54 protein-coding genes, 1 tRNA gene and 1 pseudogene (2 of these 56 running past the window's edge) are annotated in these 54,372 nt (G+C 71.3%); 24 read left to right on the top strand and 32 right to left on the bottom strand.

Annotated elements, in window-relative coordinates; translation table 11 throughout:
• The 5 genes in view from DXZ73_RS23745 to ssd are tightly spaced (at most 2 nt apart) and all read right to left on the bottom strand, a layout consistent with a single transcriptional unit that may run on beyond the window.
• On the bottom strand, positions 1-117 hold the beginning of the coding sequence (locus DXZ73_RS23745; RefSeq protein WP_240351464.1) for a DUF4244 domain-containing protein. It extends 144 nt beyond the left edge of the window; only the first 117 of its 261 coding nucleotides appear in the window; the start codon lies at positions 115-117; the stop codon falls past the left edge of the window.
• 2 nt (positions 118-119) lie between these two features.
• The gene (locus DXZ73_RS23740) at positions 120-935 is read right to left on the bottom strand and encodes a type II secretion system F family protein (protein WP_240351463.1); all 816 of its coding nucleotides are present in this window, start codon (positions 933-935) and stop codon (positions 120-122) included.
• Positions 932-1,867 carry a type II secretion system F family protein gene (locus tag DXZ73_RS23735; protein WP_116215799.1) on the bottom strand — a complete coding sequence of 312 codons (936 nt, stop codon included), beginning with the start codon at positions 1,865-1,867 and terminating at the stop codon, positions 932-934. Before DXZ73_RS23735 ends, DXZ73_RS23740 begins: the two co-directional genes overlap by 4 nt.
• On the bottom strand, positions 1,864-3,021 hold the full coding sequence (locus tag DXZ73_RS23730; RefSeq protein ID WP_116213089.1) for a TadA family conjugal transfer-associated ATPase: 1,158 nt from the start codon (positions 3,019-3,021) through the stop codon (positions 1,864-1,866). Before DXZ73_RS23730 ends, DXZ73_RS23735 begins: the two co-directional genes overlap by 4 nt.
• On the bottom strand, positions 3,018-4,133 hold the full coding sequence (ssd, locus tag DXZ73_RS23725) for a septum site-determining protein Ssd (RefSeq protein WP_116213088.1): 1,116 nt from the start codon (positions 4,131-4,133) through the stop codon (positions 3,018-3,020). The genes DXZ73_RS23730 and ssd overlap by 4 nt, the downstream gene beginning before the upstream one ends.
• Before the next feature lie 453 nt (positions 4,134-4,586).
• On the opposite strand from ssd, the gene DXZ73_RS23720 reads away from it, so the two are divergent.
• Entirely contained in the window at positions 4,587-5,432 is an 846-nt protein-coding gene (locus tag DXZ73_RS23720; protein ID WP_116213087.1) for an HAD family hydrolase, read from the top strand.
• A 400-nt stretch (positions 5,433-5,832) separates the two neighbouring features.
• Here the strand turns inward: DXZ73_RS23720 and DXZ73_RS23715 are convergent, their stop codons facing one another.
• The gene (locus DXZ73_RS23715) at positions 5,833-6,654 is read right to left on the bottom strand and encodes an oxidoreductase (protein ID WP_116213086.1); all 822 of its coding nucleotides are present in this window, start codon (positions 6,652-6,654) and stop codon (positions 5,833-5,835) included.
• A gap of 101 nt (positions 6,655-6,755) precedes the next feature.
• Here DXZ73_RS23715 and DXZ73_RS23710 point away from each other — a divergent pair, with 101 nt between their 5' ends.
• The 7 genes from DXZ73_RS23710 (at position 6,756) to DXZ73_RS23680 (ending at position 16,121) form a co-directional block, all read left to right on the top strand.
• Positions 6,756-7,751 (top strand): ATP-binding protein, encoded by a 996-nt coding sequence (locus tag DXZ73_RS23710; RefSeq protein WP_116213085.1) that lies wholly within the window; start codon positions 6,756-6,758, stop codon positions 7,749-7,751.
• 298 nt (positions 7,752-8,049) lie between these two features.
• Positions 8,050-10,377 carry a SulP family inorganic anion transporter gene (locus tag DXZ73_RS23705; protein WP_116213084.1) on the top strand — a complete coding sequence of 776 codons (2,328 nt, stop codon included), beginning with the start codon at positions 8,050-8,052 and terminating at the stop codon, positions 10,375-10,377.
• Between the two features lie 228 nt (positions 10,378-10,605).
• A complete protein-coding gene (acs, locus tag DXZ73_RS23700; RefSeq protein ID WP_116215798.1) occupies positions 10,606-12,573 on the top strand; it encodes an acetate--CoA ligase in 1,968 nt (655 codons plus the stop codon).
• A 202-nt stretch (positions 12,574-12,775) separates the two neighbouring features.
• Positions 12,776-14,173: a Na+/H+ antiporter NhaA gene (gene nhaA / locus DXZ73_RS23695; RefSeq protein WP_116213083.1), complete on the top strand. Its 1,398-nt coding sequence runs from the start codon at positions 12,776-12,778 to the stop codon at positions 14,171-14,173.
• Positions 14,174-14,239: 66 nt separating this feature from the next.
• Positions 14,240-14,728, top strand: a complete 489-nt coding sequence (locus tag DXZ73_RS23690; RefSeq protein WP_205519211.1) for a phage holin family protein — start codon at positions 14,240-14,242, stop codon at positions 14,726-14,728.
• Complete coding sequence (locus tag DXZ73_RS23685; protein ID WP_240351461.1) at positions 14,725-15,738, top strand: alpha/beta fold hydrolase; 1,014 nt, start codon at positions 14,725-14,727, stop codon at positions 15,736-15,738. Before DXZ73_RS23690 ends, DXZ73_RS23685 begins: the two co-directional genes overlap by 4 nt.
• A 170-nt stretch (positions 15,739-15,908) precedes the next feature.
• Positions 15,909-16,121 carry a hypothetical protein gene (locus DXZ73_RS23680; protein WP_116213082.1) on the top strand — a complete coding sequence of 71 codons (213 nt, stop codon included), beginning with the start codon at positions 15,909-15,911 and terminating at the stop codon, positions 16,119-16,121.
• Positions 16,122-16,208: 87 nt separating this feature from the next.
• Here DXZ73_RS23680 and DXZ73_RS23675 read toward each other — a convergent pair whose 3' ends face one another.
• The 3 genes from DXZ73_RS23675 to nth form a co-directional block, all read right to left on the bottom strand.
• Positions 16,209-17,408, bottom strand: coding sequence for a MarP family serine protease (locus DXZ73_RS23675; protein ID WP_116213081.1), 1,200 nt, complete (start codon positions 17,406-17,408; stop codon positions 16,209-16,211).
• Positions 17,409-17,492: 84 nt separating this feature from the next.
• Positions 17,493-18,176: an NUDIX hydrolase gene (locus DXZ73_RS23670; protein ID WP_116213080.1), complete on the bottom strand. Its 684-nt coding sequence runs from the start codon at positions 18,174-18,176 to the stop codon at positions 17,493-17,495.
• 56 nt (positions 18,177-18,232) lie between these two features.
• Positions 18,233-19,225 carry an endonuclease III gene (gene nth, locus DXZ73_RS23665; protein ID WP_116213079.1) on the bottom strand — a complete coding sequence of 331 codons (993 nt, stop codon included), beginning with the start codon at positions 19,223-19,225 and terminating at the stop codon, positions 18,233-18,235.
• A 250-nt stretch (positions 19,226-19,475) separates the two neighbouring features.
• Here nth and DXZ73_RS23660 point away from each other — a divergent pair, with 250 nt between their 5' ends.
• Positions 19,476-20,150: a Crp/Fnr family transcriptional regulator gene (locus DXZ73_RS23660; RefSeq protein ID WP_030367278.1), complete on the top strand. Its 675-nt coding sequence runs from the start codon at positions 19,476-19,478 to the stop codon at positions 20,148-20,150.
• A gap of 185 nt (positions 20,151-20,335) precedes the next feature.
• On the opposite strand, the gene DXZ73_RS23655 is transcribed toward DXZ73_RS23660, so the two are convergent.
• The 4 genes from DXZ73_RS23655 to DXZ73_RS23640 form a co-directional block, all read right to left on the bottom strand.
• Complete coding sequence (locus DXZ73_RS23655) at positions 20,336-21,166, bottom strand: MBL fold metallo-hydrolase (protein ID WP_116213078.1); 831 nt, start codon at positions 21,164-21,166, stop codon at positions 20,336-20,338.
• A complete protein-coding gene (locus tag DXZ73_RS23650; protein ID WP_116213077.1) occupies positions 21,163-22,077 on the bottom strand; it encodes an NUDIX hydrolase in 915 nt (304 codons plus the stop codon). Before DXZ73_RS23650 ends, DXZ73_RS23655 begins: the two co-directional genes overlap by 4 nt.
• Positions 22,078-22,183: 106 nt before the next feature.
• Positions 22,184-22,648 (bottom strand): RidA family protein, encoded by a 465-nt coding sequence (locus tag DXZ73_RS23645; RefSeq protein WP_116213076.1) that lies wholly within the window; start codon positions 22,646-22,648, stop codon positions 22,184-22,186.
• Entirely contained in the window at positions 22,645-22,803 is a 159-nt protein-coding gene (locus DXZ73_RS23640) for a DUF4177 domain-containing protein (protein WP_003967454.1), read from the bottom strand. The genes DXZ73_RS23645 and DXZ73_RS23640 overlap by 4 nt, the downstream gene beginning before the upstream one ends.
• A 240-nt stretch (positions 22,804-23,043) precedes the next feature.
• Between DXZ73_RS23640 and DXZ73_RS23635 the strand changes: the two genes are divergently transcribed.
• Both DXZ73_RS23635 and DXZ73_RS23630 read left to right on the top strand, forming a co-directional pair.
• Complete coding sequence (locus DXZ73_RS23635) at positions 23,044-24,039, top strand: ArsA family ATPase (RefSeq protein ID WP_116213075.1); 996 nt, start codon at positions 23,044-23,046, stop codon at positions 24,037-24,039.
• The gene (locus DXZ73_RS23630) at positions 24,036-25,469 is read left to right on the top strand and encodes an ArsA family ATPase (RefSeq protein ID WP_116213074.1); all 1,434 of its coding nucleotides are present in this window, start codon (positions 24,036-24,038) and stop codon (positions 25,467-25,469) included. The genes DXZ73_RS23635 and DXZ73_RS23630 overlap by 4 nt, the downstream gene beginning before the upstream one ends.
• A gap of 184 nt (positions 25,470-25,653) precedes the next feature.
• On the opposite strand, the gene DXZ73_RS23625 is transcribed toward DXZ73_RS23630, so the two are convergent.
• Positions 25,654-25,989, bottom strand: a complete 336-nt coding sequence (locus tag DXZ73_RS23625; RefSeq protein ID WP_205519362.1) for a WhiB family transcriptional regulator — start codon at positions 25,987-25,989, stop codon at positions 25,654-25,656.
• A gap of 385 nt (positions 25,990-26,374) precedes the next feature.
• Here DXZ73_RS23625 and DXZ73_RS23615 point away from each other — a divergent pair, with 385 nt between their 5' ends.
• Positions 26,375-28,621 (top strand): transglycosylase domain-containing protein, encoded by a 2,247-nt coding sequence (locus tag DXZ73_RS23615; RefSeq protein ID WP_116213071.1) that lies wholly within the window; start codon positions 26,375-26,377, stop codon positions 28,619-28,621.
• 87 nt (positions 28,622-28,708) lie between these two features.
• Here the strand turns inward: DXZ73_RS23615 and DXZ73_RS23610 are convergent, their stop codons facing one another.
• Complete coding sequence (locus DXZ73_RS23610) at positions 28,709-29,173, bottom strand: GatB/YqeY domain-containing protein (RefSeq protein ID WP_116213070.1); 465 nt, start codon at positions 29,171-29,173, stop codon at positions 28,709-28,711.
• A 188-nt stretch (positions 29,174-29,361) separates the two neighbouring features.
• On the opposite strand from DXZ73_RS23610, the gene DXZ73_RS23605 reads away from it, so the two are divergent.
• The 4 genes from DXZ73_RS23605 (at position 29,362) to DXZ73_RS38305 (ending at position 31,791) form a co-directional block, all read left to right on the top strand.
• Entirely contained in the window at positions 29,362-30,294 is a 933-nt protein-coding gene (locus tag DXZ73_RS23605) for a metallophosphoesterase (RefSeq protein ID WP_116215795.1), read from the top strand.
• Positions 30,295-30,333: 39 nt separating this feature from the next.
• Positions 30,334-31,092 (top strand): Pr6Pr family membrane protein, encoded by a 759-nt coding sequence (locus DXZ73_RS23600; protein ID WP_116213069.1) that lies wholly within the window; start codon positions 30,334-30,336, stop codon positions 31,090-31,092.
• Positions 31,093-31,139: 47 nt separating this feature from the next.
• Positions 31,140-31,213 (top strand) — tRNA-Pro (locus tag DXZ73_RS23595).
• A 407-nt stretch (positions 31,214-31,620) separates the two neighbouring features.
• Entirely contained in the window at positions 31,621-31,791 is a 171-nt protein-coding gene (locus tag DXZ73_RS38305) for a hypothetical protein (protein ID WP_162890307.1), read from the top strand.
• A 123-nt stretch (positions 31,792-31,914) separates the two neighbouring features.
• Here the strand turns inward: DXZ73_RS38305 and DXZ73_RS23590 are convergent, their stop codons facing one another.
• The 8 genes from DXZ73_RS23590 to DXZ73_RS23555 all read right to left on the bottom strand — a co-directional run bounded on the left by DXZ73_RS23590 (position 31,915) and on the right by DXZ73_RS23555 (position 39,401).
• Positions 31,915-32,214 (bottom strand): hypothetical protein, encoded by a 300-nt coding sequence (locus tag DXZ73_RS23590; protein ID WP_116213068.1) that lies wholly within the window; start codon positions 32,212-32,214, stop codon positions 31,915-31,917.
• Positions 32,215-32,754: 540 nt separating this feature from the next.
• The gene (locus DXZ73_RS23585) at positions 32,755-33,174 is read right to left on the bottom strand and encodes an STAS domain-containing protein (RefSeq protein WP_116213067.1); all 420 of its coding nucleotides are present in this window, start codon (positions 33,172-33,174) and stop codon (positions 32,755-32,757) included.
• 279 nt (positions 33,175-33,453) lie between these two features.
• Entirely contained in the window at positions 33,454-34,188 is a 735-nt protein-coding gene (locus tag DXZ73_RS23580; RefSeq protein WP_116213066.1) for a GAF and ANTAR domain-containing protein, read from the bottom strand.
• Between the two features lie 11 nt (positions 34,189-34,199).
• The gene (locus tag DXZ73_RS23575; RefSeq protein ID WP_116215794.1) at positions 34,200-35,060 is read right to left on the bottom strand and encodes an ANTAR domain-containing protein; all 861 of its coding nucleotides are present in this window, start codon (positions 35,058-35,060) and stop codon (positions 34,200-34,202) included.
• 31 nt (positions 35,061-35,091) lie between these two features.
• The gene (locus DXZ73_RS23570) at positions 35,092-36,954 is read right to left on the bottom strand and encodes a CheR family methyltransferase (RefSeq protein ID WP_116213065.1); all 1,863 of its coding nucleotides are present in this window, start codon (positions 36,952-36,954) and stop codon (positions 35,092-35,094) included.
• Positions 36,954-37,553 (bottom strand): chemotaxis protein CheB, encoded by a 600-nt coding sequence (locus DXZ73_RS23565; RefSeq protein ID WP_116213064.1) that lies wholly within the window; start codon positions 37,551-37,553, stop codon positions 36,954-36,956. Before DXZ73_RS23565 ends, DXZ73_RS23570 begins: the two co-directional genes overlap by 1 nt.
• A 313-nt stretch (positions 37,554-37,866) precedes the next feature.
• The gene (locus tag DXZ73_RS23560; protein WP_116213063.1) at positions 37,867-38,190 is read right to left on the bottom strand and encodes a hypothetical protein; all 324 of its coding nucleotides are present in this window, start codon (positions 38,188-38,190) and stop codon (positions 37,867-37,869) included.
• Positions 38,187-39,401, bottom strand: coding sequence for a Shedu anti-phage system protein SduA domain-containing protein (locus DXZ73_RS23555; RefSeq protein ID WP_116213062.1), 1,215 nt, complete (start codon positions 39,399-39,401; stop codon positions 38,187-38,189). The genes DXZ73_RS23560 and DXZ73_RS23555 overlap by 4 nt, the downstream gene beginning before the upstream one ends.
• A 47-nt stretch (positions 39,402-39,448) precedes the next feature.
• Here DXZ73_RS23555 and DXZ73_RS39565 point away from each other — a divergent pair.
• The 3 genes and pseudogenes from DXZ73_RS39565 to DXZ73_RS23545 form a co-directional block, all read left to right on the top strand.
• Positions 39,449-39,627 (top strand): annotated as a pseudogene (locus DXZ73_RS39565) (transcriptional regulator); the annotation flags it as partial.
• A gap of 134 nt (positions 39,628-39,761) precedes the next feature.
• Positions 39,762-40,199 carry a hypothetical protein gene (locus DXZ73_RS23550; RefSeq protein WP_116213061.1) on the top strand — a complete coding sequence of 146 codons (438 nt, stop codon included), beginning with the start codon at positions 39,762-39,764 and terminating at the stop codon, positions 40,197-40,199.
• A gap of 279 nt (positions 40,200-40,478) precedes the next feature.
• On the top strand, positions 40,479-41,477 hold the full coding sequence (locus tag DXZ73_RS23545; protein ID WP_116215793.1) for a PP2C family protein-serine/threonine phosphatase: 999 nt from the start codon (positions 40,479-40,481) through the stop codon (positions 41,475-41,477).
• Here DXZ73_RS23545 and DXZ73_RS23540 read toward each other — a convergent pair.
• Together DXZ73_RS23540 and DXZ73_RS23535 are read right to left on the bottom strand one after the other, a co-directional pair.
• Positions 41,470-41,892, bottom strand: coding sequence for a YjbQ family protein (locus DXZ73_RS23540; RefSeq protein WP_116213060.1), 423 nt, complete (start codon positions 41,890-41,892; stop codon positions 41,470-41,472). The genes DXZ73_RS23545 and DXZ73_RS23540 overlap by 8 nt on opposite strands.
• Positions 41,893-41,947: 55 nt before the next feature.
• A complete protein-coding gene (locus DXZ73_RS23535; RefSeq protein ID WP_116213059.1) occupies positions 41,948-42,415 on the bottom strand; it encodes a DUF5994 family protein in 468 nt (155 codons plus the stop codon).
• A 237-nt stretch (positions 42,416-42,652) separates the two neighbouring features.
• On the opposite strand from DXZ73_RS23535, the gene DXZ73_RS23530 reads away from it, so the two are divergent.
• Genes DXZ73_RS23530 through DXZ73_RS23520 form a run of 3 tightly spaced genes read left to right on the top strand, consistent with a single transcriptional unit; the run spans position 42,653 to position 43,554 of the window.
• A complete protein-coding gene (locus DXZ73_RS23530) occupies positions 42,653-42,919 on the top strand; it encodes a hypothetical protein (RefSeq protein WP_116213058.1) in 267 nt (88 codons plus the stop codon).
• A gap of 59 nt (positions 42,920-42,978) precedes the next feature.
• On the top strand, positions 42,979-43,233 hold the full coding sequence (locus tag DXZ73_RS23525; RefSeq protein WP_116213057.1) for a hypothetical protein: 255 nt from the start codon (positions 42,979-42,981) through the stop codon (positions 43,231-43,233).
• A 48-nt stretch (positions 43,234-43,281) separates the two neighbouring features.
• Positions 43,282-43,554 (top strand): hypothetical protein, encoded by a 273-nt coding sequence (locus DXZ73_RS23520; RefSeq protein ID WP_116213056.1) that lies wholly within the window; start codon positions 43,282-43,284, stop codon positions 43,552-43,554.
• A gap of 13 nt (positions 43,555-43,567) precedes the next feature.
• On the opposite strand, the gene DXZ73_RS23515 is transcribed toward DXZ73_RS23520, so the two are convergent.
• From DXZ73_RS23515 to DXZ73_RS39560, 3 genes are all read right to left on the bottom strand, one after another.
• A complete protein-coding gene (locus tag DXZ73_RS23515; RefSeq protein ID WP_116213055.1) occupies positions 43,568-44,551 on the bottom strand; it encodes an aldo/keto reductase in 984 nt (327 codons plus the stop codon).
• Positions 44,548-45,912: a sugar porter family MFS transporter gene (locus tag DXZ73_RS23510; RefSeq protein ID WP_205519210.1), complete on the bottom strand. Its 1,365-nt coding sequence runs from the start codon at positions 45,910-45,912 to the stop codon at positions 44,548-44,550. The genes DXZ73_RS23515 and DXZ73_RS23510 overlap by 4 nt, the downstream gene beginning before the upstream one ends.
• 186 nt (positions 45,913-46,098) lie before the next feature.
• Positions 46,099-46,950, bottom strand: coding sequence for a DUF4190 domain-containing protein (locus DXZ73_RS39560; protein WP_275898586.1), 852 nt, complete (start codon positions 46,948-46,950; stop codon positions 46,099-46,101).
• Positions 46,951-47,424: 474 nt separating this feature from the next.
• On the opposite strand from DXZ73_RS39560, the gene DXZ73_RS23500 reads away from it, so the two are divergent.
• Positions 47,425-48,312 carry a phenylalanine 4-monooxygenase gene (locus DXZ73_RS23500; RefSeq protein ID WP_116215791.1) on the top strand — a complete coding sequence of 296 codons (888 nt, stop codon included), beginning with the start codon at positions 47,425-47,427 and terminating at the stop codon, positions 48,310-48,312.
• Between the two features lie 214 nt (positions 48,313-48,526).
• Positions 48,527-50,329, top strand: a complete 1,803-nt coding sequence (locus DXZ73_RS23495; protein ID WP_205519361.1) for a S9 family peptidase — start codon at positions 48,527-48,529, stop codon at positions 50,327-50,329.
• Here DXZ73_RS23495 and DXZ73_RS23490 read toward each other — a convergent pair.
• The 4 genes from DXZ73_RS23490 to DXZ73_RS23475 all read right to left on the bottom strand — a co-directional run.
• Positions 50,256-51,161, bottom strand: coding sequence for an SURF1 family protein (locus DXZ73_RS23490; protein ID WP_116213053.1), 906 nt, complete (start codon positions 51,159-51,161; stop codon positions 50,256-50,258). The two genes, DXZ73_RS23495 and DXZ73_RS23490, sit on opposite strands and share 74 nt — an antisense overlap.
• Positions 51,162-51,290: 129 nt before the next feature.
• Positions 51,291-52,412: a hypothetical protein gene (locus DXZ73_RS23485; RefSeq protein ID WP_116213052.1), complete on the bottom strand. Its 1,122-nt coding sequence runs from the start codon at positions 52,410-52,412 to the stop codon at positions 51,291-51,293.
• On the bottom strand, positions 52,409-52,987 hold the full coding sequence (locus tag DXZ73_RS23480; protein ID WP_240351460.1) for a SigE family RNA polymerase sigma factor: 579 nt from the start codon (positions 52,985-52,987) through the stop codon (positions 52,409-52,411). The genes DXZ73_RS23485 and DXZ73_RS23480 overlap by 4 nt, the downstream gene beginning before the upstream one ends.
• Positions 52,988-53,361: 374 nt before the next feature.
• Positions 53,362-54,372, bottom strand: the 3' portion of a protein-coding gene (locus DXZ73_RS23475) for an aspartate-semialdehyde dehydrogenase (protein ID WP_116213050.1). It continues 90 nt past the right edge of the window; the window shows 1,011 of its 1,101 coding nt (coding positions 91-1,101); its start codon lies off the right edge, out of view — the gene reads right to left on this strand; the stop codon is at positions 53,362-53,364.

Genomic DNA, 54,372 nt, shown 5'->3' with positions numbered 1-54,372 from the left:
CTCCGCACCGGCCCCGGACCGCGCCCCCACCCGCATTTCCTGCCATGAACGGAAATTCGACCACCACGACATCACCGACATCGCCATCACCACTTCCCCCGCTTTCGTCTCACGCATCGTCAATTGCCTTTCAGGAGTCCGCCCGCGAGCCCGATCACCACGGGCACCACGCCGACCGTCAGGAACGCGGGCAGGAAGCACAGCCCCAGCGGGGCCGTCACCAGGACGCCCGCGCGCCGGGCCCGTATGCCCGCCGCCCGGCTCCGCTCGGCGCGCAAGCGGGCCGCGAGCCGGGACATGGGCTCCACCGCGGGCACCCCGGTCGCCTGCGCGCGCTCCAGACAGTGCGCCAGGGCCTGGGCACGGGGGAGGGACCCGACCCGGCTCCAGGCCGTGGCGGGCTCGCCCCCGAGCCGGACCTCCGCGGCCGCCTGGGCCAGCCGCTCCCCCACCGGCCCGCCGAGGGAAGCGCCCACCGCCTCCGCCGCCTCCCTCGGCCCCGCCCCGGCGGCGAGACAGGCGGCCATGAGATCGGCGGCGAGCGGCAGTTGCCTCTCCACCTCTTCGGCCGGCACTGCCGGAGACGTGGCGCCCGGACCGTCGTCCGCTCTCCCCCTCCGCCGTCGCACCCGCCACATGCCGTACACGGCGGCGAGTCCCAGCCCCCACCCGGCGATTCCTCCGACGAGGATGGGACCAGCGGCAACCCCGGCCACCGGCCACCACCGACGGATCCCGGGGAGCCGCTCCGCCCACGACCGCAGCGACCCCACCGCCCGTCCAGCAGCCTCCGCCTCGCGTCGGCCGAGCAGGGACGCGGCTCTCCTGCGCGCGCCCCGCTTCCGGCGGACCGCCTTGAGAGCCGCTGCCGCCCCCGCGAGCCCGGCGCAGAGCGACATCACCATCCACAGGCTGTGGATAACATTTCCGCTCACCGGATCCCCCTCCGCTCCGAATCCGGCACGGCATCGGGCCCCGCACCCGGAACTCCGGCCGCGCCACGCACGATCCGGCCCGTCCAGGCGAGCCCCGCGCCCTCAAGCGCCCCGCCGAGGCACAGACAGCCCAGGCCCACCGGCGTGTGCAGCAACACCCTCAGCGGATCGGCCCCGAGCGCGCTGCCCATCAGCAGGGCCAGAACGGGAAGCACCGCGAGCATCACAGCGGTGGATCGGGTACCGGCCAACTGGGCGTGCAACTCCTCCCGTTGATCACGCTCCGCGCTCAGGGCCGCCGCCACCCGCTCCAGCCCGGAGGCCAGTCCCGCACCACCGTCGACCGCGACCTTCCAGCACGCGGCCACGCCCTGCAGCCCCTCGGCCCCCGGCAGTCGGCCCACCGAACGCAGCGCCTCCGGAACGTCCCCACCGAATCGCGCGGCCGCCGGAACCACCGCCCAGTCCCGCCCCAACTCCCTCGCCACAGCCCCCGAGAGGGCCTCGGCAGGCTGCCGACCCGCCCTCAGCTCACCCGCGACGACGCCGCACAGCTCGATCACCGCCGCTTCCCGTCGCTCGCGCTCATCCCTCGCCCGCCGGGCACGGAGCCACCTCCGCACGAGCGGCACCGCCGCCACCGCGGCCAACAGCGGCAGCACGGACTCCCCCAGCAGGGCCAAGGCACCGCCGACCGGGAGGCAGGCCAGCTCGCGCCGCTCCCGAGCCAGCCGCCGCAACCGGCCGACCCACACAACGGCCCATTCGGGCAGCCCGAATCCGACGGGCCCGATCTCGCCCCCGCCGGCGAACAGCAGCCTGGCCCGCCGGACTTCCTGGTCCGGCCTCGTCATCGACCAGGCCATGACCAGCGCTCCCAGCGCCGCCGCCGACCCGAGCCCGGCGTGGGGCACCGCCGCGTAGGCCGTCATGGCGCACACCCCCCGCGCTCGCACAGCTCCGCCAGCCGATCCCAGCCGCGCGCCCGCTCGAACCCCTCCGGACCGCGGACGGCCGCGGGCACGGTCGTGACGAACCCCGCCCGGTCGCGGTCCAGTACATGCACCTCGGCGACGCGCCGCAGCCCTCCGCGCTCCCGGACGAGATGGATCACGACGGCCAGCCCCGCCGCCAACTGACTGTGCAGCGCCGCCCGATCGAGGCCCGCCGTGGACCCCAGAGCCTCCAAACGGGCCGGAACGTCCGCCGCGGCATTCGCGTGGACCGTGCCACAACCTCCCTCGTGCCCCGTGTTCAACGCGGCCAGCAGGTCGGTGACCTCGGGGCCCCGGACCTCACCGACCACCAGCCGGTCCGGACGCATCCGCAGCGCCTGGCGCACCAGATCCCGCAGCGTGACCAGGCCGATTCCTTCCTGGTTCGCGGGCCGCGTCTCCAGCCGCACGACATGCGGATGGTCCGGCCGCAGCTCCGCCGAATCCTCGGCCAGAACGATCCGCTCGCCCGGAGAGACCAGCCCGAGCAAAGTCGTCAGCAACGTCGTCTTCCCGCTACCGGTCCCTCCACTGATCACAAAGGAGAGCCGTGCCTCCAACACCGCCCTCAACAAGCGTTCACCGCCCGGCGGAACGGTCCCCGCGACCACCAGATCGTCCAGGGTGAAGGCGCGCGGCCGCACCACCCGCAACGAGAGGCACGTCGAGCCCACGGCCACCGGGGGCAGCACGGCATGCAGCCGCGTCCCGTCCGGAAGCCGGGCATCCACCCATGGCCGGGCATCGTCCAGACGCCGCCCGGCGATCGCGGCGAGCCGCTGTGCGAGACGGCGCACCGCGGCGGCGTCGGGGAAGGTCACCCCCGTGCGCTCCAGCCCGGAACCCCGGTCGACCCACACCTGATCGGGCGCGGTGACGAGCACATCGGTGACCTCCGGTTCGGCGAGCAGCCGCTCCAACGGGCCGGTGCCGACCAGCTCGGACCGCAACCGGGTGACGACACCGAGCACTTCGGCGTCCCCCAGCAGCCGCCCTTCACGGCGCAGCGCCTCCGCCACCCGGGCCGGTGTGGGCTCCGTACCGCTCTCGGCGAGCCTCAGCCGCACGGCGTCCAGCAGCTCGGCGCTCATGGCGAGACCCCGCTGCCGTCGACGGTCAACTGGCTCCAGAACTCCGCGCAGAACCGGGCGAGCGGTCCGCGATCGGAGCCCGGCGGGCGTCCTGCGGCCAACGCGGCGGGCAGACCGGGGTCCCCGGGCAGCTCACCGGCGAGCGGCAGACCGAGAAGGCGGGCGATCTCCTCCCCGTCGAGCCCGGACCCGCAGGGGCCGCGCACGACCGCCCTGAGGTCGCCGAGCACCATCCCCACCGTGGACGCGACACGCTGCGCCGCCACCACGGCGCGCAGCTCGGCGGGCACCACCAACAGGCCCATGTCCAGCTGCCCGAGGGCCTCGACGGCGGCATCGTCGAGCCGCCGCGGCAGGTCGACGACGACCACCCCTCCGCGCCTGCGCGCCGCGCCGAGGACGGCCCGCATGGCGTCGGGCGGCACGCTCGCGCACGTCCCCCTGTCCCAGCTGAGCAGGCGCAGCGCGTGCAGCTCGGGCAGCGCCTCCTCCAGCGCCTGGCCCGCCACCCGGCCGCGCGAGTCGGCGAAGGCCGGCCAGCGGAGCCCTTCCGCCTTCTCGCCGCCGAACAGCACGTCCAGCCCCCCGCCCAGCGGGTCGCCGTCGATGAGCATGGTGCGCCGCTCGGAGCGGGCCGCGCCGACGGCGAGGGCGCACGCCAGCGTGCTCGCTCCCGCTCCTCCTCGGCCGCCGATCACCCCGACGGTCAGGGCGGGCCGCCCGCCCTCCTCCACGGCGTCGGCGATCCGGTCGACCAGCCATGCCTCGTTCTCCGGCAGCAGGGCGACCCCGCGGGCGCCGAGCTCCACGGCCCGTCGCCAGATGCCTGGGTCTTCCTGGTCCCTGCCGACGAGCACGACCCCTTCGCCCGGGGCCGCGGCGGCGTCCTTGCCGAGGCGGCCCGCGCAGTCGTCACCGACCAGGACCAGGGGTGCCCGCTCCCAAGCCCCTCTGCGCGCGGGCATTGTGTGCGCGACCTCGGGCACCGCTCCCGCCGCGGCGCAGAGCCGCAGGAGATCGTCGAGCAGCGCCTCGTCCTCCGCGACGATCAAGGGACCGGCCCGTCTCGCCTCGGCGGCGGGCGGCCAATCGGATGCACTGGATCCGGCCACGATGTCCTCCCCGTCCCACTACGCGCTCTCGCTTCCACGAACATCGCGGAACAGCGCGGGGAATCACCGTGCCCGGAACTGAAAAATCATGTGGATCTTGGTTGAAAACTGTGGACAACTGAGCCGTTGTGAATATCCCGGTCACCTATACCGGTGACTTCCGGAGAGCAGCCTGGCGATTACGCAGCGTGACGCGTATGAAGGAGAGGAGACCACGGCGCCGCGAGGCCGAGAGGAAGGAGAGGAGGCGGGTGGGGATGGTCAAAACACATCCGGACATGCGACGACCCCCGCCGGGGGGGAGAGCGGGGGTCGTCCCCACGGCCGACTCGGGGGGGGAGGAGTCGGGCCGGGTTAGACACGGTCGCGAACGATCCGTGACTTCCATGGTGTACCCGAGAGCCTTCTCAGGCAAACCCACACGCCTCAGCTTACGCCGAATGGAGGGCCCCTATGCTCGGCACCGTGGAAAACCACTCGCTGTCCCGGACAGCCGCGTTCTTTGATCTGGACAAGACGGTCATTGCCAAGTCGAGCACGCTCACCTTCAGCAAGTCCTTCTACCAAGGCGGTTTGATCAACCGACGCGCCGTCCTGCGAACCGCATACGCGCAGTTCGTCTTCCTCGCCGGCGGCGCCGATCATGACCAGATGGAGCGGATGCGCGAGTATCTCTCCGCGCTCTGCCGGGGCTGGAATGTCCAGCAGGTCCGTGAGCTCGTCGCGGAGACTCTGCACGAACTCATCGACCCGATCATTTACGACGAGGCCGCCTCTCTCATCGAAGCACACCACACCGCCGGCCGCGACGTGGTGATTGTCAGCACCTCCGGCGCCGAGGTCGTCGAGCCGATCGGTGAACTCCTCGGCGCGGACCGCGTGGTCGCCACCCGCATGGTCGTCGAGGACGGCGCCTTCACCGGCGAAGTCGAGTACTACGCCTATGGCCCGACCAAGGCCGAGGCCATCAGGGAGCTCGCGGAGTCCGAGGGATACGATCTCGCGCGCTGCTATGCGTACAGCGACTCGGTGACCGATATCCCGATGCTCGAATCGGTGGGGCACCCGCACGCGGTGAATCCGGACCGCGCGTTGCGCCGGGAGGCGGCCGCCCGCGACTGGCCGATCCTGTCCTTCAACCGGCCGGTGCGCCTCAAGCAGCGCGTTCCGGCCCTCTCTTTGCCTTCCCGCCCCGCCCTTGTCACCGCCGCCGCGGTCGGCGCGGCCGTCGCCACCGCGAGCCTGGTCTGGCTCGCCAGCCGACGCCGCACACCCGGCGCCCGCATTGCCCGCCTTTGAAGGCAAAAGCAAAGAACTGCGGCTTGGGCTTCCGCTTCGTGGGCGACAGGAGTAGAAAGGAATCAACGGCCCGCGAGACCAGGGACATCCGATGAGGAAGCCCTTCACGCACCACGGCCCCACGGACCGAGCATGAACGTCGGGCACCCACGCGACGCCGACCCGTCGATTACGGGCCAGCCGCACCAGGGGCGAGCGAAGTCTCGACCTGATGGGCAAACATCGTGCACGCATGGTAACCCGGCGAACATGCCAGCGGCGGTACCGGATTTGACCGGTACCGCCGCAACCCTGTCTCCAGGTTTTCCAGCACTTCTCCCGACTCGGAGCCCTCCTCGGCCCCGGGCGCCCCGGCCCGGAAGCGCGCCTCGGCCCCGGCCAGGGGACCGGGGCCGGCCCGTCAGGCCGCTCCGCGCTGAAGCGCCTCGCAGACGGCCGTGCTCTCCCGCACTCCCAGCTCCAGGGCGCGGGCACAGTGGATGATCCAGGCCGCCACCCCCTCGGGCGTACCGGACACATAGCCGTCGAGCGCCGCCACGTAGGCCGCCCGGCCCAATTCGGCGTGACCCACCTCCGCGGGGCAGACCGACTTGGGGTCGAGCCCGCTGCCGACGAGGACGATCCTCTCGGCGGTGCGCGCCACCAGGCCGTTGCACGATCCGAAGGGTCGCAGCGCGAGCAGTTCGCCGTGCACCACGGCGGCCGTCACCAGCGCGGGCGCCCCACTGCCCGCGATCAGCAGCTCGGCCAGCCCGTCCAGCCGCCCCGACACCTCGGAGGCGCTCGGCAGCTCCAGCTCGATCAGCGGCTCGTCGACCGGTTCGCCCGCCAGCCGGGGCCGCCCCACCGTCTCGTCGGGCCGGTTGCCGCCCGCCGCCACCAGGTGCAGCCTGGCCAGCACCCGCAGCGGCGACTGCCGCCATACGCTCAGCAGTTGCCCCGCCTCGGCAGTGAGCCTCAGGGCCGCACCCACCGTCCGCGGCTCGCCTTCGACGCTGAAGTCGGTGCGGCGACGCACCTCTTCGAGCGCCCAGTCGGCGCCGGAGAGCGCCGCGGAGCCACGCGCTCCGCGCAGCGCGGCCTCGGAGGCGATCTCATTGCTGCGGCGGCGCATCACCCGGTGACCGTAGACACGGTCCACCGCCTTGCGCACGGAGTCCACGGAGTCGGCAACGCCAGGGAGCGAACCCAGGGCCGCGAGCGGGTCGGCAGTCGTACTCATGGGTAAAACAGTACGCACTTTGGCTTCACACCCCCCGAAGGAGTGGTCTTCTTCACGCGCGGCTCTCACTTTCTGCGGCCATCGCCCTACGCTTGGTGAACATGAAGATCGCTTTCGTAGGCAAGGGCGGCAGCGGCAAGACCACGCTGTCCTCACTGTTCATCCGCCATCTCGCCGCGGACGGCGCCCCCCTGATCGCGGTGGACGCCGATATCAACCAGCACCTCGGCGCCGCGCTCGGGCTGGACGACGAGGAGGCCGCCGCACTGCCCGCGATGGGCGCCCAGCTCCCTTTGATCAAGGACTATCTGCGCGGCGGCAACCCCCGGATCACCTCCGCCGCCACGATGATCAAGACGACCCCGCCGGGCGAGGGCTCACGGCTGCTGCGGGTGGACGAGGAGAACCCCGTCTACGCGGCCTGCGCCCGCACCGTGCCGCTGGACGACGGCGCCTCGGTCCGGCTGATGGCCACCGGCCCGTTCACCGAGTCCGACCTTGGAGTCGCCTGCTACCACTCCAAGGTCGGCGCGGTCGAGTTGTGCCTCAACCACCTTGTCGACGGCCCCGGTGAGTATGTCGTCGTCGACATGACGGCGGGCAGCGACTCCTTCGCGTCCGGGATGTTCACCCGCTTCGACATGACGTTCCTGGTGGCCGAGCCCACCCGCAAGGGAGTCTCGGTCTACCGCCAGTACAAGGAGTACGCACAGGACTTCGGGGTCTCCCTGAAGGTGGTCGGCAACAAGGTGCAGGGAGCCGACGACCTCGACTTCCTGCGTGCGGAGGTCGGTGACGACCTGCTGGTCACGGTCGGCCACTCCGACTGGGTGCGGGCCATGGAGAAGGGCCGGCCGCCCCGCTTCGGGCTGCTCGAGGAGTCCAACCGGGCGGCGCTGCGGACGCTTCGTGAGACGGCGGACGGCGCGTACGAGCGGCGCGACTGGCAGCGCTACACGCGACAGATGGTGCACTTCCACCTGAAGAACGCGGAGAGCTGGGGCAACGCCAAGACCGGCGCCGATCTGGCCGCCCAGGTCGACCCCTCGTTCGTCCTCGACGAGCGGCAGGCGGCCACCGCACCGCTGCCCGCCTGATCGGAGTCCCGAAAAGAAACGGCGGGAAACAGCCGTAGCGCACTCGACACAGGCAACACCCCCCACACAGAACGAAATCGAAGAACAGCTGGCAGATAAAGACACGTCTTCACTCGATAGGAGGAATCGCACTCTTCGTCGACCTTCCGGCCTTCCCTCCACCTTTACTCTCCATTACGATTCGTTTACCGAGTGTTGATACACCCCCGCCACCGCAGCCAGCTCCCGCCGCTGCACGCCGTGACCACGGCCGCGTCCCATCCGCGGCCGCGCCGCCCCGACGAAGACGGGAACGCCCATGCAGCCTCAGTCGACGAATACGACGGATACGTCGAAGACAACGGGTACGTCGGAAACAACAGACTCGACGGACTCACAACGCAGCGGAAAACGCATCTCCGGCGGGTCCGGCTGGCGGCGGGATCTCTCCGCTTCCGTGGTCGTCTTCCTGATCGCCGTCCCGCTCTCCCTGGGCATCGCCCTGGCCACCGGCGCCCCGCTCCGCGCCGGCCTGGTCGCGGCGGCGGTCGGCGGCATCGTCCCGGGACTGCTGGGCGGCGCCCCGCTCCAGGTCAGCGGCGCCGCCACGGGGCTCGTCGTGGTGACCGCGGAGCTGGTGCAGAGGTACGGCTGGCGGGCCACCTGCGCGATCACCGTCCTCGCGGGCCTGGCCCAACTGGCGCTCGGCGCGGCCCGGGTGGCCCGCGCCGCGCCCGCCGTCAGCCCGGCCATCGTGCACGGCCTGCTCGCGGGCATCGGCGTCACCATCGCGCTCGGACAGGTCCATGTCGTCCTGGGCGGCAGCCCGTACAGCTCGGCACCGGCCAATCTCGCCGCGCTTCCCTCGGTGCTGACGGACCCGCACCCGTCGGCCCTGCTCGTCGGCGCGATCACGCTGGCCGTGCTGGTCGCCTGGCCCCGGCTGCCGGGGCGATTCGGCCATGGGCTGCGCACGGTCCCGGCGCCGCTGGCCGCGGTCGCCGTGGCCACCGCGGCCGCCACCGGGCTGACCCTGCCCCGGGTCTCGCTGCCCCGGTGGGAGTTCCAGGCAATGCCCGCCCTGCCGGAGGGGCCGGTGCTCGGGGTGTTCGCGGCCGTCCTGACGGTCACCCTCGTCGCGAGCATGGAGTCGCTGCTGTCCGCGGTGGCGGTCGACCGGTTGCGGGCCGAGCAGCCGGACGCGCCGGCCGGCCCGGCCGCGCTCGACCGGGAGCTCGTCGGGCAAGGGGCGGCGAATGTGGTGTCCGGGCTGCTGGGCGGGCTGCCGATCGCCGGTGGCGCGCTGCGCGGCTCGGCGAACGTCAGGGCGGGGGCCGCCACCCGTAAGTCCACGGTCCTGCACGGGGTGTGGGTGCTGCTCTGCGCGGGCCTGCTCACTTCCGTGCTGGAGCTGATCCCCTTGGCGGCGCTGGCCGCGCTGGTCATGGCCGTCGGCGTCAAGATGGTGAGCTTCGCCCACATCAAGCACGTGCGGCGGCACCGGGACTTCCCGATGTACGCGGCCACCCTGGGGTCGGTGGTGCTGCTCGGCGTGCTCCAGGGGCTCACGGTCGGGGTCGTGGTCGCCGCCTTCCTCTCCCTGCGGCGGCTCGCCCACACCCGTATCACCGTCGAGGCCCGGCCGAGCGGTCACCTGGTCGTCGTCAGCGGTCAGTTGACGTTCCTCGCGGTGCCACGGCTGACCCGGGCGCTGGCACAAGTGCCCGCCCGCGCGGGCGTGGTGGTCGAACTGGGAGGTTCGTTCATGGATCACGCCGCCTATGACGCCCTGCAGTCATGGACCGACACCCACCGGGCACAGGGTGGTTGGGTCACCCTCCGCGGGCGCGGGGGGCAGCCGATCGCCGAGCCGTCCAGCGCCCACGCGTGCCACCCATGGACCCCCTGGCGCAATCACCACTGCACCCGCCCCGCCGTCGACCACGACACCGCGGACACCGGCGGCGGGCGGCAGCTCCTCGGCGGGGTCACCGCGTTCCAGCGCCACACGGCCCCCCTGGTGCGGGACGAGCTGGCCCGGCTCGCCCTCGAAGGGCAGCGCCCCACCCAGCTCTTCCTCACCTGCGCCGACTCCCGGCTGGTGACGAGCATGATCACCTCCAGCGGTCCCGGCGATCTGTTCACCGTGCGCAACGTCGGCAATCTGATGCCTCCGCCCGGCTCCGACGGCACCTGCGATTCGGTCGGCGCCGCCGTGGAGTACGCGGTGGAGGTGCTGGAGGTCGGCACCATCACCGTCTGCGGGCACTCCGGATGCGGGGCGATGCAGGCGCTGCTCGACGCCGCAGACCAGGGGCCGGGCGCCCAGCAGACCTCGCTCACCCGCTGGTTGCGGCACGGCCGCCCGAGCCTGGCCCGGATGCAGCGGATCGGCCGGCTCGGCCGCGGCGAGGTCGCGCTGGCCGACCGCCCCGTGGCGGACGACGTCGAACGCCTCGCGCTCGTCAATGTGATGCAGCAGCTCGACCACCTGATGGCCCATGCGTCCGTCGCCCGCCGCGTGGCGGAAGGAACGCTTCAGCTCCAGGGGATGTATTTCCACGTGGCCGAGGCCCAGGCCTATGTTCTCAACCAGCGCTCGCGGACCTTCAAGGCAGTGCGGCCGGAAGTTCTCGACGCCGTCTGAGGGATGGCGGCCGAGCCGGGAGCGGTACGGGCTCCGGCCGCCCCGGCGCCTTGCCCGGTCCGCACCTGGGCACCTCCCCGGCCGCCCCCGCATCACCCGTCTGACCTCGAACAACCGGTCCGCACAAAGGTCTAAACCAGTTTTTTCCGACAACCCTTGTCAGAGTGCACCCCGGGCTGATGAGCTATGGACCGGGACGCAACGGGCACCCTGGGAAAGGGAGATGTCGTGAGCAACGAAAGCCTGGCCAACCTCTTGAAGGAGGAGCGCCGGTTCGCACCGCCTGCAGACCTGGCCGAGAGCGCCAATGTCACTGCAGAGGCGTACGAGCAGGCGCGGGCTGATCGGCTGGGCTTCTGGGCCGAGCAGGCCCGCCGCCTGAGCTGGGAGACCGATCCGACCGAGACGTTGGACTGGTCGAACCCGCCGTTCGCCAAGTGGTTCGCCGACGGCAGGCTCAACGTGGCGTACAACTGCGTGGACCGCCATGTGGAGAACGGCCTCGGCGACCGCGTCGCCATCCACTTCGAGGGCGAGCCCGGCGACACCCGCACCATCACCTACGCCGAGCTCCAGCGCGAGGTCTCCAAGGCCGCCAACGCCCTGACGGAGCTGGGTGTCCAGGCGGGCGACCGGGTCGCGATCTATCTGCCGATGATCCCCGAGGCCGTCGTCTCGATGCTCGCCTGCGCCCGGATCGGCGCCCCGCACTCGCTCGTCTTCGGCGGCTTCTCCGCGGACGCCCTCGCGACCCGCATCAACGACGCCGACGCCCGCGTCGTCATCACCGCCGACGGCGGTTACCGGCGCGGCAAGCCCTCCGCGCTCAAGCCCGCCGTCGACGAGGCTCTGACCCGCCCCGGCACCGGACACGTCCGCAGCGTCCTCGTCGTCCGCCGCACCGGCCAGGAGGACGTCACCTGGACCGAGGGCCGCGACGTGTGGTGGCACGACCTCGTCGAGCGCCAGTCCGACCGGCACACCCCGCAGGCGTTCGACGCCGAGCACCCGCTGTTCATCCTCTACACCTCCGGCACCACGGGGAAGCCCAAGGGCATCCTGCACACCACCGGCGGCTACCTCACCCAGGCCTCGTACACCCACCACGCCGTCTTCGACCTCAAGCCGGAGACGGACGTCTTCTGGTGCACGGCCGACGTCGGCTGGGTCACCGGCCACTCGTACATCGTCTACGGCCCCTTGAGCAACGGCGCGACCGAGGTCCTCTACGAGGGCACGCCCGACAGCCCCCACCAGGGCCGCTGGTGGGAGATCGTCCAGAAGTACGGCGTCACGATCCTCTACACCGCGCCGACCGCGATCCGCGCCGCCATGAAGTGGGGCGACGACATCCCCGCCAAGTTCGACCTGTCCAGCCTGCGCATCCTCGGCTCGGTCGGCGAACCCATCAACCCCGAGGCCTGGGTCTGGTACCGCAAGCACATCGGCGCCGACAAGACCCCCGTCGTCGACACCTGGTGGCAGACCGAGACCGGCAGCATCATGATCAGCCCGCTGCCCGGCGTCACCGCCACCAAGCCCGGCTCCGCCCAGCTGGCGCTCCCCGGCATCGCGGCCACCGTCGTGGACGACGACGCGCGCGAGGTGCCCGACGGCCACGGCGGCTACCTCGTCCTCACCGAGCCCTGGCCCTCCATGCTCCGCACCATCTGGGGCGACGACCAGCGCTACATCGACACCTACTGGTCCCGCTTCGAGCACAAATACTTCGCGGGCGACGGCGCGAAGAAGGACGACGACGGCGACATCTGGCTCCTCGGCCGCGTCGACGACGTGATGCTGGTCTCCGGCCACAACATCTCCACCACCGAGGTCGAGTCCGCACTCGTCTCGCACCCCAAGGTCGCCGAGGCGGCCGTCGTCGGCGCGGCCGACCCGCAGACCACCCAGGCCATCTGCGCCTTCGTGATCCTGCGCGGCAACGCGGACGCGAACGAGGAGGGCCTGGTCGAGGAGCTGCGGGCACACGTCGCCAAGCAGCTCGGCCCGATCGCCAAGCCCAAGCGCATCCTCCCTGTCGCCGAGTTGCCCAAGACCCGCTCCGGCAAGATCATGCGCCGGCTGCTGCGCGACGTGGCCGAGAACCGCACCCTCGGGGACGTCACCACGCTGACCGACTCCTCGGTCATGGACCTCATCCAGACCCAGCTCCCGGCCGCGAGCAGCGAGGACTGACAGGTAGCGCAGCCCTTGGGGCAGCCAGAAGACATCCCGTACGAGTGAGGGGCACCCGGCATCGCGCCGGGTGCCCCTCACACTTTCGGGCTAAGGTAAGTATTCATCGCGTCAAAAACGCGACAAGAATCATGGGCGCGCCGGGAAGTCTGGTCGGCACACAGCACACGTGTATCCAGTCGACCCCAGGAGGTCCTCCGCCGTGGCCGCGCCCAAGAACCGCCGCTCCGTCTTCCTCGGCCGGTTGCCGCTGCCCGAGCGGAATTACCTCGCCGACGCCCTGCGTACCGAGACCGTGGGCGGTGTGCTGCTGCTCATCGCTGCCGTCGCCGCGCTGATCTGGGCGAACACCCCGCTGCGCGGCAGCTATCAGTCGGTCAGCTCGTTCCACTTCGGCCCCGGCTCCCTCGGCCTGAATCTTTCGGTCCAGCACTGGGCGGCCGACGGGCTGCTGGCCGTCTTCTTCTTCGTGGCGGGCATCGAGCTCAAGCGCGAGCTGGTCGCGGGCGAGCTGCGCGACCCCAAGGCGGCGGTCCTCCCCGTCGTCGCGGCGGTCTGCGGCATGGCCGTGCCCGCGCTCGTCTACTTCACCGTGGTGACGACCGGCGGCGGCTCGACGGCGGGCTGGGCCGTGCCCACCGCCACCGACATCGCCTTCGCGCTCGCCGTGCTCGCCGTCATCGGCACCTCCCTGCCGTCGGCGCTCCGGGCGTTCCTGCTGACCCTGGCCGTCGTCGACGACCTCTTCGCGATCCTGATCATCGCGGTCTTCTTCACACAGCGGCTGAACTTCGCCGCCCTCGGTTTCGCCGTGCTGGGTCTGGTCGTCTTCTGGCTGCTGCTCCGCAAGGGCGTGCGCGGCTGGTACGTCTATGTCCCCCTGGGCATCGTCAACTGGGCGCTGATGTACAACAGCGGCGTCCACGCGACCATCGCGGGCGTCGCCATGGGCCTGATGCTGCGCTGCACCCGGCACGAGGACGAGGCGCACTCCCCCGGCGAGCACATCGAGCACCTCGTGCGCCCCCTGTCGGCGGGCCTGGCCGTGCCGCTGTTCGCGCTGTTCTCGGCGGGTGTCGCGATCTCCGGCGGCGCGCTGTCGGACGTCTTCACCCGGCCCGAGACGCTGGGTGTCGTCCTCGGTCTGGTCGTGGGCAAGGCGATCGGCGTGTTCGGCGGTACCTGGCTGGCGGCGCGCTTCACCAAGGCCGAACTCAACCCCGACCTCAAGTGGCCGGACGTGCTGGCCGTCGCCTCACTGGCCGGCATCGGCTTCACGGTCTCCCTGCTGATCGGCGAGCTCGCCTTCAAGGGGAACCAGCTGCTCACCGACGAGATCAAGGCATCCGTGCTCGTCGGCTCGCTGATAGCCGCGGTGCTCGCGAGCGTGCTGCTCAAGCTGCGCGACAACAAGTACAGGAAGCTGTGCGCCGAGGAGGACCTCGACGAGGACCACGACGGCATCCCCGACATCTATGAGCAGGACAATCCCGCGTACCACCTCCGGATGGCGGCGATCCTGGAGGCGAAGGCGGCCGAGCACCGCAGGCTGGCCGAAGTCGCTGCCGGGCGCACCGCCGGGGACGATGGTCCGGCATGATCTGAGAGTCTTCACATCCGCTGGAGACCCGCAGATGACGAGCTGATGACGATGAGGGAGCAGCCGATGAGCGCAGCCGACGACGGTGCGGCGACCGGTGTGAACGGTGCCGACGGCGCGGACCGCAGCCTCGGCCGGCTGGTGGCGACGGCCACCACCGAGCTGTCCGCACTGGTGCACGACGAGATCGCGCTGGCCAAGGCCGAGCTGCGGCAGGACGCCAAGCGGATCGGCATCGGCGGTGGCGCGATCGCCGCGGCCGGCACGCTGGCGCTGTTCTCGCTGCCCGTGCTGAGCTTCGCGGCGGCGTACGGCGTCCATAACCTCGGCATGGGTCTCGCCTGGTCGTTCCTGATCGTCGGTGGAGCGTTCCTGCTGGTCGCGGCGGTTCTCGGACTGCTGGCCGTGAACAGGTTCAAGAAGGTCAAGAAGCCCGAGAAGAGCATTGCCTCCGCAAAGCAGACGGCCGCCGTCCTGGGCACCGTCAAGCCGCATCCGCATCCGCTGGTCGACACGGGCCGCTCCGACGCATCTGTGACACGCTCGGCCGTATGACGGTGCCCGATACCTCCGCAGCGCCCGCGTCCCCCGACCCCGGACACGATCCCTCCGCCGGCTCCCCGGCGGCGCGGAAGACCCCGGCCCCGGTGGTCTCCGGGGCGTCGGTCGTCCGCCCCGAAGGGCCCTGGACCCACCGGGACGTCGCGGCGAACGGCGCGCGGTTCCACATCGCCGAGATGGGCGAGGGGCCCCTGGTGCTGCTGTTGCACGGGTTCCCGCAGTTCTGGTGGACGTGGCGGCATCAGTTGCGGGCGCTCTCGGACGCCGGGTTCCGGGCGGTCGCGATGGACCTGCGCGGGGTGGGCGGCAGCGACCGTACGCCGCGCGGCTACGACCCGGCGAACCTCGCCCTCGACATCACCGGCGTGATCCGCTCGCTCGGGGAGCCGGACGCCGCGCTGGTGGGCCACGACCTGGGCGGCTATCTGGCGTGGACGGCGGCCGTGATGCGGCCGAAGCTGGTGCGCAGGCTCGCGGTCTCCTCGATGCCGCACCCGCGCCGCTGGCGTTCGGCGATGCTCTCCGACGTCAAGCAGAGCGCGGCCGGCTCGTACGTCTGGGGCTTCCAGCAGCCCTGGCTGCCCGAGCGGCGGCTGGTCGCGGACGACGCGGCGCTGGTGGGGCGGCTGATGCGGGAGTGGTCGGGCCCCCGGCTGCCGGACGACGACGCGGTCGACGCCTACCGGCGGGCCATGGCGATCCCCTCCACGGCGCACTGCTCGATCGAGCCGTACCGCTGGATGGTGCGGTCGATGGCGCGCCCCGACGGCATCCAGTTCAACCGCCGGATGAAGCGGCCGGTGCGGGTGCCGACGCTGCACCTGCACGGTTCCCTCGATCCGGTGATGCGTACGCGCAGTGCCGCGGGGTCCGGGGAGTACGTGGAGGCGCCGTACCGCTGGCGGCTCTTCGACGGGCTGGGGCACTTCCCGCACGAGGAGGACCCGGTGGCGTTCTCCACCGAACTGGTCAACTGGCTCAAGGACCCGGAACCGGACCGCTAGCCTCCGCCGTTGGCCCGGCGACCGGCCGGAAGTCGCCCGGCGCGGGCCGTCGGCGCCCCTCGACGTGCGCGGGAACGCCCGTTCCCCGAACGGCCAATTGCCCGGCGCATAGGCCAATTGGGGGACCCCGGGGCGATTACCGACCTTTGGCCCCGGGCACAGAGCTCTGTATGGGCTGGACGCACGACTACCGTGACGCGACACAGGAGCGGGCCGCCGAGGGCGACGCCGCAGTGGCTGTGAGCGAGGTGACCGACAGGGCCGCGAGGGCGGAGCACCGGCCGGTGGCCGGGCCGGATCCGCTCATCGGAATCCCACGCATCATCCGCCGCCGCGCCCGCTGGGTGTCCGCGCGGCTGCGGCACCACCCGCGCGGCCGCTGACGCGACCTCACGGGCCCGCGCGGGCCCGTCCCGCTCCCCCGGTGCCGGAACGGCCCCCAGGGGCCCGCGCAGGGCCCTCGTGGGAGCTCAGAGGGCGCAGCTCTGGGTGTTGACCCTGTCGACGGCCGTACGGCCGCTGACGACATCGGGGCGCACCTCGTCCGCCGTGAGGGCGTAGCCGGTGTCGGCGTCGTCGAGCGACTTCGCGAAGACCACGCCGTAGACCCGGCCGTCCGGCGTGAGCAAGGGGCCGCCGGAGTTGCCCTGGCGCACGGTGGTGTAGAGCGAGTAGACGTCGCGGCGGACGTTGCCGCGGTGGTAGATGTCCGGGCCGTTGGCCTGCACCCGGCTGCGGACGCGGGCGGCGCGCACGTCGTACGCGCCGTTCTCGGGGAAGCCGACGACGATGGCGCTCCGGCCCGTCACGGCGTCGCTCTCGGCGAACCGCAGGGCGGGCGCCTCCAGCTGGGGCACGTCCAGGACGGCGATGTCCCGCTTCCAGTCGTAAAGGACGACCTTCGCCTCGTACTGCCGGCCCTGCCCGCCGATCTGGACGGTCGGCTCGTCCACGCCGCCGACGACATGGGCGTTGGTCATCACGCGGTGCCGGTCGAAGACGAAGCCGGAGCCCTCCAGGACCTTGCCGCAGCTGGGTGCCGTGCCGACGACCTTGACGACGCTGCGCTGGGCGGAGGTGGCGACGGGGCCCTCGGCGAGCGCGGGGTCGGGCGCGGGGACGGAGGTGATGGGCTCGGTGGAGAACGGCGCGAAGACCTGCGGGAAGCCGTTCTGCGCCAGGGCCGTGCTGAAGTCCGCGAACCAGGTGTTGGCCTGTGAGGGGACGACCCGGGCGACGCCGAGCAGCACCTTGGAGTTGCGGACCTCCTTGCCGAGCGTCGGCAGGGACGTGCCGGCGAGGGCGGAGCCGATCAGCCAGGCGACCAGCAGCATCGCCAGGACGTTGACGAGCGCGCCCCCGGTGGCGTCCAGCGCGCGGGCCGGGGACCAGGTGATGTGGCGGCGCAGCTTGTTGCCGAGGTGGGTCGTCGCGGCCTGGCCGATCGAGGCGCAGACGATGACGATGACGACGGCCGCGACGGCGGCGGCCGTGCCCGGTGTGGCATCGCCCGTGGCGCTGTCCCAGATGAGAGGCAGCACATAGACGGCGACCAGGCCGCCGCCGATGAAGCCGATCACGGACAGCACCCCGACGACGAAGCCTTGGCGGTAGCCGACGACGGCGAACCACACGGCAGCGATCAGCAGCACGACATCCAGCACGTTCACCGGGAAATGCCTCGCAATGATGTTGTCGGCGGGGTCGGCGGCCCCGCGCCCGGGGGTGGGGCCGAGGTCACCGTCTCATGCCTGTCAGGCGTGCTGGTCCAGCGGGACCTGCCGTGCCCGGTCCCAGGGCCGCTCCCAGCCGGAGTAGTGCAGAATCCGGTCGATCACCCCTGCGGTGAACCCCCATACGAGCGCGCCCTGGACCCTGAAGGCGGGTCCTATGTGGCCGCTGGGGTGCTTGGCCATGGCCCGGTTCGCCGGGTCGGCCAGATCGGCCACCGGCACGGCGAAGACCCGCGCGGTCTCGCCCTTGTCGACCGGCCCGACGGGGCTGGGCTCGCGCCACCAGCCGAGCACGGGCGTCACCACGAAGTCGCTCACCGGGATGTAGAGCCGGGGCAGCACGCCGAAGACCTGCACGCCGGACGGGTCGAGCCCGGTCTCCTCCTCGGCCTCCCGCAGCGCGGCCCGCACCGGCCCGCCGCCGGCCGGGTCGCCGTCCTCCGGGTCGAGCGCGCCCCCGGGGAACGACGGCTGCCCCGCGTGCGAGCGCAGCGTCCCGGCGCGCTCCAGGAGCAGCAGCTCCGGCCCCTTGGGACCGTCGCCGAAGAGGACGAGCACGGCGGACTGCCGGCCGCCCGTGTCCGGCGGCAGGAAGCGGCTGAGCTGCTGCGGCTCGATCGTCTCGGAGGCGCGCGCCACCGGTTCGAGCCACTCCGGCAGCCCCTCCGCGGTGACAGCGGCTCCCCTGCCGTACGTGCTGGTCATGCGCTTCCCCTCGTACGTGCGCTCATCGGCTCACTTCGCAGTGCCCTCCGGCACGCTCACTCGGCGCCCAGCGGGCGCGCGGGCAGGCCCGGGTAGTCCGGCGGGGGCTTCAGCCGCTGGCCCGGCAGTCCGCCCTTCTCGTACTTCAGCAGCTTCTTCGCCTTCTCCGGGTCCGTCTCGCCCTCTCCGTAGGACGGGCAGAGCGGGGCGATCGGGCAGGCCCCGCAGGCGGGCTTGCGGGAGTGGCAGATGCGCCGCCCGTGGAAGACGACCCGGTGCGAGAGCATCGTCCACTCGCTCTTGGGGAAGAGGTCGCAGACCACGGCCTCGACCTTCTCCGGATCCGTCTCGTCGGTCCACTTCCAGCGCCGGACGAGCCGCCCGAAGTGGGTGTCCACGGTGATGCCGGGCACCCCGAAGGCATTGCCCAGCACGACATTGGCCGTCTTGCGGCCGACGCCGGGCAGCGACACCAGGTCCTCCAGCCGCCCCGGCACCTCGCCGTCGAACCGGTCGCGCAGCGCCGTCGAGAGCCCTATGAGCGACCTGGCCTTGGCCCGGAAGAACCCGGTCGGCCGGATCAGCTGCTCCAGCGCCTCGGGGTCGGCCGCGGCCATGTCCTCGGGCGTCGGATAGGCGGCGAAGAGCGCCGGGGTGGTCTGGTTGACCCTCAGGTCGGTGGTCTGCGCGGAGAGGACCGTGGCGACCAGCAGCTCGAAGGAGTTCTCGAAGTCGAGCTCCGGATGGGCGTACGGATAGACCTCGGCGAGCTCGCGGTTGATCCGGCGCGCGCGGCGGACGAGCGCGGTCCGCGACTCGGCCCCGGTGGCGGATTTCGCCGGGGCAGCGGATTTCGCCGGGGTGGTCTTCGCCGCGGTGGCCTTGGCGGCGCGTCCGGCGGTCGACGCTGCGGTCTTGGCCGAGGTCTTGGCAGCGCGTTTCGCGGGCGCGACGGCGCGCTTCGCGGGCTTGCCACCGCCCGACGCCGCGCCCGGCGTTTTGTTCTCGCTCGCGGCATTCGTCCGCTGCGTGGACGAGTGTTCGCCCACAGCGGAATCGCGACTCCCGGTCACCCTCCCGGCCCCCTTGCCCTGTGCTCTCACCGGCGTATTGGACACCCGGCCAGACTAGAGCCCAGCACTGACATCCGGCCCGCGCGCAGGAAAACCACAGCCCAATCGGACCCCTGCCGTAGGGCTTCCGCCGACGATGCGCGACACTTGTGTTTGATCACACAGTTTTACCGACGGGCATCATGGGGACCACGGTCCTCTGTGCATGTCGACAAGGAGAGAACTCGTGGACGACGTTCTGCGGCGCGCCCCGCTTTTCGCGGCGCTCGATGACGAGCAGGCCGCTGAGCTGCGCGCCTCCATGGGCGAGGCCACCCTCGCGAGGGGCGACGCCCTGTTCCACGAAGGGGACCCCGGCGACCGCCTCTACGTGGTGACCGAGGGCAAGGTGAAGCTGCACCGCACCTCGCCCGACGGCCGCGAGAACATGCTCGCCGTCCTCGGCCCGGGTGAGCTCATCGGGGAGCTGTCGCTCTTCGACCCGGGGCCGCGCACCGCCACCGCCACCGCCCTCACCGAGGTCAAGCTGCTCGGCCTCGGCCACGGCGACCTCCAGCCCTGGCTCAACGCCCGCCCCGAGGTGGCCACCGCCCTGCTGCGCGCCGTCGCGCGCCGCCTGCGCCGCACCAACGACTCGATGTCGGACCTGGTCTTCTCCGACGTCCCGGGCCGTGTCGCCAAGGCGCTCCTGGACCTGTCCCGCCGGTTCGGCGTGCAGTCCGAGGAGGGCATCCACGTGGTGCACGACCTCACCCAGGAGGAGCTGGCCCAGCTGGTCGGCGCTTCCCGCGAGACGGTCAACAAGGCCCTCGCGGACTTCGCGGGCCGCGGCTGGCTCCGCCTGGAGGCCCGCGCGGTGATCCTCCTCGACGTGGAGCGGCTCGCCAAGCGGTCCCGCTGACGCGAAAGCTGACGCGAAGGGGCGCACGCCCCCGGGCGCACCCGAGAGGGACCGCGCCGGCAAACGCACCGAAGGCCCCCGCCGGAGACGGCGGGGGCCTTCGGCGTGCGCTCGCACTGCCGGGCGCCGGTCGGTCCCGCAGGCGCACGTGACCTCGCAAGCGCGCGCCCGGATCCGAGCGCCCCTCAGATCAGGCCGTGCTCCCCCAGATAGTCCAGCTGCGCCCGTACGGACAGCTCCGCCGCCGGCCACAGCGAGCGGTCGACGTCGGCGTAGACATGGGCGACCACTTCCTGTGGCGTCCGGCAGCCGCTCTCGACGGCCGTCTCGACCTGCGCGAGCCGCTTCGCGCGGTGCACCAGGTAGTAGTCGATGGCGCCCCGGGCGTCGTCCAGCACCGGGCCGTGGCCGGGCAGCACCGTCTCCACGCCCTCCTCGACGGTGAGCGCGCGCAGCCTGCGCAGGGAGTCGAGGTAGTCGCCGAGCCGGCCGTCGGGGTGGGCGACGACCGTGGTGCCGCGGCCCAGGACCGTGTCGCCGCTGAGCAGGGCGCGGTCGGCCGGGAGGTGGAAGGCGAGGGAGTCCGCGGTGTGACCGGGCACGGGGACGACGTGCAGTTCGAGGCCGCCGGTGGTGATCACGTCGCCCACGCCGAGCCCCTCGCCACCGAGCCGCAGCGCCGGGTCCAGCGCCCGTACGTGCGTGCCGGTCAGCTCCGCGAAGCGGGCCGCGCCGTCCGAGTGGTCGGGGTGGCCGTGGGTGAGCAGCGTCAGGGCGACGCGCTTGCCGGCCGCCTTCGCCGTGGCCACGACCGCCGCGAGGTGGGCCTCGTCCAGCGGGCCGGGGTCGACGACGACCGCGAGGTCGGAGTCGGGCTCGGCGACGATCCAGGTGTTGGTGCCGTCCAGGGTCATCGCGGACGGGTTGTGCGCGAGCACACAGGTCGCGCGGGCGGTCGCGGGTCCGCCGATGGCGCCGGCGCGCGGCCTGCCGGGAAGGTCGGCTGTCGTGGTCATGAGTCGGCTCCCAAAGCTCGCGGGGTTCCCGTGGGGTCACCGGGCTCCGGCGTCGCCGGAGCGATGTGTCTGGTGAATTCGTCGTGCCCCGGCCAGCTCAGCACGATCTCGCCCGCGACGAGCCGGGCTCGCGCCAGAACAGGGGTGAGATCCCGGTCACCCGCCGCGCCCAGCACCTCCCGCACGCTGCCGTACGGGCGCAGCGCGCGCAGGGTGGCGACGGTGGGCGGCATCATCAGCAGCTCGCCCCGGTCGTAGCCGTCGGCCGCCGCCGCGGGCCGGATCCACTGGGTGCGGTCCGCCTCCGTGGAGGCGTTGCGGGTGCGCTGTCCCTCGGGGAGCGCGGCCACGAAGAACCAGGTGTCGTAGCGGCGCGGCTCGAACTCCGGGGTGATCCAGCGCGCCCAGGCCCCGAGGAGGTCGCTGCGCAGCACGAGGCCGCGCCGGTCGAGGAGTTCGGCGAAGGACAGCTCGCGGCTCACCAGGGCGGCCCGGTCGGCCTCCCAGTCGGCGCCCGTGGTGTCCGCGACGACCGTGTCGGGCGCCGGGCCCGCCAGCAGCACGCCCGCTTCCTCGAAGGTCTCCCGGACGGCCGCGCAGACGATGGCCTGGGCTCCGGCGGCGTCCACGCCGAGGCGTTGCGCCCACTCGGTGCGCGACGGCCCGGCCCAGGGCACCTCGCGCTCGTCACGCGGGTCGACGGAGCCGCCCGGATACGCGTACGCGCCTCCGGCGAAGGCCATGGAGGCGCGTCTGCGCAGCATGTGGACGGCGGGGCCGTCGGCTCCGTCACGGAGCAGCAGCACGGTCGCGGCGCGCCGGGGCGCGACGGGCCGGAGCTCTCCGGCGGTGAGCGCTCTGATCCGGTCCGGCCACTCCGGCGGGTACCACTGGCCGTTCGAAGTCGACATGGCCGGATGCTATGCGCTCACGCGCGGATGTTCGAGGGCTGCCGGGCGCGGCGCGGTGAACTCCGGTACGGACCGGCCACCGGCCCGCCCGGACCCGCCGCCGGGGTCAGTCCCCGACCTCCACCAGGATCTCGACCTCCACCGGGGCGTCCAGCGGCAGGACCGCCACGCCCACGGCCGAGCGCGCGTGGACGCCCTTGTCGCCCAGCACCTCGCCCAGGAGCTCGCTGGCGCCGTTCAGGACGCCCGGCTGACCGGTGAAGTCCGGTGCGGAGGCGACGAAGCCCACGACCTTCACCACACGGACGATCTTGTCGAGGTCGCCGACGACCGACTTCACGGCGGCGAGGGCGTTGAGCGCGCAGATCCCCGCAAGCTCCTTCGCCTGCTCGGCGCTGACCTCGGCACCGACCTTGCCGGTCACCGGGATCGAGCCCTTGACCATCGGCAGCTGGCCGGCGGTGTGGACGTACGCGCCGGAGCGCACGGCCGGCTGATAGGCGGCCAGCGGCGGCACCACGTCGGGCAGCGTCAGGCCCAGCTCGGCGAGCCTGGCCTCGACGGCGCTCACGCCTTCTCCCGCTTGAGGTAGGCCACCAGCTGCTCCGGGTTGTTCGGGCCCGGGACGACCTGGACGAGCTCCCAGCCGTCCTCGCCCCAGGTGTCCAGAATCTGCTTGGTCGCGTGCACGAGGAGCGGCACGGTCGCGTATTCCCACTTGGTCATGGGCCCGACTGTAATGCCTGACACCGACAGCCCCGTGCGTAGCCCGCACCGCGAACGTCCGGACAAGCTCAACGGCTACGCGCCGGGCCGGTGGTGGCGGCCGCGAGGACACGGACACCGTCGCGACCAGAGGCTTCACGAACCCCGCCCCGCACGGGCGTGACGGGCCTCACCACTCGAACGACCTCATGTCGCCACCTGACGCCACGCGGCCCCCGCGAAGGAATTAGGCTCCGAATCATGAGCAGGCTCCATGTCGTCAGCGGCAAGGGCGGAACCGGCAAGACCACGGTCGCCGCGGCACTCGCGCTTGCCCTCGCCGCCGAGGGCAAGCGGACCCTTCTGGTCGAAGTGGAGGGGCGGCAGGGCATCGCGCAGCTCTTCGAGACCGAGTCGCTGCCGTACGAGGAGCGGAAGATCGCGGTCGCTCCCGGCGGGGGCGGCGAGGTCCACGCGCTCGCGATCGACGCCGAGCGGGCGCTCCTGGACTACCTCCAGATGTTCTACAAGCTCGGCAGCGCCGGGCGCGCGCTCAAGAAGCTCGGCGCGATCGATTTCGCGACAACCATCGCCCCGGGCCTGCGGGACGTCCTGCTGACCGGCAAGGCCTGCGAGGCGGTGCGCCGCAAGGACCGCACGGGCCGCTACGTCTACGACCACGTGGTCATGGACGCCCCGCCGACCGGCCGCATCACCCGCTTCCTCAACGTCAACGACGAGGTGGCCGGGCTGGCCCGGATCGGCCCGATCCACAATCAGGCGCAGGCCGTGATGCGCGTCCTGAAGTCCCCGGAGACGGCCGTGCACTTCGTGACGCTCCTGGAGGAGATGCCGGTCCAGGAGACCGTGGACGGCATCGCCGAACTGCGCGCCGCCGGGCTGCCGGTGGGCGGCGTCGTCATCAACATGGTGCGCCCGGAGATCCTGGACGAGACGGCGGTGGAGATCGCCGCGAACGGCCGCCGCGCCGCCGTCGCCCACACGCTGGCGCACGCCCTGGAGGGCACCGGTTTCGGCGGCGCGCGCCATGCGGGCCTGGCCGAGCAGTTGGTCGACCCCCTGGTGGCGCAGGCGCGCGAGCACACCGAGCGGCTCGCCCTGGAGCACCGCGGCCGCACGGAGATATCGGGGCTCGGCCTGCCCACCTACGAACTGGAACTGCTCGGCGACGGCGTGGACCTGGCGGGCCTCTACCGCATGGCGCGCGAACTGCGGAAGCAAGGAGTCTCCGAGTGAGCCTGGACACGGCGTCCGTGCTGGACGTGGACCCCGTCCTGGACAACCCCCGCACCCGCATCGTGGTGTGCTGCGGCTCCGGTGGCGTCGGCAAGACGACGACCGCGGCGGCACTGGGAGTACGGGCCGCGGAGCGCGGCCGCAAGGTCGTCGTCCTCACCATCGACCCGGCCCGCAGGCTCGCGCAGTCGATGGGCATCGACGAGCTCGACAACGTGCCGCGCCGGGTGCCCGGAATCGACTCCTCCGCCGGTGGCGAGCTGCACGCCATGATGCTCGACATGAAGCGGACCTTCGACGAGATAGTCGAGGCGCACGCCGACAAGGAGCGCGCCCGCGCCATCCTGGAGAACCCCTTCTACCAGTCCCTGTCGGCCGGTTTCGCGGGCACGCAGGAGTACATGGCCATGGAGAAGCTCGGCCAGCTCCGCGCGCGGGACGAGTGGGACCTGATCGTCGTGGACACCCCGCCGAGCCGCTCGGCGCTCGACTTCCTGGACGCGCCGGGGCGCCTGGGGTCCTTCCTGGACGGGAAGTTCATCAAGGTGCTGATGGCCCCGGCGAAGATCGGCGGCCGGGCCGGGATGAAGTTCCTGGGCGTCGGCATGTCGGTGATGAGCGGCCCGCTCAACAAGCTGATGGGGGCGCAGCTCCTGCGCGACGTGCAGACCTTCGTGGCCGCCATGGACACGATGTTCGGTGGTTTCCGCACCCGCGCGGACGCCACCTACCGGCTGCTCCAGGCGCCCGGTACGGCCTTCCTGGTCGTCGCGGCTCCGGAGCGGGACGCCCTGCGGGAGGCCGCGTACTTCATCGAGCGGCTGGCCGCCGAGCGGATGCCACTGGCGGGCCTCGTCCTCAACCGGGTGCACGGCAGCGAGGCCGCCCGGCTCCCCGCGGACCGGGCGCTCGCCGCGGCGGAGGCGCTGCTCGACGGCTCGCTCGGCGCACCCGGTGAAGTCCTGGCGACGGCACCGATGGAAACATCGGAAAATCTTGATTGCGGCGGCATTGTGGATCGTGACAGCGGGCAAGCTGCCTCACGTACCGTTGATGCCCCGGGCACCGACGCTCCCACGGTCCCGTCCACTCCCGAGAGCGGCCTCCCCCAGCCCGCCCCCTCAGGAGGCTCCACGGCACAGGACTTCACCGCACAGGATTCCACCGCACGGCTCACCGCCGGTCTGCTGAGGCTGCACGCCGAGCGGATGCGGGTGCTCGCCCGAGAGCGCCGCACACGGGACCGCTTCACCGCACTGCACCCCGAGGTCGCGGTGGCGGAAGTCGCCGCCCTGCCGGGCGATGTGCACGACCTGGCGGGCCTGCGGGCGATCGGCGAGCGACTCGCCTGTCAGGCCGCGGGCAGCACGACGGCGGACGACACGGCCGCGGGGAAGGTCCCGGAAGCGCGCGCCGGGACGACCGGCTGAGCGCTGCGCTCCGCCTGTTGAGAACGAGGCCTGTCGACGAGGCCTGTTGAGGGCTCGCCCTGTCTGCCGAGTACGACCGGGCGCGCGGCCCGAAACCGCCGAGCGGCGCGCCGAGGCCCCCGACCGACGGCGCCGTGGGTAATGCCGTCGGTGTCGGGGCGCTCAGGATCGGCGCTCTCAGCGGCTAGCCGACCGCCGCATAGGCGTCGTACTCCTCGTCGCTCAGCGGCAGGATTCCCGCACCGCGCTCGTATTCCGTACGAGCGGTCTCCAGAAGCCTGCGCCACGAGGTGACGGTCGGCCGGCGCCTGAGCAGCGCACGCCGCTCACGCTCGGTCATCCCACCCCACACGCCGAACTCGACGCGGTTGTCCAGCGCGTCGGCCAGGCACTCGGTGCGCACCGGGCACCCGGTGCAGACCGCTTTGGCCCGGTTCTGTGCTGCGCCCTGAACGAATAGTTCATCCGGATCGGTAGTGCGGCAGGCTGCCTGCGCACTCCAGTCGGTTACCCAGCCCATGCTGGCGCCGTCCTCTCCCGAATTGAGGCTCCCCCACGGCGGCAGCGGCATATTCACCGTTGCCAGTTGAGGACGTTACGGAAGGCAGGCAGGGGGCAACACCCCCTTCGGGCCCAATCTTGGATGGCCCGAACGGACTATGCGTAGACGGCAGATCACCCAACGGAGTGAGCCAGCGACATCAGCGACTTTCCCCGCCATATCGGGGCAGTTCCCCCATGTCGCAGTGGTCACCGAGTGACACAGGCGGCAATACGGACACGTCTCATCACTCACAAGAGTGAAGGCGTAGGTGATGCTGAAACGCATCGCAGTGACTGGCGTGAAACAGCGTAGGCGAACACACGGGCGTCTGTCCGCCGAATGAGAACGTAGGCTTCCCTTCATGGCTATGAAGCGTTCGGGCGGGGGCCCCAGCAGGGGCCGCCAGGCCGCCAGGTTCCTCGGTGTCAGCGTGCTCTCCGGAGCGGTTCTTGCGGGCCTGGCCCTGCCTGCCGTCGGCGCCTTCGGCCTCGCGGCGAAGGGTTCGGTGGAGGGGTTCGACGACATCCCCGCGAGCCTCAAGACCCCTCCGCTCAGTCAGCGCACCACCATCCTCGACGCCCAGGGCGGCGAGATCGCGAAGGTGTACTCCCGCGACCGCACGGTCGTCCCGCTGAACGAGATCTCGCCCTACATGCAGCAGGCGATCGTCGCCATCGAGGACGCGCGCTTCTACGAGCACGGCGCGGTCGACCTCAAGGGCGTCCTCCGCGCGCTCAACAAGAACGCGCAGACCGGCGGCGTCTCCGAAGGTGCCTCGACCCTCACCCAGCAGTACGTGAAGAACATCTTCATCGAGGAGGCGGGCGACGACCCCGACAAGGTCGCCGTCGCCACCCAGCAGACCCTCGGCCGCAAGGTCAAGGAGCTGAAGTACGCCATCCAGGTCGAGAAGGAGCTCGGCAAGAAGCGGATCCTCAACAACTACCTGAACATCACCTTCTTCGGGCAGCAGTCCTACGGCGTGGAGGCCGCCTCCCAGCGCTACTTCAGCAAGCCCGCCAAGGACCTCTCCCTGGACGAGGCCGCCCTGCTGGCCGGCATCGTGCAGTCGCCCAGCCGCTACGACCCGGTCAACGCCCCCAAGGAAGCCACCAAGCGGCGCAACACCGTCCTCCAGCGGATGGCCGAGCTCAAGAACATCACCCCGGCCGAGGCCGCCGCCGCCCAGGCCAAGCCGCTCAAGCTCAAGGTCACCCGCCCCAAGAGCGGCTGCATCACCGCCGTCGACGGCGCCGGCTTCTTCTGCGACTACGTCCGCGAGACCTTCCTCCAGGACCCCGCCTTCGGCAAGACGAAGGAGGCGCGGGCCAAGCGCTGGAACGAGGGCGGCATGACGATCCGTACGACCCTGGACCCGCAGACCCAGAAGTCCGTGCAGAAGTCGATCAGCGATCACGTCTACCAGAACGATTCGGTGGCCACCGCGGTATCGATCGTCGAGCCCGGCACCGGCAAGGTGCTCGGCATGGGGCAGTCCCGGCCGTACGGCTTCGGGCAGAACCAGACGCAGATCAACTTCTCCGCCGACCACGCCCAGGGCGGCTCGACCTACGGCTTCCAGACCGGTTCGACCTTCAAGCCGATCCTCGCGGCGGCCGCCCTGGAGGAGGGCATCTCGCCGAACAAGGTCTACGGCTCGCCCTTCCAGATGGCCTACCCCGACTCGGTCGAGACGTGTGACGGCACCTGGCGCAACAGCGAGGGCGCGACGGTCAGCAACGAGAACCGGAGCGAGGTCGGCCCGTACGGCATGCGGGAGGCGACCGCGAAGTCGGTCAACACCTACTTCATCCAGATGATCGGCGACATCGGCACCTGCCCGGTGACGAAGATGGCCGCGAAGCTGGGCCTGAAGCCGGCCTCCGGCAAGAAGATGGACCAGGTGCCGTCGATCGCGCTGGGCACCCAGGGCATGTCGCCCCTGAAGATGGCCGCCGCCTACGCGGCCTTCGCCAACGGCGGCAAGTACTGCACCCCCGTCCTCATCAACTCGGCCACCGACCCCAACGGCAAGGGCATCAGCGTCCCCAAGACGCAGTGCTCGCGCGCGATGTCCGAGGAGACCGCCAACACCGTCAACGCCCTGCTCAAGGGCGTGGTCGAGGACGGCACCGGCAAGCAGGCCGGACTGGACGGCCGGGACAGCGCGGGCAAGACCGGTACGACGGACAGCCGTCACGCCGCCTGGTTCGTCGGCTACACCCCGAACATGGCGGGCGCGGTCTGGGTCGGCGGCCCCGGCAAGGACGTCGAGATGGAGGGCATCACCATCGGCGGCGTCTACCACGACAAGGTCTACGGCGGTGACACCCCGGGCCCCATCTGGCGCGACGCCATGACCGGCGCCCTGGACGGCAAGCCGGCGCCGACGTTCGACTCCGTGGGCAGCATCAGCGACGCCGCGCCGCAGGGCCGCGACAACGGCGGCACCGACCCGGCGACCGGCAACGGCAACGGCAACGGCAACGGCAACGGCAACGGCAACGGCAACAACGGTGCGAACACCGGCGCCGATGCGGGTACGGGCCACGGGCGGGGCAAGCCGGGCGGCGGCAAGCACAACCCGCCGGGCGGCACCGGCCACTGACGCCAACCGCTCGCGCATACGAAAGGGGCGCCCGGACCGTCATGGTCCGGGCGCCCCTTTACACGTGGGCGGTGTACGCGTACCGGCTCAGCCCGCGAGCAGGAGCTTCACCGCGGCGGCCACGCGGCCGCCCTCGGCACGGCCGGCCACCTTCGGGTTCACGATCTTCATGACGGCGCCCATGGCACGCGGGCCCTCCGCGCCCCCGGCCTTCGCCTCGGCCACGGCGGCCGCGACGATCGCGGTCAGCTCCTCGTCGGACAGCTGCTGCGGCAGGTACTCCGCGAGCACCACGCCCTCCGCGCGCTCCCGCTCCGCGGAGTCGGCGCGGCCGCCCTTGTCGAACGCCTCCGCGGCCTCGCGGCGCTTCTTCGCCTCGCGCGCGATCACCTTCTGCACCTCGTCGTCGGAGAGCTCGCGGGCGGACTTGCCCGCGGTCTCCTCGTAGGCGATCGCGGAGAGGGTGAGGCGGAGCGTGGCGGAGCGCAGCTCGTCACGCGCCTTGATGGCGTTCGTGAGGTCGTCGTGAAGCCTGGACTTGAGCGTGGTCATGCCGCAATCTTCGCACCCGGCCACGGCGAGCGCCCCGCATTAACGGCCGGTGCGGCGGCGGCGAGGCGATCCGGGAGCCGGATCCGGCACAACTCCCGTACGGAGTCCGGAGGTCGGCCTCGTGGAGTTATCCACAGGAGGGGACCGGGGTGCCCGCGGCGGGGGCGGGGTCTGCGACCATGGACGACATGCGCGCTCGTTATGGAGTACCCCTGGGAATCACCGCCGTCGGCGCGGCGGGCCTCGCCTACGCCGCCGGCTTCGAGGTCCGTTCCTTCCGGCTGCGGCGGGTCAGCGTGCCCGTGCTGCCGCCGGGGATGCGGCCACTGCGGGTGCTGCAGGTCTCCGACATCCACATGGTCGGCGGACAGCGCAAGAAACAGCGCTGGCTCCAGTCGCTGGCCGGGCTGCGCCCGGACTTCGTGATCAACACCGGGGACAACCTCTCCGACCCGGAGGGCGTCCCGGAGACGCTCGACGCGCTCGGCCCGCTGATGGAGTTCCCCGGCGCCTATGTCTTCGGGTCGAACGACTACTACGGACCGAAGCTCCGCAACCCCGCGCGCTATCTGCTGGAGAAGGCCAGCGGGCGCCACGGGCTGAACGGCAACGCCCCGGCCGTCGGCGTGATCCACAACCCCTGGGAGGAGCTGCGCGACGGCTTCGACTCCGCGGGCTGGGTCAACCTCACCAACACCCGCGGCAGCCTCAAGATCGACGGCTATGACATCGCGCTCACCGGCCTCGACGACCCGCACATCAAGCGCGACCGCTATGCGGAGGTGACCGGCGGCCCCCGCCAGGACGCCGACTTCTCCATGGCCGTCGTCCACGCCCCCTATCTGCGGGTGCTCGACGCCTTCACCGCCGATCAGTACCCCCTGATCCTCGCCGGGCACACCCACGGCGGCCAGCTCTGCATCCCCTTCTACGGCGCGCTGGTCACCAACTGCGACATCGACGCCCAGCGGGTCAAGGGCCTCTCCACCCACCGGGCCGGCGGCCACCGCTCCTATCTCCACGTCTCGGCGGGCTGCGGCACCAACCGCTACACCCCGGTCCGCTTCGCCTGCCCCCCGGAGGTCACCCTCCTCACCCTCACCCCCCGCGACCGCGACTGACCCGGGCAGGTTTCCGGCGCCCACCCGTACGGTGGAGGGATGATCGACCCGACCTCCTCCACCACTCGGCTCGGCCCGCCCGGTGCGGCGGGCGTCCCCGCCTCCGCCGTCGTGCCCACAGGCCGCCGCCCCGTCGCGGCGGCCTTCCGCGCGCTCGTGGCCCTCGCCGCGCTCACCGGCATCGTCCTGGACTCGATCGACTCCGACGACCTGGGCCGGCTCTTCAGCTACTTCACGATCCAGTCCAACATCGTGGTGGCCGTCACCTTCGCCTGGGCCGCCCACCGCGCCTGGACCGCGCGCCCCGCCCTCTCCCCACGGATCACGGGCGCAGCGCTGCTGTACATAAGCATCACGGGTCTCGTATTTCACTTCGTTCTGTCGAACGACTCCAGCGGCTTCTCCATGACCAGCGAGCGAACCCCCCTCGAGTCGGTCGCCAACCAGCTCCTGCACACCGTGACCCCACTCGCGGCCGCATTCGACTGGCTCGTGCTCACCGCACCCGGCGGCTTCCTCCTGCGCCACGCCTGGCAGTGGCTCGCCTACCCCCTCTTCTACTTCCCCTTCGCCCTGCTCCGCGGCGCCCTCCTAGACCCCGGCACGGAGGGCCGCTACCCCTACCCCTTCCTGGACGTCGACCTCCAGGGTTACGCCGGCGTCCTGGGCAACGCCGTCGTCTTCGGCCTGGCCTTCTACGTACTGGCCCTCGCCCTCACCCTCCTCGACCGGGTACGCCCCCACCTGCGCGCCCCCCGGAATCGGATTTCGTCTCTGGGCTCCGGTCCGCTAAAGTAGAGCTCGTTGCGCCGGGGACCTGCGAAAACGGGTTCTGGAGCAGCGATCGGGGTGTAGCGCAGCTTGGCAGCGCGCTTCGTTCGGGACGAAGAGGTCGTGGGTTCAAATCCCGCCACCCCGACAGCTGAAACAGCACTTCAGCCCTGGTCTTCTCGGAAGAGAAGACCAGGGCTGAAGTGTTTTTGTGCGCCCGGACGGCGTCTCTGGAGTGATCCTGGAGTGGATCAAGAGAGTCACTCCAGTGGGAGGCTCCTACCGGAGCACCCTCAGCAGTCCATCGAGGACTCGCACGGGTGATCTGGGGCACATCGCACGGCGGGCTTCCGGCGACGCCCCCATTCCGTCCTCGACCGCATAGGGCCTGTCCGGTGCGTCAGGCGGCAGGGCGAGGGAACAGATCACTGCCCTGAGGGAGGCTCCCCCGGCAGCCTCCGTGCGCCCCCGGGCGGCGGCGTGCTTCCCGGCGAGCGGGGCAGCCTCCCTCACGACCCGAAGCACCGGACACCAGCCCTGTCGAGGAGTGCCTCTGTGAATACCTTCCGCCGTGCCGCCATCGCCGCAGCCCTCACCCTGGGCGTCATCGCCCTGGCGGTTCCGGCCCCGGCCCTGGCCGCTGACCATACGGCCGACAGCGGCGCCACGGACTTCATCTACGCGACTCTCCTCGCCATCATCCAATGCCTGGCGGCGGCGACGTAGTTCTGGCTCATGGCCTTTCCGGCGGGTGCTGCGAACGGCAACCCGCCGGACAAGCCTTGGAGACTGCAGCCGACGGAGACCGTTCAGCCCGAGATGACGACGTGGCTGACTGCGGTCATGCGGTCAGTGGTCGTCCCAGTGCCCGTCGTGCTGGGCATGGCGGTGTCCGTCGTGGATGTAGTCCACATGGTCCGCGTGCGGTACCGCGACGTGGCCGCAGCCGGGGTGGTGCTGGTGGTCGTGGCTCTGATGGACGGTGTGGGCCGAGGGCTCGCACGCATCGGTGTGGTTCTCGTGCGTGCGGTGCAGGTGCCCGTCGTGCACGTAGTCGGTGTGGTCGCCGTGCGGTATCGCGACGTGCCCGCATCCGGCTCCGTGCGCATGGGTGTGCAGTGCATGAGAAGCGTGCGTGGCTGCCGTCATGGCAATGCCTTCTCTCTCCCCGTTCTGTCGGGTCTGACCGGAGGCCGAGTCTGCCGCGCAAGGGCTGTGAACGGGTAGGAATCCAGGAGATTGCCGGAAGTAGGCCGGAACCGCGCCATGCCCCGAACGCAGGCTGAAATCTGTCCACTTGGGGGAGTCGGCTCCGCTTCCGGACATGGTCGCCGGCTGCGCCTCCGGCCCGCCGCGACCCGGACGTCGCTGGCCGAATCCGATGCTTGCCCATGCCCACAAAGACGCCTAACCTCCCCCACGAGGCCAGGCAGCCACGCTGCCGACCCGGCTCTCCCGGACCCCGAGGCCACAGTGCCCACACAAGGACGACCGGAGATCGCGACCCGCTGCGCGTGTTCCCCGGTCCCGCCCTTCCCGGCCTGTCTGTCAGGGGCTTCCGATCGCTCCGTGTCCCTGTCGGCCAGGAAGGGCGGATCCACGCTGTCGCCGAGAGAGAAAGGAGCCCCACGCTCCAGCGTCCGGCCGCCGCCGGTGTCCACTCTCCTCCTGGCGGCGGCCGGCTCTCCCTCAGTCCGGATGTCCCTGCGTGCAGGCCAGCGCATCGTCCAACGTGGCAACCGGCCGGAGAACCGTGTGCAGTTCGGCGGCCTTCAGGATCCGCAGGTGCCACGGCCGGGTGCAGATCAGAGCGAAGGAACCACCGCCCTCCACTGCGCGCCGACGGGCCCGGCACAACAGGGTGAGCGTGGTGCAGTCCATGAACTGCACCTGACGGAGGTCGATGACCACCCGGGAACCTGCCTGTGACGTCGCGGCGTCGACATGCTCCTGGAGATCGACGGCGATGGCCAGGTCGATGTCGCCGTGGAACTGCACCACAGTGACACCGTCCAGCACATAGCTGCGCGCGTTCAGGCCCGCCTTGGGCAGTTCCGTCCGGGGAGGAGCGGGCGGCTCCGGGACGGAATCTCGGCGCTTGATGCCCATGGCAATCCCGATACAACTGGCCCCGCAACAGCGGGACATGCGATCACGCGGACAGCCACCGGGGGCCAGGGCGACACCCGCAACCCTAGAAACAGAACGGGTGCAGAATCGTGCCGCCCTACACCGATTCACCCGTGTGAGTGACGCGGGCGGGGTGGAAGTCGGGGTTCCCACTGACACGGCCCCTCCTCTGCCGCCTGCCTTCGGAGCCGGTCCGTCGCCCTCCCCGCAGCGGGGGCGGGCACCGGGGCCGTACCCGGCCAACGCCGGCCCGGTCCGTCAGCGCCCGCTCTTCGCCCGGTCGGGGCGCACACGTCCTTCGATGACGTCGAGTGCCACAGCGGCGATCTTCCGTTGATGCGAGCGCGCATAATCGCGTAGCAGGTCGAACGCCTCGTTCATGGAGAGCGCCAGCCGACTCGCGAGCATGCCCTTGGCCTGCTCGACCAGTACCCGGCTGTTCAGCGCGCCCTCCAACTGCGTCGTCAAAGTGCGGCTTTCGCTCAGCTCTCGCTCGCGCAGCATGGCGATCGTGGCGGCGTCCGCCAGCGACTGCCCGAGATCGAGCGTGTCCTGGGTCAACGAGGTGGTTCCGGTGCACAGCAGGACGAGTGAACCGACGGATTCGTCGCGCAGCCGCAGGGGCAGCGCCGCGACCCGGGTGTAGCCCAGGGCGTGGGCCCCCGGGGCATATCGCGGCCACCGCTGCCGGGCCGCTGTCCCGGCGAGCCCGATGTCGAGTCGGGCGCCGGAGCGATGACAGTCGTGACAGGGGCCCTCCTGCCATTGGGCGGCGTCCGCCTCGAGCCGTGCCACCAGAGGATCGGAGGCGGCCGCTTGCGTACCTTGAGACCCGTATCCGGCAAGCACCACCCCTGCGGCGGCACGGACGTCGAGCAGCTTGACGCTGCACTCCGTGAGAGTGGCCAGGAATGCCGCGATGTCGTAGGAATCGTCCAGCGTGTCGGCCAGAGCCACGAACGCGTCGGCCAGCCGCTGATCCGGCGTGGGCATGCCATTTCCCCTCAGCTGAGTTTCAGGTCTCCGGACACAATCCGTTGAGCGATCGACTCCGGGGGCTCTCCCAGGGCGAAGGCGCGCGCCTTGATGAGCGCGAGCGCATCACCGACCGGGCAGCGGACCTGCTCGGAGAGCATGCCCGCGGCCTGGTGGACGACGGGCCGGTGGTCGACGTCGCCGTACAGGCCGGCATCGGCGTCCGGGCCGAGGAGCACACTGTCGGTGAGCGCGGCGGCCACCTCGTCGAAGACCCCGGATTCCGCGAGGCCGGGCCGGGGGTCGAAGACGGTGAGCGCGCCGATGCAGCCCACCGGCGTCGTGAGCGGCATGGCGACGACGAGGGAAAGGCCGAGCGAGGCCAGCCCGGAGCCGTAGCCCGGCCAGCACTTCTCGACGTCCGGACCGACAGCGGCCACCGGGCGGCGATCACGTGCCGCCTCCCGCGCCGGTCCCGCGCCGAGCACGTACTCCAAGTCCTGAGCGGTTCGGGAGAGCCGGTCCGAGGCGGCGACCGCGAGCTGGCTCAAGTCGGTGCCGATGAGGGTGAGCGCGGCACTTCGTGTGCCGCATGCCTCCGCGACCCCGGTCATGAAGACCGGCCGGGCACCGCGGCCCGTCGGCCCGTCGGCCATACGGCGTGCGAACGTCTCCTGCAGCCGCGCCGCCGCGATATGGCGGTCTGCCGTCCTGCGGTGCATCGAGGCCATGGACGTGTGGAACTCCCGCCCCGTCTCCTCGGCCCGGCGCTCATGCCGCTCCGCGTGGACTCCCTGCTGCGCGGCGCGCTCCCTCGCCAGGGCGGCTCGCTGCCAGGCAGCCTCCGCCCGCCGACTCGACGAGTTCGAACTGCCGCCCTCTACGGTCATGTTCACAGCGTACGCCTGGCGGTGTGAACCGCTACCCCGCGTTGGTGGCGTCCTCCATCAGCAGCACCACTCCGCCGTTGTGACCGTCGAAAGGAGAACAGATCACCGCACAGTTGATGCTTCTGCCGATACGATTGACGGCGGGGATCCCCACCGGGCCCGCCCGCTTGCCCGACGCGATGCATTTCTGGATGACCTCGCGCAATTCGGTGGTGGGCAGCCCGAAGTCCAGTGTGTAGAAGTGCTCGTCGAGCACTTCCTCCGCGCGCAGCCCCCACAGTTCGACCGCGCCCCGGTTCCAGCTCTTCACCTTCATGTCGGCGGTCAGGACCACCACACCGGCCGCGATACTGCCCACCACGCCTTCCAGGAATGCCCTGGCTTCGTCCAGATCCTTGGTGCGGATGCGCATCTCGTCGTTCATCGTTTCGAGCTCTTCATGGCCCGACTGCAGTTCTTCGTTGGTGGTTTCGAGCTCCTCGTTGGTCGACTGGAGCTCCTCATTGGTGGTCTCCAACTCCTCGATGCTCGACTGGAGCTCCTCGTTCGTGGTCTCCAACTCCTCGTTGGTCGACTGGAGCTCCTCGTATGCCGTTTCGAGGTCATCACGGACCCGCTTGACTTCCGCCTTGAGCTGCGTGGCATGCGTGACGTCGGTGAAGGTGATGTTGGTGGCGACCGGGAGGCCGGGACCGCTCGAGATCGGCTGGACGAGGATGTCGTAATACTGAGTGCCGCCGTCGCCCAGGTGCCGTTCGACACCGTTGGCACGCAGTGTCCGGCGTTCGTGCGTGGCCTGCTCGATAAGGGAACGGAGTTCGATGGGCCGGTAGGAGAGCTCCAGATCCTGGAAGGGGCGGCCCACGTCATTGACGTTGAGGCCGAACCGGGAGCGCGCCTGGCTGTTGATCAGCACTACGGTTCCCTCCGCGTCCAGGGCGACGCCGGCGGACGGAGCCGCGTCGAGGATCAGATCGCGCAGTTGTCGGGTCCTAGTAGTCGCCTGCACCTCAGGCCCCATGATCGGCCTCACCTTGGCGGGCATCGGGGGATAGGGAAGGTTGTTGGCGCCGGGGCGGCAGCGGAAGATGCGCTGGCGGATGCTGACCGCCTCGAACCGCTCTCCGTGGTTGAGCAGCATCTCGGCCTTGCCGAGGAAGAGGTACCCGCCCTCCCGCAGCGCGAAGTGGAAACGGTCGAGGATCTGGGCCTGCGCCTCGACGTTGAAGTACATCAGGGTGTTGCGGCAGACCAGCAGGTCCAGGCGGGAGATGGGGGCGTCACGGGTGATGTCGTGACGGCCGAAGATGACCCGACGCCGGAGATCGGGCCGGAAGACGAACTTGGCGCCGTTCTGCTCGAAGTACTTCTCCCGCAGTTCCGCGGAGAGCGGCTCCAGGGTCTTCGCCGGATAGAGCCCCGCGCGGGCTTCGCGCAGTGCTTCCTCGTCCACGTCCGTGGCGTAGATCTTGACGCGCTGGAGGCATTCCTCGATACCGAGCGCCTCCGCGAACATGATGGCCAGCGAGAACGCTTCCTCACCGCTGGAACAGCCGGCGCTCCATACCCGGATCTCGGCCTCGGGGCCGACATCCGCGATTATGTCGGGGACGACCTCACGCTGGAGAAGAGCCCACGCGTCCTGGTCACGGAACATGGACGTGACATTGATGAGGATCGTGTTGAACAGGGTGCGGAACTCGTCCGTATCGGTCTCGAGCAGATCGCGGTACTCCGCGTAGCCCTGGACACCCGCCTCGTTCATCCGCTTGCGGATACGCCGGGTCAAGGTGGAACGCTTGTATCCGGTGAAGTCGAATCCGCGTGCATCGCGGATGAAATCGAGCAGTTCCTCGAACTCTTGGTCAGTCTCGGCACCGGCCGACTGGCTCATCACTGCCTCTTGGTCTCGGTCAGACCGCGGACGGCCGCGGCGATTTCGTCAAGGGGTAGCACAAAGTCGACGGCCCCCGTCTGAACCGCCGCCTCCGGCATGCCCCTGAACTCTGCCGTCTGCGGATCCTCGGCGATCACGGTGCCTCCGTGCGACTTCACCGCGAGCACCCCCGTCGCGCCGTCGACGCCGGTGCCGGTGAGCACGCAGGCGATGGCCCGCGGACCGTAGGCATCGGCCACCGATTCGAAGAGCCGATCGGCAGAGGGCCGCACGAAGTGAACGAGGGCATCACTCGACAACGTGAGGACCCCCTCGGGCCCGACGAGGAGGTGTCGATCGGGCGGAGCCACATAAACGGTCCCCGCCTCGACGTGTTCACGATCCTCGGCCAATTTGACAGGAAGAGACGATTTGCGGCCGAGGATCTCAGCGATGAAGCTCCGGTGCCGCCGATCCAGGTGCTGGACGACGAGCACCGGTACCCGGAGGCCAGGGGCCAGGGATCCCAGGAACACGCCAAGGCCGCGGATGCCGCCGGCCGAGGCGGCGACCGCCACGATGGCGTACGGGTCCGGTACGTGCTGGTCTGCCGTCACAGGGCGAGACTAACGGACCCGGTCCCGGGGAACCGGTCAGCTTTCGCGCAGCTTGCGACACCTTCCGGGGGCGCCGTACGGCACGGTCGCAACGGCTGCCGACGGATGGGCCGACATGGGCGTCAGCACCCCGAACATCCTCCCGGGGAAGCTTGACACTCACGCGAGCTACGCCGACCCCAAGGGTCGGTATCTTCCTCGCCGTGGAGCTGTACGAACACAGGAAGAAACTCCCGGGCGAGCGGGGAGTGGATCTTGCAAGGTGGCCCGTTCCCGGGTTCAAATCCCGCCACCTCGATAGAGAAACACCAGGTCAGGCGCGCCCCGGACGCAGATGGCGGGAGGCTGCCAGGCAGGAGGACAGCCATGTCGCCTCAGAGCGGTTGATGATCAGGTCGGCCACGGTGATCATCCCTTCCATGACTCCGTCGAGCCGTATCGAATGATCACCGACCCGGACCATCTCCCAGTCCGCGTCGCTGTGCCAAAGCCGGGCGGTCTTGTCGCCCCGCCGCTGGGCGAAGACGAGTTCCTCGCCGTGCTCGTTCATGAAGTAGCCGACGTAGTCCTTACCACTGATGGCGCCACCGCAGAGTCTCGCCAGGAGCGGCTCGATCGCGGGAGAGTCGTCGTTCATGCCGTGTGTCCCTCAACTTGGCCGGAGGTCTGCTCGGCCGACGAGAGCGCCAGCATCCGCTCCGCAGACTCCAGCAAGGTCTCGTAGGTGATCACTTCTATACGTGCCATGTGCGTGTTGTAGGTCCGCAGCGTGTCTGCGACCTGCTGGGGTGTGACCCCCTCATTCACGTACTGCGGATGCCCGATCACGACAGTCGCGGAGGCCCTGCGCGTGTCGACCCCGTACTGCGCGAGGATGGTTTCACGGCCCTCGTCCAAGGTCCGTAGGTAGTTCTGCGTCTGCGAGACCGCGCGGTGGACCGGGGCACCCAGCATGAGTTGACCGCTGGGCCGGATGACCAGTTTCTCGATGTTGGCGCGCTTGAGTTCCACCACGTGCAAAGAGCCGTCCCCTCGCAGTAGCGGAATGTCGAGAATGGTGTCCGGGGTGTACTGACGGCGGGCCAGCTCAGCCACGAAGGCGCCGCCGAAGATCCACTCCTGGTTCTTCAGGCAGGCGTGGAGGGCGCCCTCAGAGCTCTCGGGGCGGTCCACTGCGACGCGCAGGGCGGCGAGGCCCGCCCGCCTGGCCCGCAGTTCCAGCAGCTGGGCCAGCATTCCGGCGTCCGCGTCCTCCAGGAACTCGCTCATCATCCGGGCGGTCTCGGCAGAGGCCGGCCGGGGAAGATCCTTCAGGATCAGCTCCATGTGCCCGAACTCCTGGAGGCGCTTGAGGTACTTGGTGGGCAGCTGGATTCCGCCCTCGCCGTCTCCGATACCCAGATGGCCGGTGGACCGGGCGATGCCGTGGAAGAGAGCGAGGGCGTCGGTGACACTCGCATCGGGGTTCTCGGCGCGCAGCGCCTCCAAGGTGGACACGGCTCGATCGGCGCCCATGGCAGCCATCCGCCGCATGAACTCCTCGCTCCGCTGCCGCGCCTTCGCGTCGTAGTAATTCTCAATGGTGTCAAGGAAGAGTTCGCCGCCCGCGTAGCCGGCGAACCTCTGAAAGCGCTGAGCCAGCGCGAACTCCTCATGGAGCAGGCACTCTTGGGCCGCATCCTCCAGGGCGTCCACCAACGGCCTTCCCTTGCCGTACGTCCCGCCGAAGCCATCGCCCATGATGCGCAGCACCGCATCGATCTGTTCATGTACGCCGGCGTGCTCGGTGAGTTTTCGCGCTTCTTCGACCATGCGCCTGAGCGAGAAGCTGGATCGGAATATCGCCATACCAGGACTTTAGAAGTCGGCACTGACAACTATGGTCCGCAGCAGTCGTGCGGCTGAGGCTGCTGTCAATGATCGCCTCGCGCAAGGGCGGGAAGATCTGCGTCTACGGCCTCACCCCGGCCTTCGACCTCTTCCAGCCGACTGGCTGCTGCCGGAGATGACCAACAAGCTCGCCGGGGTCCTCACCCGCCCCGGCCGGCCCGCGTCCGCGGAGGCGTCCTCGTGAGCGACAACACCGCCACCCCGACAGCTCAAACAGCACTTCAGGTCTGGTTTCCTTTCACAGGAAACCAGACCTGAAGCACTTTCGGGTATCTGGAGGGTGCGCAGGGAACGAGCAGGGAGTGGATCTCGGTACTGATGGCTGCTTCACCTTCTTCCACCGTCTCCGGCCGTGCCACGCGGAAGCACCCGATCGCGCCCGGCACACTGATCGCCGCACTGTGGGTGCCGGTCGCGACCGTTGTCGGCGTGGTCACTTCCTGGCAGGTGCAGAACATCGACCGCGACTGGGTCGAACGGCAACAGGCGGCATGCCGGCACATGCCCTTCCCGAAAGCGGAACATGTCGCCGCGTGGGCTGGGCCGGTCCTCGGCATTTCCGCGGTCGTTGTCTGCGTACTGCTCGCCAAGCGGATCCGCCGGCAGTACGGCGTCCCGCTCTGGGGGACGAAGCGAGGGCTCGTGGCTTACATCGGCGTGTGGCCCGGCATGCTGACGATTCCGCTGGAGCTGTTCCTGCTGTACGCGACGTACTCGCCCGTCGATTCAGGTCCCGTCCTGGGCGACTGCGGATAGCGCCCCGGCCGGAGCCCCAGGCCACCCCGACAGGTGAAACAGCACTTCAGGCGCCCGGAAGGCACGCGGGCGGCACGCGGGGAGTGGATCAAGGAAGCCGCACCCCGGACCCGGCTCCGGGCCGTCGGAGCGCCGCGTCCACCCCGTATGGATATGCTATGAAATGTGATCAAGCCTGGGCGGCTCCGCAACAGCCTCGGCCGGGGGCCGCTTACCGTGCTGTCACCGGTGATCCTCACCATTGTCATCGCGAGCCTGGCGTACACCACGCCCAGAAGCATGGCCTTCAGCCGCCTTCTGCCCGCGGCGCCCGCCCTCGCCGCCGCCATGTGGCCCGTGCTCCCCACCGTTCTGCTGGGGACGGTCTGCCTCTTCCTCATGATCGGGCTCGGCATCGTGTTCCCCGACCTGGGGACGGGGTACACGGCGGCGGGGATCGTCGCGGTCACCGTGGCCGCCGCGTACGGAAGTCATGTCCGGCTCAAGCGGGAGCGGACCCTCTTCCAGGTCCGGCTCGTCGCCGACGCGGCGCAGCAGGTGGTGCTGAGCCCGATGCCACGGCGGCTCGGGGGCGTCGAGGTCGAGTCGCTGTATCTCGCGGCCGCGGCGGAGGCCCGTATCGGCGGTGACTTCTACGAGGTGGCGGACACGCAGTACGGGGTCCGGCTGCTCATCGGCGATGTGCGGGGCAAGGGGCTGCCGGCGGTGGGGGCGGCCGCGGCGATGGTCAACTCCTTCCGGGAAGCGGCCTACGGCGAGGCCGACCTGGCCTGCGTCGCGCGCCGTATGGAGGCCAGCAGCACCCGTTACAGCGCCGCGTTCCCGCCCGAGGATCTGATGGAGCGCTTCGCCACCGCCCTTCTCGTCGAGATCCCGCACGAGGGCGGCCGTATAGGAATCCTCAACTGCGGGCACCCCCCGCCGCTGCTCCTTGGCCGCGAGGGACTCCGCGTCCTGGAGCCCACCGCCCCCTCGCCGCTGCTCAACCTCGCGGAGCTGATCGGCGACCACTACAGCACAGACACCTTCGGCTTCACCCCCGGCGACCTGCTGCTTCTCTACACCGACGGCGTCACCGAGGCCCGCGACCACGGCGGCGAGCTCTTCCCGCTGGCGGCCTGGATGCGCCGGCAGACCCCGGAACGGCCCCGCCGGCTGCTCGACACCCTTCACCGTGACCTCCTCCGCTACAGCAGAGGGGGCCTCGACGACGACATCGCCGCCCTCGCCGTGCGCTTGGGGGAGCCTCCGAAGGACGACCCGGGACCGTTCAGCTGAGGAAGGACAGCCGGACCTGACGGTCGGGGTTGCCGCGGTCGGTGTCCACCAGCACCACGGACTGCGAGTCCCCCAGCTCCAGCTCACCGTCGACCACGGGCAAGGTGGCGTGCGGTGGTACCAGGGCCGGCAGCGCGTGGTCACGGCCCTGGCCCGGGCCGCCGTGGCGGTCCCGCCAGCGGTCGTCCGCGGGGAGGACGTCGCGGAGGGCCGCCAGCAGGTCGTCGTCGCTGCCCGCGCCGGTCTCGATGACGGCCAGGCCGGCCGTCGCGTGGGGAGTGAAGACGTTCAGCAGTCCGTTCCGCCCGTGAGCGGCCTCCCGGAGGAACGCGGAGCAGGCGTTCGTCAGATCGTGCATGGTCTCGGCGGAGCCGGTCGTGACGGTGATCGTGCGGGTGGTGAAAGTGCTGGCCATGGCTCATCAGTACCCGTTGCCGGGCGGAGGCGCTCACGGCTGGACGGGTTGTTGTTCAGGTCCGCCGGTCGGCATTGGTGTCGATGAGGATGTGCTCGGCATCGGTGACGTTGTCGGCCCGTACGGCCCTGGCCATCGCGGCGTGAGCCGCGCCGGGTTCCGTGCCGGGCGGGACGACCAGCAGGACGAAGTGGTCGTTGTCGCCCCGGGTGATGAGCACCGTGTCGTCGCCGACGGGGAAGGAGTCGATGTGCACGACCCGGTCGTCGATGACCAGGCGCACCGGGAGCTCCTCCCAGGCGCTCGCGTCCAGGCCGACGCGCGTGACCGGGCCGAGGTGCTCGGTCAGCGCGCCGATCAGACCGGGGAGCTCGGCGGCGATGTCGCGGGAGCGGGGCCACCAGGCGCCGTCCAGAATGCCCTCGCGGGTCCGCGTCGTCTCCAGCCGCAGGAGGGCCGTCCCCGGTTTCACGGCCCGGTGGACCGCCTCCGGCAGGAGGTGTGGGGTGTCGGAATCGGCCATGGTGTGTTCGCCCGTCTCCGAGAATCCGGCGCATCGGTCACCGCGCGGACCGCGGAGGCGGCCGCCGGGCGGAGCGCCGCGGTGTTCCCACCGTACGCCGCGCACCGGCCGCGCGCCCGTGCCCGGGAAAATGCCTGGTCGCGCACGGTCCGTGGGCCACGGCCCGGAGTAGGGTGAAAGGACCGGGACCACTGCGCGCACCGGCTTCCGCTCCGTCCGGGTAGGGATGTGAGGACCGTGGAGATCGTCATCACCCTGGTCGTGGCTCTCGCCGTGGTCGCCGTGGGAGTGCTTCTGATCCACCTGCTCAATGCCCAGCACGACCAGCGGATCGCGGGCTTCCACTACAGCGGCGTCCTGCCGTGGCGCGACAGCCGGAGCCGGAACCGCCCGCGGTCGGAGATCGACCCCGCCGGGCCCCTCTTCGTCCGCGCCCCCCGCGAGCAGCCTCGGCGGGACCGCGGACGACACGTGCCATTTTCCGACTGGGGGCGACGGGGGTGACACAGCAACGCGTCACCCCCGCCGACACATCACCTCACCCCGACGAGAACGAGGACGGCATGAAACCAGCAGAACCAGTGCCCCCGGCGGGACGTGCCGACGTCCGCATCGTCTCCGCCTCCCCCGACACCGCCCGCCGCGTCGCGGAAGTGCTCCGGCGCTGCTTCGACTCCACCGAGCAGCGCAGCTACCCGGCCGGCCGCGGCGGCGGCACCCTGCTCCACCTCACCGTGGACACCACCCAGCCCGCCGAGCCCGCGCGCTCCTGGCTGACGACCAGCCGGCCTCCGACAGCGGATGAGGAGCACGGCTGAGGGCGGGTACGTCGCGGGGGCAGCGGCGCGTACGGAAGGGCGGCAGTCATGGCAACGCTTCGTGAACGGAAGACCTACCGCGAAAAGGTCTTGCAGGCTCTCTACGAGGCCACCGAAGGCAACCGCCTTCTCGGCGTCACCGGAGCGAAGCTGCACGACGACCTCGGTGTCCCCGAAGAGGATCTGGCCGCCGCCTGCACCTATTTGGTGGGCGAGGGTCTCATCACGGTCGACTGGACGGCGGGCAACACACCCACGATGGTCGCGCTGACGCACCAGGGCATCCGGCTCATGGAGGCCGAGGAGGAGAAGCGCGGCTGACGCGCTCCCCCGGTCACTCCCCCGGCAGCAGCCCGGCCCCCGCCAGGTCCCGCCACAGGGCCGGAGGGACGGCCGTGGCCGCCCATCGCGTGTTCGCCGCCACCTCCTCCGCGCTGCGCATTCCCACCAGGACCGATGCCACCGCCGGGTGGCGGGCGGGCCAGGCCAGGGCCGCGGCCGGGAGGGGGACGCCGTGGCGCTCGCAGAGGGCCGCCATGCGGCGGGCGCGGGCCACGGTCGCCGCGGGCGCCGGGGCGTAGTCGTAGCGCGCGTCCGTCCCGGGGTCGGCGAGGATCCCGCTGTTGAAGACCCCGGCGGCCACCACCGCGACGCCGCGCCGCTCGCACAGGGGGAAGAGTTCGCGTTGCGCGCTGCCGTCGAGCAGGCTGCACCGGCCCGCGCACAGCACCACGTCCACGTCGGTCTCGGCGACGAAGCGGGCCAGCATCGCCGTCTGGTTCATGCCGGCCCCTATCGCCCCGACCACGCCTTCGTCGCGCAGCCGGGCCAGCGTGGGGTACGCCTCCCCGACCGCCTGCGCCCAGTGCTCGTCCGGGTCGTGGATGTAGAGCACGTCGACCCGGTCGAGGCCGAGCCGGCGCAGGCTCTCCTCGACGCTGCGCAGGACACCGTCCCGGCTGTAGTCGCGCACCCTGGCCCGGTCCGGGGCGCCGGTGAACTCCGTACCGTCCGCTCCGGATCCGGCCACGAGCAGCCGGCCGACCTTGGTGGAGACGGTGAACTCCCCGCGGGGCAGCCCGGACAGGGCCGCGCCGAGCCGTTCCTCGGACAGTCCGGCGCCGTAGTGCGGGGCGGTGTCGAAGTAGCGGATGCCCGCGTCCCAGGCCGCCCGTACGGTCCGTACCGCCCGCTCCTCCGAAACCGGCCGGAACAGGCCGCCGAGCGCCGCCCCGCCCAGCCCCAGCCGGGTGACCGGCACGCCGGACCCGCCGAGCACGCCACGGCCGGTGGGGCCGCCCGGTACGGCGGTGTTCATGTGTGCCTCCAGTGCCGTTCGATCTCCTCCAGGGACCGCCCCGCCGTCTCCGGCACCCTCCTCGCGACGTACCACGCGCCCGCCGCGGAGAGCGCGGCGAAGACCAGGAAGACCGAACTGCCCATGGCGTCCAGGGTGTCGGGGAAGGCCAGGGAGAAGACGAAGTTGCCGAGGTACTGGGTGAAGGTCACCACGCCCATGCCGATCGCGCGGGCCCGCAGCGGGAGCGCCTCGGGGCAGTACAGCCAGAAGACCGGGCCCAGGCCGAACCCGAAGGCGAAGGTGTAGAGGAAGACGCACGCGACGGCGAGCACGGTGACGTCGGGGAAGGCCGCGAGGGCGACCATGGGAGGCGCCTGCGCGGCCAGGGAGAGCGTCAACAGCTTTACGCGTCCGGCGCGTTCGATGAAGGGGAGGGAGAGGGCGGTCGACAGGACGAGCGCGGCGCCGACGCCGTAGTTCGCCATGGTGCCCGCCTCGGCCTCCCCTCCCCCGGCGACGTGGGAGAAGATGACCGGCGCGTAGTACACCACCGCGTTGATCCCGGTGAAGACCTGGAAGAACGTCAGCGTCAGGATGATGCGCAGCGCCGGGCGGTAGGTGCCCAGCAACTCGCGTGGTCCGGCGTGCTGTTCGGCGAGGCTCTCGCGGATCTCCCGCACCTCGTCGTCGGCCGCCCGCCCGTCGGGGCGCAGCAGGCCCAGCACCCGCCGCGCCTCGGACTCGCGCCCGCGCGTCATCAGCCAGCGCGGTCCGGCGGGGCTCGCCGCCATCCCGGCCAGGAAGACGACCGCGGGGAGCGCGCCGAGCCCCAGCATCCACCGCCAGGCACCGGCCGCAGAAAGGGCGTCGTCGACGGTGTAGGCGAGCAGGATGCCGACGTTGACGGCGAGTTGGTACAGCGCGGTGATCCGCCCGCGCAGCTGCTTCGGCGCGAGCTCGCTGAGGTGGATCAGGCCGAACATGTTCGCCAGGCCGACGGCGAAGCCGAGCACGAAGCGCGAGGCCATCAGCACCGCAGCGTCCGGCGCCACGCCGCAGCCGACCGAGCCGACGACGAAGATCCCACCGGCCACGATCAGCAGCTGCCGCCTGTCCCAGCGCCGCGCGGCCAGCGCGCCGCCGACGATGGCGGGCAGCGCGCCGAGCAGGATGAGGCTGGTGACCAGCCCCTGTTCGGTGGAGCTCAGACCGAAGCGCGAGGTCAGCGGGTCGAGCGCGCCGGATATCGCGCCGGAGTCGTATCCGTAGAGCACACCGGACAGCCCTCCGAGCACGGCCACCAGATGCACCCGCCTGGGCACCGCCCCCCGCCCGGTCCCCCGGGCCGCCGCTCCCTCACCGAGCCTGATCTGTGCCACGGGACCTCCTCGGCCTCATGGGGACGCGTCCATGGGGCCATTGGGGCAGATCCGGCGGGGAATTCACAGATGGCGTCGGGGGGTGCCGTACGGCTTCGGCGGGTGGGCCCGCACGGGCGTGGAAGCGCGGAGGGCCGGAGCGATGTCGCCGCTCCGGCCCTCCGGTCGTCTACGCGCCGCGTCCCGTCACTTGACCGGGCCGCTCCACGCGGCTTCCTTGTAGGTGATCGAGCCCGGTTCGACGCTGATCTCCATGCGGTCGCCGGCCTTCTTCTCGGGCACCAGGTAGACGTAGGTGCCGGTGAGCGACTTGCCCGCGTGCGGGCGGCCGGCGATGCCCTGGTTGAAGCTGACGCCCTTGCGGAAGTCGTAGGTGCGCTCCAGGCCCGCGCCGTCGCCGTCGCGCGCCTTGACCGTGGTCAGGTCGAGGTCCACGGTCTTGTCCGTGCCGTTGTCGATGGTCACGACGACCATGTAGGCGACGTAGCCCTCCTTGGCGCTGTGCTCGCTGAGTTCGGTCTTCTCCGGCTGCGCGACCGTGACCTTGAGACCGTTGGCGTAGCGGGCCGTCTTGCCGAAGTCGAGGGTGTGGCTGTCCGCCTTCGTCCGGCCGTCGTCCTCCTCGGAGGGCGAGGGATCCGCGCTGGCGGACGACTCCAGCTCCTTGGTCTCCTTGTCGATGTCCCTCTTCACTTCGCGGACGAAGCTGACGGTCAGCAGCAGGCCGACGACGGACAGGGCGCAGGCGATGCCGCCGAGCACGGTGCCCGCGATCGCCATCGGCTTGTTCGTCGCCACACCGTCGCGCGCGCGGCTCCAGCCGACGATGCCGAAGATGAGGGCGAGGATCCCCAGGAGCACCGTGAGCCAGAAGAGGAACGGCACGAATCCGCAGCCCAGGCCGATGACACCGAGCACCAGCGCCGTGATCCCGGCGCCGTTGCTGGGCGGCCCGGGCGGCGGCGGGGGAAAGCCGAGCGGCGGCGCCGGCGGCATCCCCCAGTAAGGCGGCGGGGGCTGCATTCCCGGCGGCTGCATGCCGGGCATTCCCGGCGGCCGCATGTGCGGAGGCATGCCGGGCGGCTGCGCGCCGAAGGGCATGCCCGGCGGCTGTGTTCCGGGCGGCGTTCCGGGCGGCTCCGTCGCAGGAGGCTCTGTTGCAGGGAGCTCTGTTGCAGGGGCCTCCGTTGCGGGGGCCTCCGTTGCGGGGAGCTCCGTTCCGAGCGGCTGCGTCCCGGTGGGCTCTGTTCCGGACGACTCTGTTCCAGACGGCTCCGTTCCGGGCGGCGGCGGAGGAGGGGTCGGCGGCGGGGTGGTCATGCACGCGGCTTTCTGAGGCGGTACGGAGAAGGCTGGGACAGTGCGGACGATCTTGAGGATCTTTATCAACTTTTAGGCAAATATTGGCGAAGCGTATCCCGCACGCCGGACGACAACGGCACCCCGGTGCACCTCGCGGACCCGGTCATCACCGTGGTTACTGTTCGGATCGACATGGGCACCTTGTGTGTCATGAGCGATGCGTGGATGCGGACACCGGTCGCGCCGGACGGGCGCCTGGGGAGGGCGGCGGAGCACCCCGGGCGGCGCGACAGGCGGTATCTGGAGCGGCGGGCGGCGCTGGTACGGCTGGCCCGCGGGCACCGGGTGGGCGACCCCTCGCCGCACGTGACGTACACCGAGAGCGAGCACGCGACCTGGCGCACGGCCCACGCGGCGCTGACCGGCGCGCACCACGAGCACGCGCACCGCGCGGTCCTGGAGGCCGCCGAGGACGCGCCCGTGCCCGCGGACCACATTCCGCAGCACGCGGAAGTGAGCGCCAGAATGCGGGAGTTGTCGGGGTTTACGTTCACATTGGCCGGGGGGTTCGTGGAGAACCGGCGCTTCCTCGGCTCGATGGAGCGCGGGTACTTCCACGCCGTGCAGTTCGTGCGGCACCCCTCGATACCGCTGTACACGCCCGAACCTGACGTGATCCACGACGTGTTCGGGCACGGCATCCACCTGTCCTCCCCCCGCTTCGCCGAGCTCTACCGCCTCTTCGGGCGGGCGGCCCTGCGGGTCCGTACGCGCGAGGCCCTGGACCTGATCAGCCGGGTGTACTGGTTCACGCTGGAGTTCGGCGTCATGGCGGACCGCGGGGAGACCAAGGCGTACGGCGCGGCGCTGCTCTCCTCCTCCGGGGAGCTCGCGCAGCTGGGGCGGTGCGAGATCCGCGAGTTGGACCCCCACGCCATGGTGCGGACGCACTACCGCGTCTCGGGGTACCAGCCGGTGCTGTTCCGCGCACGGTCGCCCGAGCACCTCACCGACACGCTCGCGGCCTTCCTGGACGGCTTCGACGACGAGGAGGGATCCCGGCTGGCCGTCTTCGCGAGCCGCGGCGACCGCTCGTGATCCGGCGCCCCGGGCAGCGGACCGGAGGCTGAAGTTCCGTGCCGGTGGAGCGCGTCGGCCCGGGAAGTTATCCACAGGCTGTGGCACCCCGAAGCACGTTGCCCGGCCGACAGCGCAGAATGGGGCCATGACTGAGAGCAACGGGGCCGAGCGGACCGGCGGGATCACGCAGGGCGAGGGGGCCGCGCCGGGCGAGGCGGCGGCACAGGCGGCCATGCCGGACTGGGAGAAGCGCTTCCGGGCACCGCGGGTCGGGCTGCCGCAGTGGGCCGAGGACGCCCCGGACCGCTCGCTGTTCGTCTCGAACGTGACGGGCACCTTCGAGCTGTACGCGTGGGACCGCGCGACGGGCGAGCAGCGCCGGGCGACCGACCGGCCGAACGGCACGACGGGCGGCGTGCTGTCGCCGGACGGCGAATGGATCTGGTGGTTCTCCGATTCGGACGGCGACGAGTTCGGCATCTGGATGCGCCAGCCCTTCCACGGCGGGGCCGACGAGCCGGCCGCGCCCGGCCTGGCCCCCTCCTATCCCGGCGGCCTGGCCCTGGGGAGGGACGGCACCGCGGTCGTCGGCCGGTCCACGGACAAGGGGGGTTCGACCGTCCATGTGGCGCGCCCCGGCGCCGAGCCCGTCGAGATCTACCACCACGAGGAGTCCGCGGGCGTCGGCGACCTCTCCCACGACGGCACCCTGATCGCCATCGAGCACACCGAGCACGGCGACGCCATGCACTCGGCGATCCGGATCGTCCGCACCGACGGCACCACCGTCGCCGAGCTGGACGACACCCGCGGCGGCACCGAGGAGCTGGGGCTGACCGCCATGGGCTTCGCACCGGTCGACGGCGACTGCCGGCTGCTGGTCGGGCACCAGCGGCGCGGCCGCTGGGAGCCCATGCTGTGGGACGCGGCGACCGGCGAGGAGACCGCGCTGGCCCTCGACCTCCCCGGCGACCTGCACGCCGACTGGTATCCGGACGGCTCCGCGCTGCTCGTCGAGCACAGCTACCGGGCGCGCAGCGAGCTGTGGCGGTACGACCTGGCCGACGGCGGCCTCAGCAGGCTCGACACCCCCGAGGGCACCGTCTCCGGAGCGCTGCCGCGCCCGGACGGCACGGTGGAGTTCCTGTGGTCCTCGGCGGCGACGCCGCCCGCCGTCCGCTCCACGAGCGGGCAGCTGGTGCTGGAGCCGCCGCGCGTGCCGGGCGCCATCGGCCGCGCCCCGCACTCGGTCCCGGTCTCCGACGCCTGGGTGGAGGGGCCGGGCGGCAAGGTGCACGCCCTGGTGCAGAAGCCGGAGGGCGAGGGCCCCTTCCCGACGGTCTTCGACGTCCACGGCGGCCCGACGTGGCACGACAGCGACGTCTTCGCCGCCGGGCCCGCGGCCTGGGTCGACCACGGCTTCGCGGTCGTCCGCGTCAACTACCGCGGCTCGACCGGCTACGGCCGCGCCTGGACGGACGCCCTCAAGCACCGGGTGGGCCTGATCGAGCTCGAGGACATCGCGGCGGTGCGTGACTGGGCCGTGGCGTCCGGCCTCGCCGACCCCGGGCGGCTGGTCCTCGCGGGCGGCTCGTGGGGCGGCTATCTGACCCTGCTGGGCCTGGGCACCCAGCCGGACGCCTGGGCGCTCGGCCTGGCGGCCGTGCCCGTCGCCGACTATGTGACGGCCTATCACGACGAGATGGAGGCGCTGAAGGCCCTGGACCGCACGCTGCTGGGCGGCACCCCGGAAGAGGTGCCGGAGCGCTATGCGGCGTCGTCACCACTGACGTACGTCGACGAGGTGCGCGCGCCCGTCTACATCTCGGCGGGCATGAACGACCCGCGCTGCCCGATCCGCCAGATCGAGAACTACGTCGACCGGCTGAAGGACCGCGCCCACCCCCTGGAGGTGTACCGCTACGACGCGGGCCACGGCTCACTGGTGGTGGAGGAGCGGGTCAAGCAGCTCCGGCTGGAGATCGCTTTTGCGGAGCGTCACCTGGGCCGTCGTCCGGGCCGCTCGGAGGGGTAGACCCTTCGGTGCCCGCGGGGCCGGCCGGTCCGGCCGGCTCGGCGGGCTCGGCGGGCTCGTCCGGGGCGATGCCGAGCGCGAGATCCCGCGCGGCCTCGGCCTCGCGGCGGAAGAGCCGGAACCACATGAAGACGACGAAGCCGGCGAAGACGAACCACTCACCGGTGTAGCCGAGGTTCTGGAAGGCCTTGAGGTCCAGACCGCTGCCGGGCGCGGCGGCCGGGGGCACGGGCGTCATCGCCCCCTGTGCCTCGGGCGCGGTGATCCACGCGTCGTACACCTCGTACGGCACGAGGTTGACCAGCGTGGCCGCGCTGATGATGCCGAGCTGTCCCTTGGGCAGGCCCCCGGCCCGTACGCCCCTGGAGCCCGGGCTCTCCGAGGACTGCAGGGCACCGGTGACGGTGACATGGCCGGCCGGCGGAGCGGGCACGGCGGCGGCGTCGGACCTGGAGTCCGCGTCGCCGGGCAGCCAGCCGCGGACGACGGGCAGCGCCTTGCCGCCGTCGGTCCGCAGCAGGGTGAGGACGTAGAAGCCCTTGCGCTCGTCCAGATCCCGGTCGGGGACGAGCAGCTGGTGCTCGGTGTCGTAGCGCCCGACGGCGACGGCCCGGCGGCCGGAGGTCTCGGTGCTGACCGGCAGCAGCTCGGCCAGTGGCTCGGCGGTGGCGGTACGGGCGTCATCGGCCTGCGTCTGCGCCGCGCGGTGCGAGTCGACGCGGGTTTCGAAACGACCGAGCTGCCAGCTGCCCATGAGGAGGCAGAAGGGGATCGACAGTACGGCGAAGGCGTTGATCCCCCACCAGCGGGAAGTCAGCAGGAACCGATACACACCCCCACGGTACGGGCATGCGCGGCGCCCGCGGCGGGCGGCCCCGGATCTCGCTCGGGTGCGCCGGAGAGCGCGAGTCCCTCGCACCCGTCAGCACGGTCCGGGGCGGAGCCCCGGTTGCCGCACCGGCTACGGCGCCGTCGCCAGAGGACCGGTCCGGTACACGGTGCCCGCGCACGCGTCGCCGATCTTCGTGTCCGCTATCGCGGGCTCGCCCACGTCCGGTGTGTGGCTGAGCACCACGCTCGCCGGAGGCGGGGGCGGCCCGGGGTCGGCGGCCGTGGGCCGGTTCTCGGCGGCGGACGCGCCCGCCGCCGGCGGTGCCGCGCTGCCGCCCGGCGAGGGCGTCGCCCCGCCCGTGTTCTTCGCGCATCCGCTGCGGCCGCCGTCCGGGGCCGGGATCCAGGCGAACTTCACCTCGTACGCCTGGCCGGGCTGGAGGATGACCTCGCTGGGCTCGGCCGTCGGGTTGGGCAGCCCGGTCGCGGCGTCGCCGGGCGTGTGGTCCACGACGGAGACGCGCGCGCTGTCGGCACTGCCGCGCGCGCTGGCGGCCACCGTGCCCGGCCCCGCCACCGTACAGACGGAGCGGGAGATGTTGACGACGCGGAAGGCGCCGTAGACCCGGCCGTCCTTGTCGGCGGCGCCGACCGTGCCGGTGCCCCTGCCCAGCTGGTCGCGGTCGCACGTGGGCGAGATCGCGGCGAAGGTGTTCCCGGGGTCGGGGATGCTGCCGCCCGGGGAGCCGGACGGCTTGATCTCGTTGTCCGGCTTGTTGCCGTCGGGCCTGCGGCCCTCGTCGGCCTCGCGGTCCTTGCCGACCGGGGGGCTGTCCGGGCGGGCCCGCCCGCCCTCGGCGACCCCGTCGCCCAGGCCCTCGTCGGCCTCCTGCTGACTGTTGTGCGCGCTGGCGGTGTTGGTGTGACGCTCCTCGGTGATGCCACCGGTGCTCGCGACATGCAGGAGCGCGGGCAGCGCCGCACCGCCGAGGATCACCGCGGCCGCGACCCCGACGAGGGCCTGGCGGCGGCGCGTACGCCGGGCGGGCACGGCGCGCCGCAGCTGCTCCAGCGCGTCGGCGGACGGCTCGAGCTCGTCGACGGCGCCGCGCAGCAGCCGCCGCAGGGCCTGCTCGTCGAGCGCCCCGGACTCGGGCGCTCCGGGCGTCGTACCGTCGCTCCGGCCCTCGCCCGAACCGCCATCAACCGGACCTTCACCGCGCAGGGGTCCGCCAGGGAACTGCTGGTTCATGCCGGAGCCTCCATGGCGACACGGAGCGCCGCGATGCCCCGGGAGCCGTAGGCCTTGACCGACCCGAGCGAGAGGCCCAGGGTCTCGGCGACCTGGGCCTCGGTCATGTCGGCGAAATAGCGGAGGACGAGCACCTCACGCTGGCGGCGCTGCAGTCCGCGCATCGCGGTGATCAATTGGTCTCGCTCCAGCTGTTCGTACGCACCCTCTTCGGCGCTCGCCATGTCGGGCATCGGCTTGGAGAGCAGCTTCAGCCCGAGGATGCGGCGGCGGAGCGCGGATCGGGACAGATTGACGACAGTCTGCCTCAAATAGGCAAGGGTCTTCTCCGGCTCCCGGACGCGGCCCCGCGCGGAGTGCACCCGGATGAACGCCTCCTGCACCACGTCCTCGCAGGACGCGGTGTCGTCGAGGAGCAGCGCCGCCAGGCCGAGCAGCGACCGGTAGTGGGCGCGGTAGGTCTCGGTGAGGTGGTCGACTGTGGTGCCCGCTGCCATCGCCTCGTCAGCGTCCCCACGCTGGGGCGGTAGCTGGGCGGCGGGACGGGTGGTGGGCCAGGGAGCGATCACCGGCATACCGCCCGGCGTGCGCGGACGCGGACGCACTGCACTGCTGCGCCGCGGGGCGGTTGCGATGCTGATGACCTCTGCCACGCCTGTTGGACACGCTTCCCCCCGTCAGGGTTGTACGCGCGAGGCACCCCGTCTGACACAGCACCGCTCGACGGTGCGTCATATGCCCTCATGCGTACCAGCTCTTCCTCGATGCCCCGATTTTGGCGCCACCCCGAGAGACGGCAACAAAGACGCTCCCCGGCCGGCCGGCGGTTGCGACGCGGGGCCACGGTCGCGCCCGTCGAGCGGGGTGTGAATAGTCGAACACACCATCTGCCCAGCTCAAGAGGTCTGGACCAACGACTTGATCACAGGACCTTCACGAGTCCTCCAGATTAGGGAGCCGTCAGCTCCGCCGCCACGACTTCGGCGATCTGGGCGGTGTTGAGCGCGGCACCCTTGCGCAGGTTGTCGCCGCAGACGAACAGCTCCAGGGCGTTCGGATCGTCCAGCGAGCGCCGTACGCGGCCCACCCAGGTGGGGTCCGTCCCCACCGCGTCCGCGGGGGTGGGGAATTCGCCCTCGCCCGGGTCGTCGACGAGCACCACGCCCGGCGCGTTGGCCAGGATCTCGTGCGCCTGCTCGACGGTCACCTCGTTCTCGAAGCGCGCGTGCACGGCCAGCGAGTGGGTGGTGAGCACCGGTACGCGCACACAGGTCGCGCTGACCCGCAGCTTCGGCAGCCCCAGGATCTTCCGCGACTCTTCGCGCACCTTCAGCTCCTCGGACGACCAGCCGGCCTCCCGCGGCGACCCCGCCCAGGGCACCACGTTCAGCGCCAGCGGGGCCGGGAACGGCCCCAGGTCGTCGCCGACCGCCCGGCGCACATCGCCCGGCTTCTCGCCCAGATCCGTACCCGCGACGGCGGCCAACTGCGCCCGCAGCGTCGCCACGCCCGCCTGTCCCGCGCCCGAAGCGGCCTGGTACGAGGCCACGATCAGCTCGCTCAGCCCGAACTCGGCGTGCAGCGCGCCCATCGCGACGATCATCGACAGCGTGGTGCAGTTGGGGTTGGAGATGATCCCGCGCGGCCGCACCCGCGCCGCGTGCGCGTTGACCTCGGGCACCACCAGCGGCACATCCGGGTCCATCCGGAACGCGCCGGAATTGTCCACGACGACCGCGCCCTTGGCGACGGCCACCGGCGCCCACTGCGCGGCCACCTCGTCCGGCACGTCGAACATCGCGACGTCGACGCCCTCGAACGCCTCCTCGCTCAGCGCGACGACCTCGGTCTCCGCGCCCCGGACCATCAGCTTCCGGCCCGCCGAACGGGCGGACGCGACGAGGCGGACCTCGCCCCACACGTCCGCGCGCTGCGACAGGATCCCCAGCAGCACCGTCCC

Source organism: Streptoverticillium olivoreticuli subsp. olivoreticuli, from assembly GCF_003391135.1.
In the GTDB taxonomy this organism is placed as follows: domain Bacteria; phylum Actinomycetota; class Actinomycetes; order Streptomycetales; family Streptomycetaceae; genus Streptomyces; species Streptomyces blastmyceticus.
This window is presented reverse-complemented; position numbering and strand designations above follow the sequence as displayed.

Excerpts from the sequence above, each read along its gene's own strand:
- DXZ73_RS23690 (WP_205519211.1), top strand. The coding sequence starts at position 14,240 with ATGAGCGCAGCCGACGACGGTGCGGCGACCGGTGTGAACGGTGCCGAC.
- DXZ73_RS23535 (WP_116213059.1), bottom strand. The coding sequence starts at position 42,415 with ATGGCCGATTCCGACACCCCACACCTCCTGCCGGAGGCGGTCCACCGG.
- DXZ73_RS23720 (WP_116213087.1), top strand. The coding sequence starts at position 4,587 with ATGCTCGGCACCGTGGAAAACCACTCGCTGTCCCGGACAGCCGCGTTC.
- DXZ73_RS23625 (WP_205519362.1), bottom strand. The coding sequence starts at position 25,989 with ATGGGCTGGGTAACCGACTGGAGTGCGCAGGCAGCCTGCCGCACTACC.
- DXZ73_RS23500 (WP_116215791.1), top strand. The coding sequence starts at position 47,425 with ATGAGCGATGCGTGGATGCGGACACCGGTCGCGCCGGACGGGCGCCTG.
- DXZ73_RS23715 (WP_116213086.1), bottom strand. The coding sequence starts at position 6,654 with ATGAGTACGACTGCCGACCCGCTCGCGGCCCTGGGTTCGCTCCCTGGC.
- DXZ73_RS23580 (WP_116213066.1), bottom strand. The coding sequence starts at position 34,188 with ATGCCCACGCCGGATCAGCGGCTGGCCGACGCGTTCGTGGCTCTGGCC.
- DXZ73_RS23525 (WP_116213057.1), top strand. The coding sequence starts at position 42,979 with ATGAAACCAGCAGAACCAGTGCCCCCGGCGGGACGTGCCGACGTCCGC.
- DXZ73_RS23680 (WP_116213082.1), top strand. The coding sequence starts at position 15,909 with ATGGGCTGGACGCACGACTACCGTGACGCGACACAGGAGCGGGCCGCC.
- DXZ73_RS23735 (WP_116215799.1), bottom strand. The coding sequence starts at position 1,867 with ATGACGGCCTACGCGGCGGTGCCCCACGCCGGGCTCGGGTCGGCGGCG.
- DXZ73_RS23485 (WP_116213052.1), bottom strand. The coding sequence starts at position 52,412 with ATGAACCAGCAGTTCCCTGGCGGACCCCTGCGCGGTGAAGGTCCGGTT.
- DXZ73_RS23600 (WP_116213069.1), top strand. The coding sequence starts at position 30,334 with ATGATCGACCCGACCTCCTCCACCACTCGGCTCGGCCCGCCCGGTGCG.
- DXZ73_RS23605 (WP_116215795.1), top strand. The coding sequence starts at position 29,362 with ATGCGCGCTCGTTATGGAGTACCCCTGGGAATCACCGCCGTCGGCGCG.
- DXZ73_RS23730 (WP_116213089.1), bottom strand. The coding sequence starts at position 3,021 with ATGAGCGCCGAGCTGCTGGACGCCGTGCGGCTGAGGCTCGCCGAGAGC.
- DXZ73_RS23560 (WP_116213063.1), bottom strand. The coding sequence starts at position 38,190 with ATGAACGACGACTCTCCCGCGATCGAGCCGCTCCTGGCGAGACTCTGC.
- DXZ73_RS23615 (WP_116213071.1), top strand. The coding sequence starts at position 26,375 with ATGGCTATGAAGCGTTCGGGCGGGGGCCCCAGCAGGGGCCGCCAGGCC.
- DXZ73_RS23585 (WP_116213067.1), bottom strand. The coding sequence starts at position 33,174 with ATGGGCATCAAGCGCCGAGATTCCGTCCCGGAGCCGCCCGCTCCTCCC.
- DXZ73_RS23710 (WP_116213085.1), top strand. The coding sequence starts at position 6,756 with ATGAAGATCGCTTTCGTAGGCAAGGGCGGCAGCGGCAAGACCACGCTG.
- DXZ73_RS23540 (WP_116213060.1), bottom strand. The coding sequence starts at position 41,892 with ATGGCCAGCACTTTCACCACCCGCACGATCACCGTCACGACCGGCTCC.
- DXZ73_RS23650 (WP_116213077.1), bottom strand. The coding sequence starts at position 22,077 with ATGTCGACTTCGAACGGCCAGTGGTACCCGCCGGAGTGGCCGGACCGG.
- DXZ73_RS23635 (WP_116213075.1), top strand. The coding sequence starts at position 23,044 with ATGAGCAGGCTCCATGTCGTCAGCGGCAAGGGCGGAACCGGCAAGACC.
- DXZ73_RS23670 (WP_116213080.1), bottom strand. The coding sequence starts at position 18,176 with ATGACCAGCACGTACGGCAGGGGAGCCGCTGTCACCGCGGAGGGGCTG.
- DXZ73_RS23545 (WP_116215793.1), top strand. The coding sequence starts at position 40,479 with ATGGCCTTCAGCCGCCTTCTGCCCGCGGCGCCCGCCCTCGCCGCCGCC.
- DXZ73_RS23705 (WP_116213084.1), top strand. The coding sequence starts at position 8,050 with ATGCAGCCTCAGTCGACGAATACGACGGATACGTCGAAGACAACGGGT.
- DXZ73_RS23555 (WP_116213062.1), bottom strand. The coding sequence starts at position 39,401 with ATGGCGATATTCCGATCCAGCTTCTCGCTCAGGCGCATGGTCGAAGAA.
- DXZ73_RS23570 (WP_116213065.1), bottom strand. The coding sequence starts at position 36,954 with ATGAGCCAGTCGGCCGGTGCCGAGACTGACCAAGAGTTCGAGGAACTG.
- DXZ73_RS39560 (WP_275898586.1), bottom strand. The coding sequence starts at position 46,950 with ATGCAGCCGCCGGGAATGCAGCCCCCGCCGCCTTACTGGGGGATGCCG.
- DXZ73_RS23495 (WP_205519361.1), top strand. The coding sequence starts at position 48,527 with ATGCCGGACTGGGAGAAGCGCTTCCGGGCACCGCGGGTCGGGCTGCCG.
- DXZ73_RS23575 (WP_116215794.1), bottom strand. The coding sequence starts at position 35,060 with ATGACCGTAGAGGGCGGCAGTTCGAACTCGTCGAGTCGGCGGGCGGAG.
- DXZ73_RS23640 (WP_003967454.1), bottom strand. The coding sequence starts at position 22,803 with ATGACCAAGTGGGAATACGCGACCGTGCCGCTCCTCGTGCACGCGACC.
- DXZ73_RS23480 (WP_240351460.1), bottom strand. The coding sequence starts at position 52,987 with ATGCCGGTGATCGCTCCCTGGCCCACCACCCGTCCCGCCGCCCAGCTA.
- DXZ73_RS23520 (WP_116213056.1), top strand. The coding sequence starts at position 43,282 with ATGGCAACGCTTCGTGAACGGAAGACCTACCGCGAAAAGGTCTTGCAG.
- DXZ73_RS23515 (WP_116213055.1), bottom strand. The coding sequence starts at position 44,551 with ATGAACACCGCCGTACCGGGCGGCCCCACCGGCCGTGGCGTGCTCGGC.
- DXZ73_RS23590 (WP_116213068.1), bottom strand. The coding sequence starts at position 32,214 with ATGACGGCAGCCACGCACGCTTCTCATGCACTGCACACCCATGCGCAC.
- DXZ73_RS23550 (WP_116213061.1), top strand. The coding sequence starts at position 39,762 with ATGGCTGCTTCACCTTCTTCCACCGTCTCCGGCCGTGCCACGCGGAAG.
- DXZ73_RS23655 (WP_116213078.1), bottom strand. The coding sequence starts at position 21,166 with ATGACCACGACAGCCGACCTTCCCGGCAGGCCGCGCGCCGGCGCCATC.
- DXZ73_RS23685 (WP_240351461.1), top strand. The coding sequence starts at position 14,725 with ATGACGGTGCCCGATACCTCCGCAGCGCCCGCGTCCCCCGACCCCGGA.
- DXZ73_RS23610 (WP_116213070.1), bottom strand. The coding sequence starts at position 29,173 with ATGACCACGCTCAAGTCCAGGCTTCACGACGACCTCACGAACGCCATC.